45 protein-coding genes, 1 CRISPR repeat array and 1 riboswitch (2 of these 47 running past the window's edge) are annotated in these 57,671 nt (G+C 44.6%); of the genes, 13 read left to right on the forward strand and 32 right to left on the reverse strand.

Features of this window, described 5'->3' with window-relative positions:
• A protein-coding gene (locus ABUE30_RS06380; RefSeq protein WP_408622878.1) for a PTS sugar transporter subunit IIA crosses the window boundary here: on the reverse strand, window positions 1-293 show its 5' portion. 151 nt of this gene lie to the left of the window's left edge; the window shows 293 of its 444 coding nt (coding positions 1-293); it begins with the start codon at window positions 291-293; its stop codon lies beyond the left edge, outside the window.
• 173 nt (window positions 294-466) lie between these two features.
• Between ABUE30_RS06380 and ABUE30_RS06385 the strand changes: the two genes are divergently transcribed.
• Entirely contained in the window at window positions 467-1,525 is a 1,059-nt protein-coding gene (locus ABUE30_RS06385; RefSeq protein ID WP_408622879.1) for a LacI family DNA-binding transcriptional regulator, read from the forward strand.
• A gap of 202 nt (window positions 1,526-1,727) precedes the next feature.
• Here ABUE30_RS06385 and ABUE30_RS06390 read toward each other — a convergent pair whose 3' ends face one another.
• The 11 genes from ABUE30_RS06390 to ABUE30_RS06440 form a co-directional block, all read right to left on the reverse strand.
• On the reverse strand, window positions 1,728-2,675 hold the full coding sequence (locus ABUE30_RS06390) for a sugar-binding transcriptional regulator (protein ID WP_408622881.1): 948 nt from the start codon (window positions 2,673-2,675) through the stop codon (window positions 1,728-1,730).
• 160 nt (window positions 2,676-2,835) lie between these two features.
• The gene (locus tag ABUE30_RS06395; RefSeq protein WP_408622882.1) at window positions 2,836-4,254 is read right to left on the reverse strand and encodes an L-fucose/L-arabinose isomerase family protein; all 1,419 of its coding nucleotides are present in this window, start codon (window positions 4,252-4,254) and stop codon (window positions 2,836-2,838) included.
• Between the two features lie 14 nt (window positions 4,255-4,268).
• Window positions 4,269-5,741: an FGGY family carbohydrate kinase gene (locus tag ABUE30_RS06400; RefSeq protein WP_408622883.1), complete on the reverse strand. Its 1,473-nt coding sequence runs from the start codon at window positions 5,739-5,741 to the stop codon at window positions 4,269-4,271.
• Window positions 5,734-6,687 (reverse strand): transketolase family protein, encoded by a 954-nt coding sequence (locus tag ABUE30_RS06405; RefSeq protein ID WP_408622884.1) that lies wholly within the window; start codon window positions 6,685-6,687, stop codon window positions 5,734-5,736. The genes ABUE30_RS06400 and ABUE30_RS06405 overlap by 8 nt, the downstream gene beginning before the upstream one ends.
• Window positions 6,680-7,510 carry a transketolase gene (locus ABUE30_RS06410; RefSeq protein ID WP_408622885.1) on the reverse strand — a complete coding sequence of 277 codons (831 nt, stop codon included), beginning with the start codon at window positions 7,508-7,510 and terminating at the stop codon, window positions 6,680-6,682. Before ABUE30_RS06410 ends, ABUE30_RS06405 begins: the two co-directional genes overlap by 8 nt.
• Window positions 7,511-7,591: 81 nt before the next feature.
• A complete protein-coding gene (locus ABUE30_RS06415) occupies window positions 7,592-8,620 on the reverse strand; it encodes an ABC transporter permease (protein WP_408623193.1) in 1,029 nt (342 codons plus the stop codon).
• A gap of 41 nt (window positions 8,621-8,661) precedes the next feature.
• On the reverse strand, window positions 8,662-10,179 hold the full coding sequence (locus ABUE30_RS06420; RefSeq protein ID WP_408622886.1) for a sugar ABC transporter ATP-binding protein: 1,518 nt from the start codon (window positions 10,177-10,179) through the stop codon (window positions 8,662-8,664).
• Window positions 10,179-10,775 carry a DUF2291 family protein gene (locus tag ABUE30_RS06425; RefSeq protein WP_408622887.1) on the reverse strand — a complete coding sequence of 199 codons (597 nt, stop codon included), beginning with the start codon at window positions 10,773-10,775 and terminating at the stop codon, window positions 10,179-10,181. The genes ABUE30_RS06420 and ABUE30_RS06425 overlap by 1 nt, the downstream gene beginning before the upstream one ends.
• A gap of 67 nt (window positions 10,776-10,842) precedes the next feature.
• On the reverse strand, window positions 10,843-11,781 hold the full coding sequence (locus ABUE30_RS06430; RefSeq protein ID WP_408622888.1) for a D-ribose ABC transporter substrate-binding protein: 939 nt from the start codon (window positions 11,779-11,781) through the stop codon (window positions 10,843-10,845).
• Between the two features lie 462 nt (window positions 11,782-12,243).
• Window positions 12,244-14,004, reverse strand: a complete 1,761-nt coding sequence (locus ABUE30_RS06435) for an ArnT family glycosyltransferase (RefSeq protein ID WP_408622889.1) — start codon at window positions 14,002-14,004, stop codon at window positions 12,244-12,246.
• Window positions 14,005-14,984: 980 nt separating this feature from the next.
• On the reverse strand, window positions 14,985-15,980 hold the full coding sequence (locus tag ABUE30_RS06440) for a DMT family transporter (RefSeq protein WP_408622890.1): 996 nt from the start codon (window positions 15,978-15,980) through the stop codon (window positions 14,985-14,987).
• 505 nt (window positions 15,981-16,485) lie between these two features.
• Between ABUE30_RS06440 and ABUE30_RS06445 the strand changes: the two genes are divergently transcribed.
• Window positions 16,486-17,412 (forward strand): LysR substrate-binding domain-containing protein, encoded by a 927-nt coding sequence (locus ABUE30_RS06445; protein WP_408622891.1) that lies wholly within the window; start codon window positions 16,486-16,488, stop codon window positions 17,410-17,412.
• A gap of 32 nt (window positions 17,413-17,444) precedes the next feature.
• On the opposite strand, the gene ABUE30_RS06450 is transcribed toward ABUE30_RS06445, so the two are convergent.
• The gene (locus tag ABUE30_RS06450) at window positions 17,445-18,425 is read right to left on the reverse strand and encodes a GGDEF domain-containing protein (RefSeq protein ID WP_408623194.1); all 981 of its coding nucleotides are present in this window, start codon (window positions 18,423-18,425) and stop codon (window positions 17,445-17,447) included.
• Window positions 18,426-18,999: 574 nt separating this feature from the next.
• On the opposite strand from ABUE30_RS06450, the gene ABUE30_RS06455 reads away from it, so the two are divergent.
• The 5 genes from ABUE30_RS06455 (at window position 19,000) to ABUE30_RS06475 (ending at window position 25,580) form a co-directional block, all read left to right on the forward strand.
• Window positions 19,000-20,490: a PTS fructose transporter subunit IIC gene (locus tag ABUE30_RS06455; RefSeq protein ID WP_408622892.1), complete on the forward strand. Its 1,491-nt coding sequence runs from the start codon at window positions 19,000-19,002 to the stop codon at window positions 20,488-20,490.
• A complete protein-coding gene (locus ABUE30_RS06460; protein ID WP_408622893.1) occupies window positions 20,483-20,974 on the forward strand; it encodes a PTS sugar transporter subunit IIA in 492 nt (163 codons plus the stop codon). Before ABUE30_RS06455 ends, ABUE30_RS06460 begins: the two co-directional genes overlap by 8 nt.
• Window positions 20,971-23,637: a glycoside hydrolase family 38 N-terminal domain-containing protein gene (locus tag ABUE30_RS06465; protein ID WP_408622894.1), complete on the forward strand. Its 2,667-nt coding sequence runs from the start codon at window positions 20,971-20,973 to the stop codon at window positions 23,635-23,637. The genes ABUE30_RS06460 and ABUE30_RS06465 overlap by 4 nt, the downstream gene beginning before the upstream one ends.
• 81 nt (window positions 23,638-23,718) lie before the next feature.
• A complete protein-coding gene (locus ABUE30_RS06470; protein WP_408622895.1) occupies window positions 23,719-24,522 on the forward strand; it encodes a MurR/RpiR family transcriptional regulator in 804 nt (267 codons plus the stop codon).
• A 173-nt stretch (window positions 24,523-24,695) separates the two neighbouring features.
• The gene (locus ABUE30_RS06475; RefSeq protein WP_408622896.1) at window positions 24,696-25,580 is read left to right on the forward strand and encodes an AEC family transporter; all 885 of its coding nucleotides are present in this window, start codon (window positions 24,696-24,698) and stop codon (window positions 25,578-25,580) included.
• A gap of 686 nt (window positions 25,581-26,266) precedes the next feature.
• Here ABUE30_RS06475 and aegA read toward each other — a convergent pair.
• Complete coding sequence (gene aegA, locus ABUE30_RS06480) at window positions 26,267-28,261, reverse strand: formate-dependent uric acid utilization protein AegA (protein ID WP_408622897.1); 1,995 nt, start codon at window positions 28,259-28,261, stop codon at window positions 26,267-26,269.
• A gap of 929 nt (window positions 28,262-29,190) precedes the next feature.
• On the opposite strand from aegA, the gene ABUE30_RS06485 reads away from it, so the two are divergent.
• From ABUE30_RS06485 to ABUE30_RS06495, 3 genes are all read left to right on the forward strand, one after another.
• Window positions 29,191-31,161 (forward strand): beta-glucoside-specific PTS transporter subunit IIABC, encoded by a 1,971-nt coding sequence (locus tag ABUE30_RS06485; protein ID WP_408622898.1) that lies wholly within the window; start codon window positions 29,191-29,193, stop codon window positions 31,159-31,161.
• Between the two features lie 8 nt (window positions 31,162-31,169).
• The gene (locus ABUE30_RS06490) at window positions 31,170-32,609 is read left to right on the forward strand and encodes a 6-phospho-beta-glucosidase (protein ID WP_408622899.1); all 1,440 of its coding nucleotides are present in this window, start codon (window positions 31,170-31,172) and stop codon (window positions 32,607-32,609) included.
• Window positions 32,610-32,679: 70 nt separating this feature from the next.
• Complete coding sequence (locus ABUE30_RS06495) at window positions 32,680-33,708, forward strand: LacI family DNA-binding transcriptional regulator (RefSeq protein WP_408622900.1); 1,029 nt, start codon at window positions 32,680-32,682, stop codon at window positions 33,706-33,708.
• Between the two features lie 26 nt (window positions 33,709-33,734).
• On the opposite strand, the gene ABUE30_RS06500 is transcribed toward ABUE30_RS06495, so the two are convergent.
• Window positions 33,735-34,751 (reverse strand): adenosine deaminase, encoded by a 1,017-nt coding sequence (locus ABUE30_RS06500; protein WP_408622901.1) that lies wholly within the window; start codon window positions 34,749-34,751, stop codon window positions 33,735-33,737.
• A gap of 314 nt (window positions 34,752-35,065) precedes the next feature.
• Window positions 35,066-35,165: riboswitch (purine riboswitch) on the reverse strand.
• Between the two features lie 393 nt (window positions 35,166-35,558).
• Here ABUE30_RS06500 and ABUE30_RS06505 point away from each other — a divergent pair.
• Entirely contained in the window at window positions 35,559-36,035 is a 477-nt protein-coding gene (locus ABUE30_RS06505; RefSeq protein WP_408622902.1) for a hypothetical protein, read from the forward strand.
• Between the two features lie 53 nt (window positions 36,036-36,088).
• On the opposite strand, the gene rraB is transcribed toward ABUE30_RS06505, so the two are convergent.
• From rraB to nudF, 9 genes are all read right to left on the reverse strand, one after another.
• Window positions 36,089-36,478, reverse strand: coding sequence for a ribonuclease E inhibitor RraB (gene rraB / locus ABUE30_RS06510; RefSeq protein ID WP_408622904.1), 390 nt, complete (start codon window positions 36,476-36,478; stop codon window positions 36,089-36,091).
• Window position 36,479: 1 nt separating this feature from the next.
• Window positions 36,480-37,244 (reverse strand): 1-acylglycerol-3-phosphate O-acyltransferase, encoded by a 765-nt coding sequence (locus tag ABUE30_RS06515; protein WP_408622905.1) that lies wholly within the window; start codon window positions 37,242-37,244, stop codon window positions 36,480-36,482.
• A gap of 104 nt (window positions 37,245-37,348) precedes the next feature.
• Complete coding sequence (parC, locus tag ABUE30_RS06520; protein WP_408622906.1) at window positions 37,349-39,634, reverse strand: DNA topoisomerase IV subunit A; 2,286 nt, start codon at window positions 39,632-39,634, stop codon at window positions 37,349-37,351.
• A 55-nt stretch (window positions 39,635-39,689) separates the two neighbouring features.
• The gene (locus ABUE30_RS06525; protein WP_408622907.1) at window positions 39,690-42,083 is read right to left on the reverse strand and encodes a putative bifunctional diguanylate cyclase/phosphodiesterase; all 2,394 of its coding nucleotides are present in this window, start codon (window positions 42,081-42,083) and stop codon (window positions 39,690-39,692) included.
• A 12-nt stretch (window positions 42,084-42,095) separates the two neighbouring features.
• Window positions 42,096-43,988 (reverse strand): DNA topoisomerase IV subunit B, encoded by a 1,893-nt coding sequence (parE, locus tag ABUE30_RS06530; RefSeq protein WP_408622908.1) that lies wholly within the window; start codon window positions 43,986-43,988, stop codon window positions 42,096-42,098.
• Window positions 43,989-43,993: 5 nt separating this feature from the next.
• On the reverse strand, window positions 43,994-44,578 hold the full coding sequence (locus tag ABUE30_RS06535) for a YqiA/YcfP family alpha/beta fold hydrolase (protein ID WP_408622909.1): 585 nt from the start codon (window positions 44,576-44,578) through the stop codon (window positions 43,994-43,996).
• A gap of 50 nt (window positions 44,579-44,628) precedes the next feature.
• Complete coding sequence (gene cpdA / locus ABUE30_RS06540) at window positions 44,629-45,456, reverse strand: 3',5'-cyclic-AMP phosphodiesterase (protein ID WP_408622910.1); 828 nt, start codon at window positions 45,454-45,456, stop codon at window positions 44,629-44,631.
• 53 nt (window positions 45,457-45,509) lie between these two features.
• Entirely contained in the window at window positions 45,510-45,953 is a 444-nt protein-coding gene (locus ABUE30_RS06545) for a DUF1249 domain-containing protein (protein WP_408623196.1), read from the reverse strand.
• 20 nt (window positions 45,954-45,973) lie between these two features.
• A complete protein-coding gene (nudF, locus tag ABUE30_RS06550; protein ID WP_408622911.1) occupies window positions 45,974-46,621 on the reverse strand; it encodes an ADP-ribose diphosphatase in 648 nt (215 codons plus the stop codon).
• Between the two features lie 210 nt (window positions 46,622-46,831).
• On the opposite strand from nudF, the gene tolC reads away from it, so the two are divergent.
• Window positions 46,832-48,226 (forward strand): outer membrane channel protein TolC, encoded by a 1,395-nt coding sequence (gene tolC, locus ABUE30_RS06555; RefSeq protein WP_408622912.1) that lies wholly within the window; start codon window positions 46,832-46,834, stop codon window positions 48,224-48,226.
• Between the two features lie 337 nt (window positions 48,227-48,563).
• Window positions 48,564-49,634 (forward strand): TQO small subunit DoxD, encoded by a 1,071-nt coding sequence (locus tag ABUE30_RS06560; protein ID WP_408622913.1) that lies wholly within the window; start codon window positions 48,564-48,566, stop codon window positions 49,632-49,634.
• Window positions 49,635-50,681: 1,047 nt separating this feature from the next.
• Window positions 50,682-51,370: a CRISPR direct-repeat array (repeat unit 28 nt; unit sequence TTTCTAAGCTGCCTGTGCGGCAGTGAAC).
• A 272-nt stretch (window positions 51,371-51,642) separates the two neighbouring features.
• On the opposite strand, the gene ABUE30_RS06565 is transcribed toward ABUE30_RS06560, so the two are convergent.
• The 8 genes from ABUE30_RS06565 to ung all read right to left on the reverse strand — a co-directional run.
• On the reverse strand, window positions 51,643-52,305 hold the full coding sequence (locus ABUE30_RS06565) for a TIGR01621 family pseudouridine synthase (RefSeq protein ID WP_408622914.1): 663 nt from the start codon (window positions 52,303-52,305) through the stop codon (window positions 51,643-51,645).
• Between the two features lie 11 nt (window positions 52,306-52,316).
• The gene (gene modC, locus ABUE30_RS06570) at window positions 52,317-53,396 is read right to left on the reverse strand and encodes a molybdenum ABC transporter ATP-binding protein (protein ID WP_408622915.1); all 1,080 of its coding nucleotides are present in this window, start codon (window positions 53,394-53,396) and stop codon (window positions 52,317-52,319) included.
• Window positions 53,393-54,076: a molybdate ABC transporter permease subunit gene (modB, locus tag ABUE30_RS06575; protein WP_408622916.1), complete on the reverse strand. Its 684-nt coding sequence runs from the start codon at window positions 54,074-54,076 to the stop codon at window positions 53,393-53,395. The genes modC and modB overlap by 4 nt, the downstream gene beginning before the upstream one ends.
• Before the next feature lie 45 nt (window positions 54,077-54,121).
• Window positions 54,122-54,886: a molybdate ABC transporter substrate-binding protein gene (gene modA / locus ABUE30_RS06580; RefSeq protein WP_408622917.1), complete on the reverse strand. Its 765-nt coding sequence runs from the start codon at window positions 54,884-54,886 to the stop codon at window positions 54,122-54,124.
• A gap of 16 nt (window positions 54,887-54,902) precedes the next feature.
• Window positions 54,903-55,724: a TOBE domain-containing protein gene (locus ABUE30_RS06585; RefSeq protein ID WP_408622918.1), complete on the reverse strand. Its 822-nt coding sequence runs from the start codon at window positions 55,722-55,724 to the stop codon at window positions 54,903-54,905.
• Window positions 55,725-55,819: 95 nt separating this feature from the next.
• Entirely contained in the window at window positions 55,820-56,632 is an 813-nt protein-coding gene (locus ABUE30_RS06590; RefSeq protein ID WP_408622919.1) for a Cof-type HAD-IIB family hydrolase, read from the reverse strand.
• A gap of 99 nt (window positions 56,633-56,731) precedes the next feature.
• Window positions 56,732-57,277, reverse strand: a complete 546-nt coding sequence (locus ABUE30_RS06595; protein ID WP_408622920.1) for a hemerythrin domain-containing protein — start codon at window positions 57,275-57,277, stop codon at window positions 56,732-56,734.
• 113 nt (window positions 57,278-57,390) lie between these two features.
• Window positions 57,391-57,671, reverse strand: partial view of a uracil-DNA glycosylase gene (ung, locus tag ABUE30_RS06600; protein WP_408622921.1) — the final stretch only. 403 nt of this gene lie beyond the right edge of the window; only the last 281 of its 684 coding nucleotides appear in the window; the start codon falls outside the window, past its right edge — the gene reads right to left on this strand; its stop codon occupies window positions 57,391-57,393.

Here is a 57,671-nt window from a genome sequence, read left to right on the forward strand (position 1 = left end):
TTGACAGGATCATTTTCATCAGCACCAAAACTGACGCCATCTCGAATCACGGTTAAACCCAAAGATAGCTGATTGACACCATCTTCCGGGCGAGCGTGAAGTAATGCGATGCCTGGTCCTAATACATAGTAGGGGCCAATTTGCTCATGCATGTTAAAGATGGCCTCTTTGTAAGATGGACGAATACACCCGTCGTCTAAAAGTGGTTGAAGAGATATATCAATCGCCTCTTTCCAATCACAGACAGAGTCGACTAAAATGATCCTCGATTTAGGTAATAACTTTGTCAGCATAGCAAGTCCTTTTGGTCATCTATTTTTTACATTACACACAGAAATTTACCCATATATATGTGATATAGATCGACAAAATAAAAACACCGATGTTATTTATAACATCAGATAGCAGTTTTATATCAAAAATGTGATATATATATCATTGTGATAGAAGTTGATTTGGAGTGTGCATGGAAGAGAACAGCAAGAAAAAAATAAACCGCAAAAAACAAGTAACATTAGCGGATATCGCCAAAGTAGTTGGCGTGGGGAATATGACCGTTTCTCGGGCACTTCGAACGCCAGAGAAAGTCTCTGATGCGGTTCGACAAAAGGTCGAAAAAGTTGCCTTAGAAATGGGATATCTAACCCCGATACAAGCTAAACTCACGCAAAATACTGGGCTAATCCTTGTTCATTCCTCTGATTATCTAGCCTATTTTGAACTATTCTCAGCACTGCAAGATATGTTACATAAAGCCAATATTAACTTTTTAATAGATTCGTCTATCCGTAACAGTGATGATGAAACCAATAAGTTAAAACTATTAACTTATATTAAACCATCTTTTGTTATTTTATCCGCAACACCGCATAGCGGAGAAACAACTTATTTACTCAGTGATCTTAATATACCTGTTATTGAAATATTATCAGAGATACCCACACCGATAGATATTAATATTGGCATATCACAACAAAAATCGATGCACGATCTCACCACTAAACATATTGATCATGGTTATTCTGATATTTGTTTTGTTTGTGACAATTCAGATATTTGGAAAATAAAACAACAAATCATTGGTTGGCAACGGGCGATGATTTCAAGAGGGCTCAATCCAGAAAAGACCTTAAATATTCCTCAATCTTTTCACTTTTCAAAATCATCAAGTGTAGTGCCAGATATATTATTTCAATGGCCAACAACTCAATTGATATTATGCAGTAGCACTCAGATCGCTAATGCGATTATTTGTGAATGTCTTCGTCGAAAAATTAAAATTCCGGAAGTATTATCGATAGCCAGTATAGGGAGCCTTGATGTCGCTCAAAGCCTCTATCCAAGTCTTAGCAACGTAGATATTCCATTTGCTGAATTGGCCAAAGATATCTATAACGTCATTAAGCAGTGTTTAAATGGCGCCCCAATTGAGCATAAAAAAATGATCCGTGAAGCACATATTCAACTTCGAGAAAGCTCATCTAGAAGAAAACCAAAACCTTATACAAAAAATGACTGGTTTTAGTTCTGTGCGAATTCAAGCTACATGAGAAAAACATAAGTCAATGGCGAAGCTGAGACAACATAGGCATGAATAGCGCTATGCTGTCTGTTTGGGATTAAATCACTATTTAAATAGGTAAAACAGAATAATGATCTAAACATACCACTTGCTGATCGATGAAAGAGGCCTTTCCCCCAACTGGAGTCGATGTTTGCATAACCCTTCAGCGAAGTAAGAGCTCGGCAGTTGCATAGTCGACAATCAAAACATCAATATAATGCCCCTGTAATGCACCCTTAATGGCTTGAGTTTTGTCTTTGCCACCCACTAATGCAACCACTCGTGGACAGGACTTGAGCAAAGCCAGATCCATACCAATCACCGGATCATCCTCATCGGATAAGACGGGTTGTCCCTTTTCATCATAATAATGCAAACAAATATCGCCGACGGCCCCTTTTTTGGAGAGAAGATCGAGCATATCGCCTTGATAATAATTGCCCGATGTTTTTAATAAGCTGGAGGGCTCTAGCATACCAATCCCCACCAGCGCTAAATCAACTTCTTTAAACATACCCACCACGGATCCTACATCCTCAGTGGTCAGCAACCGATTTTTATACTCTACCGTCCGCTCAATACTCTGAGAGGGCAATAAATAGGAATGACAGTTGAGTAAATTAGCCAATGAGTAAGTGAGCATAGTGGCCTGAATATTTCCATTAATACCCACCCCACCAAGCAGTTGTACCACGCCCCGGGCTGTCACATTAGTCGGATGCAATTGCTCAACCATCGCTCGGATGGTACTACTCCACGATGAGATACCAACAAGATCATCATGATGCAAGGAGGTCTCTAAGTAATGGGCGGCCGCTGAACCAATCGACTTTTTAATCTGTTCTTTGTTGTTCGGATCATCCACATCTACCACAATTGCCTGACTCAGCTCAAACTGTTGTTGTAATTGGGCTTCGAGGTTTAAATAGATGTTAGCTGGTTGCACCACGCTAATTTTAACGAGGTTTTCTTTCAGGCAGCGAGATAACGCGCGAGACACAAATGACTGGGATAGATCGAGCAACTTAGCAATATCTGACTGCTTTTTCCCCTGTTCATAATAGAGGGTTGCAATCTTAACTAACAGTCGCTGTTCATCTCTTTTTAGCATTCAAAGATCCTCAATCACTCAACCTGTTCAACTGCGCAATTTAGCATTTTTATGCATGATTGCATACTGACCGCATCAGCCACATTGCGCCAATCAATATAGGGAGATAAAGCAAAGGGAAAAATAGGCATGCCCACACATGCCTATAAACAAAACGGTGTTAGTGGTGGTAATGACAATCCACCTGCATATATTTAGAAAAGACTTCATAAAGCACATCAGCACACGATGAATGATTAAAGGCCACATGGTGCTCAAATCCATTCTGACAAATATAGGCCAAGAGTTCTTCTAAATGAGGCACTTGAGCGACCGCGCGACATCCAACGGTTTCAAGGTCGTCATCAACGAGTGCGCCTTGCCCCACATAAGCTTTCATGGTTGCGCTAAACTCATCGGTTGATAGACGAAAATAGGTTAAAGGCCCCGATTTCATCCGACCATTAATCGCCCCGCAGGTATTTTCATTGCCAACGGTTGTACCAATGATATCAGCAGTACTCATAAATGGTTCATGCAAGTGCTTGGTCGCAAAGTTACCACAATGGAATAACACACACTTATCCCGCTGCTCGCCAAAATTATTGTTCCAATCGGCAATCGATGTCGGTTCATCAGCGGCAATGGTTAAGGCATACATCGAGATCGCACCCATGACATCCACTTCACAGGCACTGGGAATAAACGAGCTGGCCATCACACTCATAATCGAGCAGACATTTACACCTAATGTCTCCTGCAATGAAGTCCAACATTGAATAGCGGTTGCATCAATATCGTTATCGCTCACCCACTGGCCAATCACAACAAATAGCTTCGCCATCGTGAGCAGTTTATCTTGGGGAATTGAGCGAGTATCAGCATTGGCTTTGAGCAATTCAAGCTTATCTATAATCCGCAAGTCGTCATCACGCAGTGAGTCAACCTTGGCAAAAATTTCTGATAGATCAATCGGCTCGACGCTAATCCCAAGTCGTTCAAGCATTTTTTCGCTATAACGGACGGTGTTGAAGCTCGCTGGTCGTGTGCCAATTGCGCCAATTCGACACCCTTTTAACGCCGCATAAGTGCGGCAAACACGCGCAAATTTATCTAGGTCTGTGCGAAAAACATCACTTTCAATTTTACACACATGTTGGGTCGTCAAACTGAATGTAATCCCATATTGGCGCAGATTATTACACAGTGAGATCTTGCCACAGAAGCTGTCTCGGCGGGTTTCAAGCCCCATTTTATCGAGATCGTCTGCTTCAGCCTGAATGAGCACTGGCACCGTCAATCCAGACATTCGAATCGCATCAGCCACCGCTTTTTCATCACCAAAATTTGGCAATAACACCACAATGCCTGCAATTTTATCGCGATTAGCTTTCAGCATCGTCGCCGCAATTTTAGCATCTTGGTAGGTTTCAACCTGCCCATAAGGCGTTTGTTCAGGGCTTAACATCACCGGTTCAATAGCCATCTCAGTGAACATGGCCTGAATGCTGTTACGGGCATCTTCAACCAAATAGCTCGGAAAAAAGTTGCGGCTCCCAATCAGGACAGCCAAAGACAATTTGTTAGTATTTTTCATCATGTATTCCTTTTCTTTTACAGACAAATTTGCTCAATGAGTGCCTTCCACTCTGAGTATTTGGCTTGAATGAGTGATGCATCAGGATTGGGTTTGATCATTTCGACGTGCTGCTCTAGCGCCGCGATATCCTGATAGGTGGGCCACCAGCCTAATGATTTACCCGCTAAATAGGCGGCGCCTAAAGCGGAGACTTCCGCGACATTATTTTTGATCAATGGAACTTGCAGTAAATCTGCCTGAAACTGCATTAACGCTTGGTTTTTTGTTGGGCCACCATCAACAGATAACTGTGCCAGTGGATGACCACAAACCTCCTGCATGGCGAAAAACAGATCGGCAATTTGATAGGCGACCGACTCAAACGCCGAACGCGCCAAGATGCTCGGACTCGAGGCATCAGTTAACCCCGTAATCATTCCTTTCGCTTTAGGTTGCCAGTGCGGTGCACCAAGACCTGATAACGCAGGGATAAAATACACCCCCGTATATTCAGGCGAGCTCCACGCCAACCGACTGAACTCATCAATATCGTGAATACCCAATAGCTTCGCCATATATTGGATCGCCGCGCCGGTGTGGGTAATGTTGCCCTCCATAGCGAAATACGGCTGCTCGTCGAACCAGGCAATGGTTGTTGAAACTCGCGGATCAGGCGGCTCAGTCGGTTTCATTAAAGTCATCAATGAACTGCCCGTACCATAAGTGGCTTTCACAATACCTGGTAAAAAGCCTCCCTGCCCAAACAATGCGGCATGCGAATCACCCAACTGCGCGTGGATGGTGATACCATCTGGTAGTCCTGGGACGTGCGATGTTACCCCTCGAGGGCCGCAGGAGGAGACAACCTCCGGCAAACAGCGCTCTGGAATATGAAACAATTCCAGCATGAGAGGGTCCCATCGAAGCTGATGAATATTAAACAGCTGATAACGTGATGCATTGGAATAGTCGGTAACAAAGCGCTTCCCACCGGTTAGCTTCCAGACGAGCCACGCATCCACAGTACCAGCACAAATCTCCCCAGCCAGAGCTCGTTCATAACCTCGCTCAGTGTGCGCTAACAACCAGACAATTTTAGATGCAGGAAACAGCGGGTCTAGCTCCGAGCCACTGATCGCTTTGATGTTAGCGGCTGCCGGTTGCTGAGCTATCGTCTCGCAAATATCAACTGAACGGCGACACTGCCAGCTCACTAGCGGCGTCAATGGCTTACCGCTCGCGCGCTCCCATAGCAACACAGATTCTCGCTGATTGCTGATCGCGATACCGCTGAGTTGTTGAATGTCCAGCGGCTCTAGACATTGCTTTATCGCTTCCAGCTGGGCCTGCCAAATCGCCTGCGGATCTTGTTCCGCCCAGCCCGGCTGCGAATGGCTGAGCGTCACAGGAACACTGGCTTTGGTTAGAATATGACCCTGTTGATCAATACTCATCGCCTTGGCATTGGTGGTTCCCTCATCGAGCGATAAAATGTAGGGACTAGACACAAGCACCTCCACCCAACAGTTCTTTGGCACGCTGACAGATATGCGCTGCATCAATACCATGGTGGGCTCGCATATCGTTTCGATCCGCAGCTATCGCATACTCGCCATCACCAATGCCCAGACGCTGCAATCGTACGGCCAGGCCTTGCTCGGCAATCACTTCAGCGACAAGGCTTCCAATCCCACCGTTGATGTTATGTTCTTCAACACTGATAACCAGCGGCACATCAGCGAGTAACTGCGCAAGCTGCGCGCGATCACAAGGGCGAATCGACGGGATATTAATCACCTGCGCCGAAATCCCTTCTTGATCTAGGCTTTGAGCGGCACTCACCACTTCATGCGCGGTAGAGCCCATTGCAACCAACGTAATATCGTGGCCTTGGCGCAACAGATCAATTTGCCCAGGAACAAATATATAGTCATCAGGATAGATCTCAGGAAGTGCCTTGCCATCGAGACGAATATAGACAGGCCCGACCTTTTCGATGGCATAATCGATGATCTGCCGACACTGGTTTGGCGATGCGGGGGCATAGATTTCGATATTGCCAAACCCACGCAGTACACTGATATCATCAATGCTGTGGTGGGTACTGGCTAAAGGGCCATAACTTGCCCCGGCATTAAGACCAAACAACTTCACATTGGTGCTGTTGTAACAGATATCAACTTTAACCTGTTCATTGGATCGTGAAATCAAAAAGGGCGCGGCATTACAGGTCACTGCCACTTTTCCGCCCAGTGCAAGCCCTGCTGCTGTGCCAACCATCGCCTGTTCAGCAATCCCAACATTGATCATTCGACCGGGAAAGGCTTTTTCAAACGGGGCAATTTTAGCCGTCGACGTTGAATCTGCAACCACGGGAACCAAATCGACACCGCGGTTAACAGCAGATATCAGTCGCTCTACCATCACATCTGCCAAATGTTCTCTGTTATCCATGACTTAGCTCCTCTAATGCACGATCAACTTCATCCCCTTTGGGAACACGGTGGTGCCATTCGGGTCGCCCTGCAATAAACGAAATCCCGGCGCCTTTGATAGTATGAGCAATCACAACATGCGGCTTACCATTAGCTTTTAAACTTTCTAATACGCTAACCACTGAGCTCACGTCATTGCCTTCGCATTCACTCACCTCCATCCCAAATGCCCGCCACTTTTCATCGAGTGGATCAGTATTCATGATGTCTTTGGTGTAGCCAGCCAATTGCAGCCTATTTTGGTCATTTATAATAATAAGATTATCGAGATGATAATGTGCGGCAACCAACGCGGCTTCCCAATTACTCCCCTCAGTGAGTTCCCCATCACCAGTAACCACGTAAATTTTTCGATCACTCCCACTTTTTTTGGCGGCGATGGCCAGCCCAACGGCTACCGGCAATCCATGTCCCAGAGCCCCAGTATTTAACTCAACACCTGGGGTTTTATGCCGAACAGGATGGCCCGGCAGTTTAGAGTCCGCACACTGATAGGTAGGCAGCAATGATTTGGGAAAGTAGCCCGCCTCAGCCAAGCAGCAGTAGTAGCCACCCGCGGCATGACCTTTGGATTGAATATAGATATCCCGCTGCGGGTCAGTGATGCGATCCGGTCCACAATTGAGAATACGAAAATAGAGTGCTGTAACAATTTCGACTTGCGACAAGTCTGCTCCGGTGTGTCCACCTGCTGGACTTTGTGAATTTAAGATCACGATATCTTTTCGGATCTCCCTCGCCTTCTCTTTTAACTGCTCAATCGACAATTGATGGGCATTCATATCATCCTCCAGATATATTCATATATGAATATATATTCATGTTGTTGACAAAAAATCGCTGTTTCGTTTTAGGTCAACTTATTATTGCTGCGCTGAAATGGCAGCTTTGTACTGTAGTCGGCTTTGCATCTGATCGATGATCACAGCAATGATAATGACAATACCTTTGATCACCATCTGCCAGAACTCACTGACACCGAGCATCACCAAGCCATCAGCCAGAATACCAATCACAAAGGCGCCAACTAACGTGCCCATGATGGTGCCTCGGCCACCGGCTAAAGATGTTCCCCCGAGAACAACCGCTGCAATGGCGTTCATTTCAAACGATGTGCCAGTCGCAGGGTTACTAGCCACTAATTGAGAGGTCACCACAATGCCAGAGATCGCAGCACAGAGCCCAGAAATGGTATACACCCAGATTTTGACATGATTGACCTTCACTCCCGATAACTCGGCGGCTCGCTCATTGTCGCCAATGGCATAGACATGACGACCAAAGGGAAGCTTTTTGGCGATATAAGCGATAATACCGGCCATCACAAACATCATCCAAATAGCATAAGGAAGCCCGAGTAGATGACCAGAACCAATTTGCTCAAACCCAGTATTACCTAGCAGAGGATCCCCCTGCAGACCGGGAAACGTTTCGCCGTTTGAGAGCAACATGGCAGCCCCACGGATCACATACATACTGCCCAACGTACAAATAAAAGGCGCGACGTTATAACGGACAATAATCAAGCCATTAGCCGCACCAATTAACCCGCCAATAATCATCACACTTGGAACAATCACCCAAACGCTTGGAAAAATAGCAATGCCAAACAAGGGGAGTACAATCCCGTGATCAATTAAATAGCCTGCAACCATGCCACAGAACCCGAGAATAGCCCCCACTGAAAGGTCAATTCCTGCGGTAATAATGACAAACGTCATTCCTAGAGCTAAAAAGGCATTAATGGCAACATGTTTAACCATAATAATTAAGCTTCCGGTTTCTAAGAAACCATCCACCGTTGAGGTGAAAAAAGCTAAAATAATAAATAACGCAATGAAGGTCCTCATTTTGAGCAACATTAAACCAACATGACTGGAATTAAATCTCATGCGTGCAGGTGATGTATTTTTAATGGCATCTGTTTTCATAATTAAAACCCTTGTGCACTGGCTAAAACTAAATCAGACTCAGTTGTTTTTTCACGAGCAATATCTGCTGTCATCTTGCCATTTGACATGACGATAATACGGTCAGACACCGACATGATTTCTTTAAGATCTGATGTTGAAAATAATATTCCAATACCTTGATTTGACAATTTAACCATCATTTCAAATACATCCCCTTTAGCGCCAACATCTATTCCTCTAGTCGGCTCATCTAATAATAGTAATTTTGGCTCTGTCAAAAGGGCTCGACCAATTACAACCTTTTGTTGATTCCCACCACTGAGTGCATTAATTTCAATATCAGGTGATGACACTTTAATCGATAAATCGCCAATAATATGTTTCACCGCTTGTTGCTCTTCGTCATTAGAAATGACCACACCCTTTAATCGTTTCCATAAACTTGCGATGGTTAAATTATTAGATACTGAGCTAACTGAGAATATGCCTGACTGTTTTCGATCTTCAGGGACTAATCCAATTCCCATTTTTATGCGATCCGATGTTCGCACTTTATTTTGAATGATTTTCCCATTAAGATAAAACTTACCCGAATATTCCTGCTTACCTAGAATACATTCAAATAACTCTGTTCTACCCGCACCCATCAAACCATAGATACCAACGATCTCGCCTTTTCGAACATAAAAGCTAGCATCATCTACAAGCTTATGTTCTGATTCACTGGCAAGCGTGATATTTTCAGCTTCAAAGATCTTAACGCCATACGATCGCCTCTCAGGCAAAAAATTACTTACCGGGTCGCTACCTAACATCTGCCGAACAATCCATGGCACGCTGATATCTTTTACTTGCGCCTCACATTGGAACTTACCATCGCGTAAAATCGTAATGTAAGTACCAATCGTCATCAGCTCTTCCAGTCGATGCGAGATGTAAATGATAGAAACTCCATCGGCAGTCAAATCCCTGATCACATCAAATAAGATGGCGATCTCTTTGGCACTTAAGGCCGATGTGGGCTCATCCAGAATTAAAATATCAACCTCATAAGCCAGCGACTTTGCAATTTCAACAAGCTGCTTCTGACCAACCTTCAAGTTTCCGACTAACTCATCAGGACTAACATCTTGTTTGAGGCGAGCCATCAACTTTTGCGTAATTTGATATTGATTTTTGTTATCGATGGGACGAATCCCCTGCTGATGTTCCCGACCGAGGAAGATATTATCGGCCACCGACAAATTTTCAGATAAAGTCAGCTCTTGGTGAACCATACCGATGCCATGGTTTGATGCATCTCGAATATTCTTAATAACAATGGGCTGTTCATTTAAATAAATTGTTCCTGATGTAGGGAGTTGCGTACCCGACAAAATATTCATTAATGTCGATTTACCAGCACCATTTTCACCAATAATGACATTAACCGCACCTTTATAGACATTATAAGAAACGTCGTCGAGTGCTTTGGTTCCAGGAAACACCATAGATACATTTTCTGCCCTCATAATAATGTCATGATCAATCGAATCCATTATTGTCTCCTATCGATAATTAGAGGGATTGCAGCAAGTATTTTATGATTATTGATCGATACTGCAGCAACAACATGGATGGGCGAATTAACCCATGATGTTTCAGGAATGGTAATATTGTGAATAGCTTTTTTATTGATCGCTTTTGATAATCGAGCAAACTGAACTTGGTTTTTAACATCATCAAATGAAATAATGGATGATGCATCACGAATCGCATTACTTAATATCATTGGACCGAAATTAAGTTGAATATCACCCACGTTGGTTGAAACAGTTAATAAACGTTTTAACCCTGTAGGCTGATATGCGGTCACTTTCCCGTCAAATTTTACAAATACATGATAGGTGTCACTGTGATTAAGCTGCATGGCCGTGTTTAAATCAATCGCTTTAGTTTGAGCCTCCGCAAATAATTTTGGCCATATTTTATTAGTAATATCACTAGGTGACATATTATCAAATGATAGCTGTGCTTTAGGGTCAACTGGTAAAATTGGATTCCCTTGAGCATCTAATTTCACGACATGACATGCAGTTACTGTTATAGCTAACGATATCGAAAACAAGATGCGCAATATATGTTTTAAAAACATACCCGTACCCTCTGTAATCATTATTAGGTTGGCAAAGAGTGGCTATGCACTCTTTGCCAAGCGTTAGCTATTTTTTCAAAGCAAACTGATCTAATCGGCTCGCATTGTTCTTGTCGATCAAGATGCAATCGATCAATTGTTTTTCCGCCACGCCAGTTGAGCCGGTACGAATGTATTTATCCGCCTCGATTACGGCCAATTGAGCTTGATACCAAGCAGGTTGTAAAACGGTCGCCTTAATATTGCTGTCGTTTAAGATTGAGTCACGAGTATAGTTACTGCCATCAAATCCAACCACAACAACATCGTGACGGTTCGCAGCTTTTAGCGCCGCTTCAGCACCAAGTGCCATGGTGTCATTACCTGCAATCACCCCTTTAATGTCAGGATGAGCTTGTAACATTGACTCCATCCGAGTAAAAGCCTCTGTTTGGCTCCAGTTAGCTGTTTGCTGAGCGACCATTTTCAGCCCTTCATAGTCATCCAGTACATCATGATAGCCTTGCGAGCGAACATGGGCGTTAGTGTCTGATTCACGGCCGAGCAACTCAACGTAATTGCCTTTACCTCCCATAAGTTCAACAAATTTTGCACCACCAAGCTGGGCACCTTGATAGTTATTCGAAACAATTTGTGCTGCAGCAATCCCCGTCTTGTTAATTTCTCTATCAATCAAAAAGGTAGGAATACCTGCTTTTTTAGCCTTTTCAACAGCACCGATGGTCACATTAGCGCCGGCATTATCAAGAATAATGGCTTTGGCTTTGCGAGCAATGGCAATATTGACCAACTGATTTTGCTTGTTGGCGTCATCATCATGTGACGCAACCAGTGTCTTGTATCCCAATTCTTTCGCTTTAGTCTGAGCAGCTACCGCCTCGGACTTAAAAAAAGGATTATCGTGGGACGGAGTAATAATGGCGATTAAACCGTTATCGGCGGCAGCCCAACCAGAGAACAACATGGAGAAGCCTAGGACACCTATTTTAAGTAGTTTACTGTTCATATTTCGACCCTTTGAATATATATTCAGTTATTATTATTTATTCATAATCAACTTAACCGAGGAAAATAAGGGTGTCCATTAAAAATTGAGCAAAATATAAACAGCGTCACAAAATTAGGATCGACATTGTCTATTTTGTGTAAGAAGTCATTGCATCGAGGTTGAGATATTGAAGTTGGAATGGGAAATCTGAAAGTAGATAGACTCGCAGAAATAATGGGAGCAGCTTCCGTCAAGACTAGCAAAAGAGGCACAGCGGCCCTGACAAATTCCAAGCAGAAACGCTCAAATTAGGCACTGTATGAGTAAACTGGAAGTGATTGAACCCTTGAATATCTAAGAAATAGACAATGTCAATCCAGAACTGAAATATGACATTGTCTCCTGATGAGCACTTCGATAGGCCTTAGCTAAACTAAGGTAGTAGGATACTAAGTGCCTAATCGCCTCAGCGTATTCGTTTTAGTTCTGTTTGAGTTGCTGGCTTGAAGGCGACACCGGCTTTATCCCTGTTAACCACAATACTGCACCGTGCTTTTTATCATAACGGGGATGTCCAACTAGCAATAACTGATATGGGGTTTTGGCCGATAATCCAATATATGTCATTGGATTCTTTTTAACATTATCGATGTCAACCAGAAGGTAGTCATATTGACTGTCTTTACCATCGATGATCTGCTGTACACGGGCTTTTGCAACCATAGGAACAGCCCAATCATCATAAATATAAAATATCGATGACATGGTTTCGCTAAAATCGACGCCCGCAATGCGAGCTCTCTTATCTTGTGGGATCTGACTGACAAAAGCATTCAGATCAGGTTTCATGTTTTTAGCCACATCAATCCCCACAAAAATATGATGAAAAACAGCAATAAAAAACAGTGATGTCATTAACGCTAATTTTGTCCAACTCGGCCATTTTGTCACTTCGATTTTTATGATCAAAACAATGGCTAGCACACACCAAAGTGCGCTCATCTGCCAGGTTGAGAGCCATGTCATCAATGCTTTTGGAATTTTTCCACTAGGTAAAAAACCAGCCCATAATGGCGTTACAGCAAATATTGCTAATAACACAATCATGATCCCTAACCAAAACCGTCGATACCAGAGCGACCAACGACCTTTCACCGTTAAAATCGCATCCGCTGCCATAAGAGCAAACAAAGGCGTCAATGGTGCAAGATACATTGTACGTTTTGTTACCGAGTAAGAGAGAATAAAAACGGCCAAACAAAACCAACAAAGAAAGAAACCATCTGACCAGCTTGATGGATGCCGACTCACAACTCTTTTAACCATTGAGACTAAGCCGACGAAGAAAAAAGCAGTCCACGGTAAGGTATATTCAATCATTCCGCTGACATAATAAAATGGTTTACCGTGATTATTATGTCCTAATGTTTTGGGTGCAGTGCCTGTCAAACGACCGACTTGATTATCCCAAAACCAAGAGTGCCAAAGTTCGGGAGATGCTTGCTTATAGAAGGGATAGACCCAAGCCGCAATCACTAAACACATGATGGCTAACCCAATGATGTGAAACAACAACACATTGACCCATGATGAAGAGGCTCTCACGGTATCATGGCGTCTTAAATAGAGATAACGAGCAAAGAGTGCAATCCAAGCGGGTCCAACACAGATGGCAATGGCAACAGGGCCTTTACTTAAAAATGCCATCCCAGTTAATGCGCCTGCTAATAGCAAATAACGAAGTTGAAAACGTAAGTATGCTTCTGCAAAAGCCCAAATTGCAGCGACTGATGTGAATATCATAATGGCATCCACTCGTGCCCAATGAAAATTCAGCAAAAAACCTTCAAACGTTGCTAAGATACTCACACTGATCCATGCGAACTCTTTCCCCTTCAGTAACCAAGCAAGGCGAGAAAAAACAATCAATGATGCCAAACAAAGTATTCCTAACCCTAACCGTGAAGCCATCAGTGCATTCAAACCAGTAAGATGCATCAATGAAACAACATAAATAAAAAATAGAGGTGGCTTTTCAACAAATGGAATACCTGCAAATTGCGGTATGATGAAATTTCCAGAAAGATACATATTTTTAATAACTGCAACAACTCGTGGCTCATCAGGTGTCCATATTGTGTGATTGAATAATCCACTAAATATGACAGCTGCAATCGCGAGTAGTAAAAAAGACTTCCAAGAGGCTCTGTTACCTGAGTCTATGAAGATGGTATGACGCACTTTTATCTCCCAAAATTGGTATATACAGTTTTCAATAATGGCTTACCATCGTAAGCATCTGGCAACTTCTATCGCTTTAAAACCTAAGCATTATCTATTGAATTTACGCGACAGCGATACGACTGCATGGTTCAGCAAGCACGTCAATACCATGCTTATGCCCACAAAAACTACATTTATTCAGCACATCACTTAAATCATCAACATCCATTTGTAATATTTAAGGATTCCCCATTTAAAATAGCAAGTTATATCATCGACACTGCATCTTCAGGGTCATGATATGTTGTCATTTACATGTCAATTTGCTCTGATACCTAAAAGTCCTACGCGTTATTGTTACTATAGAAAAGACTTAACAATGACTTTAGCTCATTTATATCCAGAAGCAATAGCCATTTATTATGATACTTTCGTATTTGAGATTTTCCTGTTACCCCTTGAAAAACAAGGGCTATTATCTCAACTTTTTGTATCAAATAAATACAGCTTTATCGATTGATCTACACCAACCATTTCAGACTCTGAGTTGAGTGCGTAAAATCACAAGTAAAGAAAATCTATGACCACAAAGAAAACAACTAGAATCAAATAAACTTCTGAATTCAGTACTCAAGCGATACAATTGGCCTTAAAAAAGCTGCAAAACAACTGATGTTTGGTGATCTCAGCTCTTTGCATAAAAAAGAGCTGAGGCTGGAATAAGAATCTAAGCCATAGGGCGAGAACAAACTGAAGGAATGGCCAACATAGTTACTTGATCGGGTATGTAACGCAATGATTCGCTGAGTATTTTAATCAGTGCAGAGGCAATAGAAACCTGCTCTGGGAGCTTGCCATAAATATGTGAATCCGTTCTTTAGGATGCCTTAAATCCACAAAAAAAATGAAAAAAGGCGAAAGACTAATTGTCAAACCCAAGAATTCTTGGGCTATATTATGATTCCAAGTATATGTTTACCCTGCACTATGATGGGTATTCATTCAACGTGTTTTATTTGAGTATATGAATGGGACATATAAAATACACGAGTAGCCATGACAACACCGACAATCAGTAGGACTATACCACCTATATCAATAAAGCTTGGCAAACGCGATTGCGTGATGAGGCCAAAACAAATACCAAAGATAGTTTCGAAAACGACTAGCTGTGCAGACAAAGCAACCGGAAGGCGGCGCGATGCGATAGTCCAAGCCCAAACACCACCAACCGAGGACAAAAACGCCAAGGATACACCCCATAACCACAGTGAATGGGCTGACGACCAAGATAACCCGAGTGTCGGAATTTCAAATAAACCCATAGAGGAGCCTATCGGGAAAAAGAGCACTATTTCAACCGCACTAGCAACAAGTAGCATTGCACTCCACACTGAAGAATCCATTGTGGGACGATTTTCTAACGCATTTTGATTGAATAAACCAAAGCATGTCCAGAGAATAACCGCTCCCATTGCACACAGCATCCCCATATATGGCGGTAATAACTGATAACCGCGATGCATCGTATAATCATAGCCATTCAACACAATTAGCCCTGTGGCAATGAAAAACAGTGGGATGAAAAAGGAACGCCAAGCAACTGAGCCTTGATATAGATTTCCACTAATCGATAAAACCACAGGTACAAGACTCAAAATGGCAGGCGCAATCACGGGGCCAGCAAGCATTGCCGAACTAGATACTAACAGAAAGAAACCGACATACCCGGTCAAGGACAACCAAGCGATCACGGCCATATCTTTTATACCCATCCTATAAATTCTATCTCGCCGCAGCACAAGAACGATGGCGCCAACACATCCTGAAATAACAAACCGAAACAGCGCAAAATCAAAGATACTATATCGTCCAATTACAAAAGGAATAATAAAATTAAGCGACCATACTCCCGTTGCAAACAAGGCAGCAGAAATCCCTATTGCGTAATTTGCCATTTTATTTTGATAGAGCATTTTTCTATCATTATTCATAACAATTCTCTTTTGATTTTTAATTACAATACGAAAAATTCACTTTGACTTATTTAATAAAATTTATGAATTTTATATCATCGACCTAACTAACTATTCCAAATATAGAACACTGGACTCATGCCCATTGCTATAGAGAGATTGAGGGCATATGTGGCTTAGCCTTATTGTGTGACGTTATTGCCTCCCAATAACGAGGAAGCTTTTCAGTATAAGGCTCCTAGCAAGATATGGAGCGATTAAGAATAGTGACTTAGATTTACACTTAATCCACATAGTTTTTCATCGAAAAAACCAGATTTCATCATTTATTTTGAATAAAAACACTACACTTCATATATATTTAAAATTAACTTATTTCATCACAAATTAAATAGATCAACTTCATTTAGCACCTGTTTTTCTATACTTGAACGGTATCGTTACGATTTATTTGACATCATCTATCTATGACGAAATAATTACAAACGATAATAATTCACTAAGTGATGAAGTAAATTCACAAATGAGTATAAAAGATTCAAAACGCAGACTTCCCCCGTTAACGGGATTAATCGCAGCAGATGCCGTCGCGAGACAAACTAGTTTTACAGCAGCTGCAGATGAACTCAATCTCACACCTTCAGCGGTGAGTCATCGCATACGGGCTCTCGAAGACTGGTTAGGTTTTGCTCTTTTCATTCGAAATACTCGCACAGTTACCCTTACAACGCTCGGTCACCACTATCTACAGGATATCGCTAAACTTTTATCTGGCCTTGAAACAGTCACAACCCACGCGCTTGCGCAGATAGAGAAACACCAAGTGATTCGACTCCAAACAACTGATTCGTTTGCTAACCGATGGCTCGTCGAACGACTCCCGCGATTTATAGATGCTCATCCATATATTTCTGTGCAGATTATGACGCGTGAATATACCGAAGGATTCCGTACCACAAATGCAGATATCGCTATTTTATATGGCCGTGGTAACTGGGAAGGATGTATAGCGACGAAGGTTCTTGAAGAAACTATCTTTCCTGTGTTAAGTGCCAAAATGGCAAGCGAGTGGACACATTCGGAGCATCTATTTCAGTCTTATCCGCTCATTCATGATGACAATCTGGGAACAACATGGTCTGACTGGTGGTTAGCCGCTGAGGTTGAACCCGGTTACTCACATGCGCATCAATCCAAAGCAGGACTTCACTATAATCATTCACACCTTGCACTAAAAGCTGCTGAGCGAGGCGATGGCATCGCCTTAGCTAGCCAGCCATTGGTATCAGATGCTTTAACCAAGGGGGATCTTGTTGCGCCGTTCGCTTTCAAATTACACACTGGATATAGCTATTATTTACTACATCGCCATATCCCTCAAATGGCGTGTCGTATGTTTATTGATTGGATTTTAAGAGAAGTAGCATTATCCCAATCATTTGTGAAATAACCCGTCTGCACCCAGCTTGCTTGACACAACAATCACATTCGCACTAAATGAAAATTATTTTTGCCATGGTGTTTCACTTGATACATAGCGTGATCGGCTTTTTCATAGGCCATGTCAAAATTAGCATCACCAAGAACAAACTGACAGATGCCGATACTTAAGCCAATTGTAACTTCACCATTTTCTAAGCGAATAGGCAGCTGTACGCGGGATAATAAACATTCTACCGAGCGGATTAAATCGGCTTGGCACACATCAATGCACAGAAACATAAATTCATCCCCCCCTAGACGCGCAATCTTAGCCTTGGGCGGAGCATCACTTTGCAACCAGTTGGCCACCTCCAATAACACGCTATCCCCCGCTTTATGTCCTAAACGATCATTAACACATTTGAAATTATCGAGATCAATAAAAACCAGTGCACCGTCGTGATTTTTCATTTGCGTGGCTAAGTTAGCAAAGATTTGCTTAAACGCGTTACGATTAAGCAAATTGGTAAGCGGATCAGAATGAGCACGTTTCGCAAGCTCTAATTCATAACGCTTCTCTTGAGTGATATCAATGTGTGTGCCCATCATTCGCAGTGGACATCCTTGGTCGTCATATTCAACAATGCGTCCACGATCAGAGACCCAGCTATGACTCCCATTTTTGTGCAGCATGCGGTGAACAACTTGGTAAGACTCACTTTGACCATTTAAATGAGCCTGAAGATTCGCAACTACATCGAGATAATCATCTGGATGTAGTTTACTTTTCCAAATATCGACCGTCGCGTCTAACTCAGAGGCGCTAAAGCCGAGCATTTTGCCCCATTCCATATTGAAAATAGTGAGTTTACCCGTTGGTATATGTTGCTCCCACAAGCAAATCCCGGTGCCATCGAGCGCCGCTTTGAGTTTTTCTTCTAAACGTGATTTTTCACGCTTTAAGCGTTCATTTTCATCCGCTAGTCGATCGTTTTCCCGCTCTAAAGTGATAAGTCGCTGCAGGTCTGAGTCCACTATCATCGACTTCTTTGGAATATCTTGAAGTTTTTTTTTCATCGAAAATAAACTATTTTCCTTGTTCCAAAAAATTTCCCAAGAGATCGTCGGAATAAGAAAAACTACCCCCATATATCACTTTGCGAATTTGCGATTGAAGCACAAGCACAAGAAAGTGCAGTTCAACATTCAAATCCGTCATGTTGATCGCAAGTTTTAGCTGTTTAGGTAAGTCGAAGAAGACTTAAACCACAACATTTTACTGATTGAATATCTTCCTATTTTTACTCAGTAAAAAACAATAGCTATGATCCTAAACAGTACCGTTTCCCCATCTACTTGACAATCATTTATAAGTACTAAGTTTTTTACTAAATAGTATATTTTAGATTTGTTGACACATGAATAATCTAACGCACTAGCACGCAGTGCTGCCTTATCCCATGACAAAAAAACCAAGAAATAGATGATTTATTGAAAATAAAGTTCAAAATATCAATTAATATGCGCTATATCGCACTTCAAAAATGAATGTTTTTACCAATTAGATAAAAATGCATATGTTATATACCTCCTTGGCTATGAAGAGACGTCAAATATGAAGATTGTCGCTATTACTTCCTGCGCTGCTGGTATATCTCATACCTTTATGGCAGAAGAGGCTCTATTGGCGGCGGGCAAAGCCAGCCAACATAATATTCGAGTTGAAACACAAGGTAATATTGGTGTGCAAACTCCGTTAACAGCTGATGAAATAGCTCAAGCAGAGCTGGTTATTATCGCCACCGATGTGTATGTCGATACGCACCGCTTCGTCGGTAAACGGATCTACCAAGTCAGTACCAATGCAGTCATCAGCAACGCCGCAAACGTGATTGAGCAAGCAACGGTGAATGCGCAGTTACTGCCCGATGAAATAGTGCAAGGCAAAGGGACGACGGTCGGCTCAGTCACATTAGGTACAGCGAGTCATAATAGCTTCTTTCGACACACCATGAACGGCGTGGGGTATATGATCCCCATGGCCACATGTGGTTTACTGTTGGCATTGGCAAATATTTTTGCATTTCACAGCGATGCCCAAGGCCACTTAGTGAAATGGGGCTTTGATAATAGCACTGCTATGGGTTATTTCATGTCGCATCTATTCCAGGTAGGCAAGGTCGGCTTTACTTTAATGATCCCGCTATTTGCTGGATTTGTCGCCTGCTCTATCGCCGATCGCCCCGCTATTGCGCCAGCGATGATCGGAGCTTATTTAGCCAATGATCCGAGCTTTTTAGGCACTAAAACTGGGGGTAGTTTTTTAGCCGCACTTTTGATCGCCTTTATTGTTGGTTACTTTGTATTGTATTTAAAAAAATTACCATGGCCTAAGTTTATTCAGCCATCACTGCCTATCTTAATTATTCCCGTCATCTCGACGTTCTTTATTTTTATTTTTGTCTTATATGGCATCGGCAAACCAATTTCGCTGGCAATGGATGCAATGTATCACGGCTTAAATGTCTTAGTCACTCAGCACAAAGGTTCTAGCTTCTTAATTGGCGCGGTGATTGGCGGCATGATTGGCTTTGACTTTGGCGGGCCGATTAACAAAACAGCTTATCTATTTAGCACCGCGATTTATATCGATACCCTAGGCCAATATGGTGTTCAAGGTGCAAATTTACTCCCATTTACCGCTGTGCAAGCCGCTATTTCAATTGCACCATTAGGGGTATTTGTTGCTTCACGCTTATTTAAACATAAATTTACCACTGATGAACATAATGCCGCCAACGCCGCTTGTGCAATGGGCTTGGTTGGTGTTTCTGAAGGAGCGATTCCTTTTGCTGCGGCAAATCCACTGCAACTTATCGTTGCCAGTGTCTGCGGCTCAGCCTTAGCCGGTGGCTTAGTTGGCCTATGGGGGATTAAAAACTTTGGGGGGCTCGGCTCGCCGCTTGGTACCATTATTGGTTATGTCCAACAGCCTTGGCCAATTATCTCATGGCTATTATGTACAGGTGCGGGAATTCTCGTCACAGCCCTCATTATCGGTTTATGGCGTCAACAACCTGTCACAACGGAGGCACCTCATGTTTAATCGTTTATTTAAAAGTACACCTCATCTGTCACGACCTTTATTTGACATATCACATATCATTTATGACAACGATTCAACAGATAAACGCCAAGCGCTAGCGTTTATTGCCCGCAACGTTATGCAGGCCGGTTATGTACGCTCCGATACCGTATTTTTAAACGATCTGCTCGCTCGCGAGGCACAATCTTCAACCGGTTTTAAAGATGCCATTGCGACCCCCCACGCAAAAAGTAAACAGGTCCTGCATGCGGGGATTTGGGTCTGCCAATTCAGTCATCATATCGCGTGGGAAACGATGGATGAAAAACCCGTAAAAGTCGCAGTTGCGCTGCTTATTCCAGCCACGAATGACCAAGCCGCCATGTTGCCGTTAATCTCGATTTCACGGGCTAATATGCGCGATGACTTTCGCCGCATTCTCACCAGTGAGCAACCTAATGAGATTGACCAAGCGATTCTGCGTGCCATTGAGGGAACACGATGAGTAAAGTCATTCACGTTATTGCTCATACCCATTGGGATTATGAGTGGTATTTCACCCATTCAGAGTCAACCGTGCAGCTGGTTTATCATTTAGACGATCTCTTTGATGCATTCGAGTCAGGCCAGCTCACGCACTACATTCTTGATGGGCAGCTCAGCATTGTTGAGGATTACTTAGCCCTAGTCCCCCGTAATAAAGCAAAGCTGAGTCAATGGGTTTGCCAAAATAAGCTCAAGATTGGCCCTTGGTATACTCAAACCGATCAGTTAATCATTAGCGGTGAGTCAATCGTGCGTAACTTGCAGCTCGGCATTGAAAGCGCACGCCACTTAGGTGGCTGTTGGATGATGGGCTATGTTCCAGATGCTTTTGGCCAAAGCATCGATATGCCTAAAATATATGCGGGTTTTGACATTAAACGCAGTGTGTTTTGGCGGGGTTTAGCCTCATCAACCTGCCCAACACGCGAGTTCAACTGGCGCAGTGAAGATGGCAGCCAAGTACAGTGTTATCAACTGCGCAATGGCTATTACTTAGCTGAAGAGCAAATTCGCTCGCAACACCCTGATGACATTGTGACGATGATTGCTCAAGATACCAATAGCCATCATCTACCCATGCCTTATGGTGCCGATCAAATTAAGGTAGATACCTGCTTGACCGAGCGTATCAACACCTATAATCGTCAGAGCCAGCATCAATTTATTCAAAGCAGTTACGAAGCTCTTTTTGATGGCATCAACACCGAAGAACATCAACTTGCGACCATCGAAGGCGAGATGATTGATGGGCAGTTTTCCAAGATACATCGTTCCATCTATTCTACCCGTTATGATCATAAACAGCTCAACGATAAGATAGAAACGCATATGAGTTTGGTGCTCGAACCATTAATGCTTATGGCAAGTCAGTTAGGTATTCCCTATAAACAAGGCGTGATAACAGCGCTGTGGAAACAGCTGCTACGTAATCACGCTCACGATAGTGCCGGAGGCTGCAATAGCGATCGCACCAATCAGCAAATTTTACAACGCCTCACCACCACCGCACAGATGACAACGGCCAATATCGACTTCTTAGTCCACAAACTCGCCGAATCATATATCTCCGCAAACACCCAGCACATACCGTTAATGTTGCTAAATACTTTACCCGTCGCTCGCCATGAAGTGACCGTCGTCGAGCTGGCTACCGAACAACCTGAATTTCAGTTGATCGATCCAGATGGGAAGCCAGTTACATACACACTATTAAGCTCGACTCGTTGCTATCGCGGCAGTATAAAGCGCGATCCCAAAGATCACGACCCCGCGCTTTATTATTACCAACAGCAAATTGAGTTTTTCGCCGAGTTGCCTGCATTAGGATTTTGCTGTTACAGCATCCAAGAATGTAAGGCGCCAACTCATTTGATTCAAAGTTACTCATTGGCAAATGCCAGTATCCAAAATCAGCGATTACACATAGAACTGCGCTACGGGCAATTGCATTTAACCGATACCCTGACCCAGAGCCATTGGCAAGATTTCTTAACCATTTATGATATGGGCGATGATGGTGACAACTATGATTATTCTCCGCCGCAGCAAGACTGGCAGCTATCACTGAACTTTACCAATGCTCAAAGTCTGCAGCAAACCAGTGCCACCAGCCAGCGATTAATATTAGAAGGTCACTGGCTACTACCAGCTAATTTAGCAGAACGCGCATTGCATCAGTGCTCGGTTAAACAAACCTATCGCTTAAGCTTGATCCTACGCAATGATGGGCCATTGGAAATTGATTTAATGGTTGACAATAAAGCCTGTGATCATCGCATGCAACTGTTGGTTCACAGTGATATTCAGACTACAGATTCCATTGCAGATACACCGTTTGGCTGTGTTCAACGTGCGAATCACCATCCGTTGATGGATAACTGGCAAAAACAAGGCTGGAAAGAGGAACCCTCGGCTATTTATCCATTGATCCACCATGTTTCATTCGTAGATCACTCCAAATCACTCACGCTCTATGCATGTGGGATCAAAGAGTATCAAGTTTACACCGATTTTCTGACCACAGAGGCAACAACACCAACCACTGCATTGGCATTAACGCTATTTCGGTCCATAGGTTGGCTTGGCAAACCGGATCTTCAACGCCGCCCTGGCGTCGCCTCTGGGCAGCAGTTTAAATATATTCCGACGCCGGATAGCCAGTTACTGCAACCATTAACCTTCAAAATAGGACTCGACTTACATCCGAATTATCAAGGCGCACTGCTGATGCAAAATTGGCAGCGTTTAGCAGTGCCGATCATCAGCTATCAGCAGCAACAATTAAACCGATTTACCAATACTATGAAGTACTTTGGTGTCAATCCGCTACCGAATGCGTTAGCATCGCGTTTTAGTTTACTCACGATTAATGCGCCTCAATTAGTCTGCAGCGCGATAAAACAGGCCCAAGCGGATGAGGGATGGATTATTCGAATCTATAATCCTGCTAGCTACGCAATTACTGACGCAGGCTTTGTACAATTGCCAGAGCACATCAATACAGCAGCCTTAGTGAACTTAAATGAGCAGCAACCCCAACCAATTCCGATTCACCAAGCGATGCTGCATCTGGGTCTATTTGCACCGAAGCAGATAAAAACCTTTAAGGTATATAGCGCCTAATTGGCCCCTTCGCACGGTGTCAACGGCGGCAAGGGAATCATGACATTGGGATATGGATGCAAATTGAGGAGAATGAGTCATATGGCTATGAATAACGATCTGACGATGATCATCCGTTATGCGCGGGTCAAATTCACGCGAACCGATCATCAAATCGCCGATTATCTGCTCTCGCACTCCAGCCCAGAAAAAATTGAGCCATTAGCGCTGCACATTGGCGTATCCATCTCCAGTTTAACCCGTTTTATTAAGAAACTTGGATTTTCATCGTTTAAGGAGTTCTATTATCGCTATCAACAGCAACTTAATGGCAATCAACACGACAATTCCGCCAATCAACATGACGCACTGCATTATGAATATGTCAATCTATTACAAAACATCCATGAGCAGTTAGATGTCACAGTAACCGAAGCTCTAGCTCAGGGTATTGCGCAGCGAACAGGGTTTCATGTGTTTGGCGCAGGGTTTAGCACGTTTGCCGCTGAAGATCTCAAGCTACGTTTTCGCCGATTAGGTAAATTTGTTGAGATCATTACCGATATCGACTCAATGAAAATGTACAGTCCGCTGCTTAAAGCCGATGATTTACTCATTGTATTGTCACTCAATGGTCGCAGCGAGCGTTTGACACACTACTTAGCCACATTGCAAGAGCGCCACGTCACCATTGCGTGTATCAGCGCAAATAAAAAATCTCCCCTGTTGGCCCTGGCAAATCACGCACTTATCACCGCATCGCTCAATGGAGAAGAGGCAACCGGCATGATTACACCGCAGCTGCCTTTGCTGATGGCCATTGACTTTCTCTATTATATCTATGTATCGCGTTACCAAGACTCGATTAATTTGTGGATGCAAACAGAAAAAGATTATCTGGCTTAAAGCCCTCTTCTCATCACTGACCAGCATCATTCATCTTCTTCATTTTACGGTTATTTCAAACACGCTTTTAGCGCATCGCTCTGATATATTATTCAAGCGGTTAGCGTTAAGATGAATGAACACCGCCTCACGCGTTCCGATTCGTCACCAAGATGCTCATCCTAAGGAGTTCCATGTTTATTGCCTTTCTCGCAGCCATTGTGCCGGTATTAATCATCGCAGGGCTTGGCGCTATACTCAGTCGCAACACCAGCTATTTAGACGATCCAAACCTGCCACAGTTAGTGGTAAATGTCGGCATGCCGTGTCTGTTATTACACTCGATGCTCGGCAACCACATTGACTTTTTTGGGATGGGTAAATTGGTGCTCGCCAGTGCTCTAGCACTATTGGCAATGGTGATTGTCTCTTTGATTGTTCTTAAGTTGATGGGATTAAAAGCGCGCTTCTATCTGCCGGTCCTAGTCAACCCTAATACTGGCAATTTAGGAATACCTATCGCTTATGCACTGCTTGGTAATCAAGGGTTGGCAGGCGCGGTGATCATCTCATCAGTGATTGAAATCAGCCACTTTACGTTAGGTATTGGATTGATGTCAGGCAGTTATTCCCCACGTCGGTTACTCGCCAACCCACCCATTATCTCGCTGATCATCGGCGCGGTGATTTTAGGGCTTAAGATCCCTGTCCCTCATTTTCTGTTGCAGGTCTTTACCATGCTAGGCAGCATTGCCGTGCCCATTATGTTATTGATGTTAGGCCGCTCTTTGGCACATATGAAGGTACATGAAGCCAATTGGGTGCGTCTATCATTTTTAGCGCTGTATCGCCCCGCGATTGGCTTATCGATGGCGTGGGGCGCAGCGCTATTATTACATCTATCACCGCTTCATAGCGCAAATTTAATGATCGCCTTTTGTATGCCTGTCGCTGTTTTAAACTATATTTTTGCCACCCGCTACAAAGGCCCTGTCAATGATGTTGCGGGATTGACGTTTTTAACCTTACCCACGGCCTTTCTCGCTTTAATAGTGATCCGGCTGTTTATCTTGCCATAAATAGATCGCCTGATATGAGGTGCTGAAGCAGAGAAAACGCATGAAGGGCGAGCCAGTCAACTCAATGCGCTCACATCGTTCCCTAATAGATAGAGTGACCACACCTATGTTCACTTTTTGAACGCAGCCTTTGGTTTACTAAGAAAATCGCTTCAGATCATCCAAAGGTGATTAGGTTTACGCCAATCATTGTTTATTTAATGAATATGGATTGATTAAAAAATATTTAAGCATTTGCTCTGCCCTATTAGAAAGCCAGTAAATTACTAAATTAACTAAGAGCGGATGCTATTAGTACAAAATATACTATCGATACACTATTCACTTTGTGCTAAATAGGACTAATATAAATCTCGTGTTTGAAATATATATTCAAATATAAATCAAAGGGTTAACTGTTAGTTATCAATGATGAGGTAACATATCATGGCTAAAAATAAAGAAACTAAAAAAGCAGCTCCAGCGCCAGCTAAACAAAATACTAAAAAAGCCAGCCCTAAAGTTTCTAAATAAATTTTAGAAAGGCTCCTGCCTTTAACGTCACAATCTAATCATCTGTGCGTTAATGTACAAGTTCCGTCCCAAACGGAACTTGTATAAAATAGCTCTATTCATCTCTGTTTAAATCCATCGGTAAATACAAACTTCCACCTAGATCGTTTGCTATTGCTTCCATATTGACTTGTTTACTCAGTGTGATGGCTTTGAGTTAGATAACTTAAGAGCCCTGCCGCCGCATGTCGACCTTCAGCCATAGCAGTGACCACTAAATCAGCGCCGCGCACCGCATCCCCCCCAGCAAAAATCTTTGGATTGCTGGTCTGATAGGGATAATGGCTTTGCACACTAGCGACAATGCGCCCTTGGGTGTTTATATCAATATGCCGTTCAGCTAACCATGTAAGATCGTGAGGCAAAAAGCCAAAGGCGATAATCACGGCATCGGCGGGCATCACAAATTCTGAGCCCGCGATAGGCTCTGGTCGACGTCGGCCATCATCCCCCGGCTCACCAAGCTGGGTGCGCAACATTTGAATACCACTGACAGAGCCGTCTTGGTTGAGCTCAATACTAATGGGTTGCACATTAAATTCAAATTCAACGCCCTCTTCCTTAGCGTTTTGCACCTCTTTTTTCGAGCCTGGCATATTCGCTTCATCACGTCGATACGCGCATGTAACGTGCTTAGCGTCTTGTCGCAGCGCAGTACGCACACAATCCATTGCCGTGTCGCCGCCGCCTAACACCACCACTTGCTGATGGACCAAATCAATATAAGGTTGCTCAGGCAGCTCATCTAAACGCATTAAAAAACGGGTGTTCGCAATTAAATAAGGCAACGCATCAAACACACCAGGCGCATCGTTATGAGGCAACTTCACTTGCATCGGCTGGTAAGTTCCCACCCCAACAAACATCGCGTCATACTCTTCGAGCAATTGAGAAACCGCAATATCTTGGCCGACTTCACAATTGAGCTGAAATTCGATCCCCATCTGAGCAAAAATATCACGGCGCCGAGCCAGCAGTGATTTATCCAATTTAAACGCCGGAATACCAAAGGTTAGCAGCCCACCTATCTCAGGGTGGCGATCAAACACGCAAACCTTAACACCATGCCTCACTAATTGGTCAGCGCAGGCAAGCCCTGCGGGACCGGCCCCAACAATGGCAACTTTGTATCCGGTCGGCACCACCGACGAGAGATCGGGCTGCCAGCCGCTAGCAAACGCTTGCTCAGCGATATAACGCTCGATATTGCCAATCGTCACCGCACCAGTACTATCTTTTAATGTACATTGGTTTTCACAGAGGCGATCTTGCGGGCAGATGCGTCCGGTGATTTCAGGCATACAGTTAGTCTGATGCGACAGTTCAACCGCCTCCATCACCCGTCCAGCTTTAATCAGTTCAATCCATTGAGGAATATGGTTATGCAGCGGACATTGCCACTCACAGATACTGTGATCGCCACATTTAAGGCACCGTTCACTTTGTTGTTGTGCTTGCTCTGTCGAAAAGGTTTGATAAAGCTCTGTAAACTGAGTTCGACGAATAGCTAACGGTATTTTGATGGGATCTTGACGAGGCGCAGTGGTCGCTATCTGCGCGAGTTTACTTTTCGCAGACTCGGGTTCGATACTCTCATCCAACGCATTATCATATTGATCGCGATGCCAAGGTTGGGCACTCTTAATCGCCGCCAATTGGCGCCGCGTATTGTTCATCACCGCTAATTGCGTCGCATCAACTAATTGCAAAGCGCCGCTGGGGCATTGCTCCACGCAAGCCGGACCAGCGTCACGGCCTTCACACAAATCACACTTTATCGCTTGGGCGTTTATTCCATCATCAACAGATTGCAGCACCACTTCAAATGCGCCAAACGGACAACTCACTTCGCAACTTTTACAACCAATACATAGACTTTGCTCCACGTGGACACTCCCCCCTTGCGAGGTTATGGCACCCATCGGGCAACTGTCTACACAAGGCGCTTGTTCACAGTGGTGACAAGTCACCACATTGTGATGTTCACCGATTTTAACCACTCGAATGCGGGGGTGAAACAATGCTTCAGATACGACATGCTGATCATCGTTATGCGCCATAACGCAAGCTATCTCGCACGCATGACAGCCGATGCATTGTTGAGTATTAGTAAAAATAAAATGATTCATCACAACTCTTCTATTTAGTTGAATATACTCATTGCGATGGATTTAAGTGGTTCGTTAAGACGCTCAGAGGCGCCGAGCCATGTAGCCCAGTTGGGACAAACATTCTATTCGATTCAACATTTGTGTGGTCTTCGGCTAGAATGTAACGAATCATCAGCCATAGCGTTACTTTTTATCAACATGACATAGAAGTTGCGCGATGTCGTCTATTGCCATCAAGAGTTTGCGCTTTCACTGATCCGGATCAAAAGCGTAAGATCAATACATCGTAAAACCAACAATGACGAGACCAGATAGAACGCAGGTATAGAGCCATTGAACCTTGCCAGAGTGCGCTAGGCCAACAATCGCATAAAATGATAAAGTCGCTGATGATGAGTCGAGTTTATCAGAGTTATTAGCGTGTTAATTCAACAACAACCGCGATCATACCATCGACATCGATCATGGCGCGACGTTGGCCTAGTCATCGAATATTCGATCGCATTAGTGCTCTGTGGCGCTTATCGGTGCTGACGCCCTTGAAACAAAGCGAGATGAGTGGATATCATCAAACCGATGCTCTTTTCAAGAACAAGGCGGTCGCTCACCGACACGCGCTATCTAGAAAAATCACTGTAGGTCGGCACCCCATAACACCGTTCAGTCACCCATGATGACAACCAACGTAGTGATGACTTAATTGAGATAAAACTTAGCATGAGCAACTATGTTTAGGGCCTCTAGATCATAAAATCAATTAGTGGCATAAATATCAAGGATTACGCTCCTCCCTATTTTAAAAATTCGAAACAACTCACAGTTCAAACCACCATCTCATTAAAAAATTGATATAGGCCACACCTTATTCTGCAACCGGTTGCAAAGCGACTCTATTATTTTACTCTGAAACCGGTTGCAGATATATTTATAAACAAGGAAGGGGTCCTATGGCTACAGCAGTAAGAAATTATGCTCAACTGGCGCGCGATATCCTCGAAGAGATCGGTGGCGAGGAGAATTTGTCGTCATTCTCCCGCTGTGCGACTCGACTTCGTTTAATTATTAAAAGCATACCGGAGCATGCCGCTGAACGGATTAAGTCAATGCCGGGGGTGATTACAGTCATCATCAGTGGGGGTCAGTTCCAAGTGGTGGTAGGCACTCATGTCAGTGATCTTTATCAAGAAATGAGTCAACTGGTTGACCAGAATAAACTCAATGATACCGGCTCCAAGCAAAGCGTGATAAACGCGATGATTGCCACCATGTCAGCCATTTTTGCTCCCATTATTTATGTCTTAGCCTCCGCTGGGATCCTGCAAGGGTTATTGATCCTCGCCAAACTAGCCGCCCCTAGTTTTGAGCACACGAGCACTTACTCAATACTCAACTTTATGTCATGGACACCCTTCACCTTCTTACCCATATTTATCGCGGTGACAGCATCTAAACATTTTAAATGTAACCCCTATATTGCGGTTCTGTGTTGCGCGGCTCTGATTAATCCAGAATGGGGGAAAATGGCCGCACAAATCGCCCAAGGCCACCCGATGACATTTCTATTTTTTCCGCTAGCGAAAACGGTGTATACCGCATCGGTTCTACCGCCCATCTTCTTAGTTTGGTTACTTTCCTATCTACAACATTACCTTGAAAGAGTGCTCCCAAATATTATCAGCACCTTATTTTCGCCGCTGCTATGCATGGTCATCATGGTGCCGCTCACTTTAGTTTTAATAGGCCCTATCACGACCGATGCGGCAATGTGGATAGCCCACGGTTATAACTGGCTCTACGATGCTTTCCCGCCATTAGCAGCAGCCATCATTGGCGGTTTCTGGCAAGTGATTGTTATCTTTGGGATCCATTGGGGGATAACCCCTGTCGTTTTTGCCAACTACGCCGTTTATGGACACGATTCATTTCAAGCCTATCAAACCATTGCCGTGATTGCGCAAATGGCAGCAGCCTTTGCTTGCGCAATGCGTACTCGCAACAAATTGTTCCGAGCCACGGCACTCTCAGCAGGGGTTACGGGGATTTTTGGTATCACAGAACCGGCTATTTATGGGGTGACACTGCGTCTTAAAAAACCATTTATCTGTGGGTGTATTGGCGGTGCGCTAGGAGCTATTGTCACCAGTTTATTTGGTAGTTATTACTATGTATTTGCTGGTCTGCCCGGTATTTTGACGATGGTCAATGCGATCAGCAGCACCAATCCAATGTCATTTATTGGTGAGCTCGCAGGCGCCGCTTGCGCGATAGTCACTACCTTTATACTGATTTATAGCGTGGGGTTTGATGATCCCAAATCGGCAAATGAAAGCGATAAGTCAGCTAGTGCCCCATTATCAACATCACCTAAACCTGCGGCAATTGCCACTTCAGCGGACGCATCACAGCCATTCACACTACTTAGCCCAGCGCAAGGTCAGTTGATCGCACTAACTCAAGTCAATGATGATGGCTTTTCGCAAAAAATGCTCGGCGACGGGATAGCCATTTATCCATCTGAAGGGCAGATTATCGCCCCTTGCGATGCCATCGTGATGTCGGTAATCGACTCACAGCACGCCGTTGGCTTAATCTGTGATAACGGCGCCGAACTTCTCATTCATGTTGGATTAGACACAGTAAAGCTAAACGGGCAGCACTTTAATACGCGGGTCGCCGTGGGTGATAGCGTAAAAGCAGGCGATCTATTGATCGAATTTGACCTGTCCGTGATAGCCAACAGTGGTTATGATTTGACCACGCCTTTTATCATTCTTAATAGTGATGACTATCAACTTGATCAACTCACAACAGAGACTGCGACATTTGCACAGCCGCTCATGCAGTTATCTGAAAAGCACATTTCTCAAACACATATCTCTCAAGTTGAGCTATCTCAAGTTCAACTATCTCAATCGTAGGAGCTTATATGAGTCAACAATTACCAGATGATTTTTTATGGGGCGGCGCAGTCGCAGCACATCAACTTGAAGGCGGCTGGGATCAAGATGGGAAAGGCCCTAGTATTATTGATGTTGTCACCGGTGGAAACGTTAACACAGCTCGACACATTGATCAAAAAATTGACACTCATGCATTTTACCCAAACCATGAAGCAGTCGACTTTTACCATCACTATCGAGAGGATATTCAGCTATTCGCCGAAATGGGCTTTAAGTGTTTTCGAACCAGTATTGCGTGGAGTCGGATCTTCCCACTTGGCGACGAAACAACCCCCAATGAAGCTGGTTTAAAATTCTATGATGATCTATTTGATGAACTTCTTAAGTATGGAATAAAACCCGTTATCACTTTAAGTCATTTTGAGATGCCGCTCCACCTTGCGCAAAAATACGATGGCTGGATGAGCCGCAAGGTATTGGACTGCTTTGTGAACTTTTCAAAAACGGTCATTGAGCGCTACCAACACAAAGTTACATATTGGATGACCTTCAATGAGATCAACAACCAAAAGAATATCGAAAATGAGCTCTTTGGTTGGGTGAACTCAGGGGTTCTATTCAAACAAAAGAGCAAACCCGAAGAGGCGATGTATCAAGCCGCTCACCACCAATTTGTCGCCAGCGCCATCGTGGTTGACTGGGCGCATCAACTCAACCCCGAGCTAAAAATTGGCTGCATGTGCGCCATGGTGCCCTACTACCCTTATTCCTCTAATCCAGATGATGTCATGTTAGCCCATCAACACATGCATGATCGCTATTACTTCTCTGATGTGATGATCAAAGGTCATTACCCAAGCTATGCCAAATGCGAGTGGCAACGTAAGGGATATCACATCGTGATAAGCGAAGATGATGAAGCGATACTCGCAAAAGGCAAAGCGGACTATATGGGACTCAGTTACTACATGTCTAATACCATCAAAGCCGATGTGCAGACATCCATTAGTAATAGCTTAGATGGCAGCAGTAGTGCTTCGGTCAAAAACCCCTATCTCAGTGCCAGCGATTGGGGATGGCAGATTGACCCAGTTGGCCTACGTTACTCCCTAGCCGCACTCTATGAGCGCTATGAAGTGCCACTATTTATTGTCGAAAATGGCTTAGGAGCAAGTGATACCCCGGATGCTAACGGAGAAATCAATGACGATTATCGAATTGATTATCTACGTGCCCACATCGAACAACTCAAAAAGGCAGTGAGCATAGATGGCGTCGATTTGATGGGATATACCCCATGGGGATGTATCGATTTGGTGTCATTTACCACCGGTGAAATGAAAAAACGCTATGGGTTTATCTATGTTGATAAACATGATGATGGTACCGGCACGCTTAAGCGCAAAACGAAGAAGTCATTTCGATGGTATCAACAGGTGATTGCCTCCAACGGTCAGACCCTCTAACATAACCAAACAATAGGTCAGCCTACGGGCTGACTCACTTATCGATGGTTTTAACGAAGATGGATCACTGATGGTTACAATGTTGGATGTTGCCAAACGAGCTGGCGTCTCAAAATCGACGGTCTCACGCGTGCTAAATAGCAAAAATATTGTGAGTAAAGATGTCACTGCCGCGGTCTTTCGCGCCATTGAAGAGACGGGGTATCGGCCTAATTTATTAGCGCGCCAACTCGCCACCCGTCAAACCAACTTAATTGGCTTTGTCATGACCAACTCGCTCTACAATGGCCCCTACTTTTCAACCTTAGTCTATAACGGTGCCAGTTTTAGTGAACAGCATCACCATCAGTTGGTGTTAGCCGATGGGAAACATAGCGCTCAAGATGAGCTCAATGCCATCCATTTTTTGCTCGACATGAAATGTGCTGGCGTCATTGTCTACCCACAGTTTTTAACCGCAAAGCAGTTATCTGAAGTAAAACAAAGCAGCCAAACCCCAATCATTGTTATCAATCGAGATATAGTCGGTCAAACCTGTATTACCATGGATCATTACGGATGCAGCGAAAAGCTGAGCGAATATATACTCAGTCAAGGCCACCAGCGCATCGCTTTTATACAAGGTCATCCTGATTCGCCCAGCAGTTTACAACGTTTTGCAGCATTTAAAGCAGTCTTGAAAGCACACCAGCTTGAGGTCAATCCCAATTGGGTTGCACAGGGGGATTGGTCGCCTGAAAGCGGTTATCAAGCGGCACAACAATTGTTAGCGCATCGAGGAGAATTTACAGCCTTAATTGCCGGTAATGACGATATGGCGATCGGAGCAATGAAGGCATTTCAACAAATTGGGATCAGATTGCCTGATGAGCTGTCCATCGCTAGCTTTGATAATACTGTCATGGGACAGTTTTATACACCGGCATTAACCAGTGTGAAGATGCCCCTTGAGCAAATGATGCAGCAAGCCATCCGCCATTTAGCGACGCGTGAGCCACTTAGCTCATCGCCTCTTTTAGGACAATTGATCGTGCGTGATTCAGTGCAAAAGCCTCTAAATATTGCCCCAAACACTAAGCCATCACTACAGAGCAGTTGACGGCCTAGAACTTGGTGAAAATAAACTTAATTGATCGACTGACTGATGGCTAAATAGCCTTCAACTTGCTCCGCTAACCGCGCTTTCGTATCCGCATCAATGAAACTGGCTGCAATCGCATTAAAGGTAAACTGTGCGATCTGTGCTTTAGTCAGTGGAAACGCCTCAACAACTGACCAAAAGTTGTCATTCATATATCCACCAAAATAGGCTGGATCATCTGAGTTGATGGTCACACACAAACCATGATTAAGCAGCTCAACAATATTATGTTCACTCATCTGCTTAAATACTTTTAACTTGATATTCGACAGCGGACAGACTGTCAGTGGCATTTGCGTTTGGGCAAGCATCTGCACTAACTGCGCATCGTCAACGCAGCGTACGCCGTGATCCACTCGCGTCACGCCAAGCAAATTAATCGCATCATGAATATTGCTAGCAGGGCCTTCTTCTCCGGCATGGGCAACGGTTTTAAAACCAAGTTCGAGCGCTTTAGCAAACACGTTGGCGAATTTTTCGGGTGGATGGCCCAGTTCTGATGAGTCCAACCCAACGCCAATAATTTCACCACGATAAGGGAGTGCTTGCTGTAGCGTTGCAAATGCACTGGCCTCATCTAAATGGCGCAAGAAACACATGATCAACACACTGCTGATACCCAGTTGCTCTTCAGCTTGCTTTAAAGCGCGGTTAATCCCGCGGATCACCGTATCAAAGGCAACGCCGCGCTGTGTATGTGTTTGTGGATCAAAAAATATTTCGGTATGCACAACGCGATCCACTTGGCAGCGTAATAGATAATGCCAAGTCAAATCAAAGAAGTCTTGCTCATGCAATAACACATTGGCACCTTGATAATAGATATCCAAAAATGATTGCAGATTGGTAAATTGATACGCTTGGCGCACCGCCTCCGGAGAGCTAAATGGAATCGCCACTTGATTACGTTTAGCCAATTCAAACATCAACTCAGGTTCTAACGTCCCTTCGATATGCAGGTGCAGTTCAACCTTCGGCAATCGTTCTACAAACTCTCTCATGTTGCGTCCTCTAACAACTTATTAATCAAATTAAAGCTTGAAATGACCCAAAGCATAAATCATGCACGTTAGCATAAGCTAAACATACCCTTAACTGGTTACTCGATCGCATTAGCTGTGATCACCATGCTATCCAAGCTGCACTCAAGAGAGGCGAAGGGTCGATTCATCTAAGACAGCAATTTGCATTTTGGGCCGCATCAAGCTCATCATTTAGGTCACGTTAATATTATAGAGGTGCTTTCTAATTGACCGTTACAAAGAGAAAAGCACCACCCCATGAGACTGTCGCGTCAGCTAGCGCCAGCCTTTGGGATTTATACTTTGCTCTTCGTAATCAGAATTTTGCGGATTCTGGTAGAGACCCCCACACCTTATTAGTGGGGTTATACGAAGATAGCTTATTGGACAATACGCTTATTCACTCTTGGCATCGCACCAAGCTATGGGAAAAACTTTACCTGAACATTCACTCAAACGATAGTATTTTTCTTATCTACGCGCTAACAAACTTTTTACATCACATACTTTTCATGGCACTACAAATGCCATTTTACGATCGGCGATTAGCTCCAAGTCCTTAACGCCAAAGCATCAAGCAAGATGGGTGAAGCGCAAAACCACTGCATAAACAACCGCCGCATGGATATGCTCGTCCTATGAGTCTATTTACCACATAAAACAATAGAGGCTCTTAGCCCTTGGTCCAAATACCTTAGATGTAAATAAATATTAACTTATAACATATTAAATTCACAAATGTTTGCTACGGTAAATGAGAATACCCTGTAGATTGAGGATGTCATTGTGGCTAACCAAGTACTTTTTTTATCTGCCTGTGAAGATGGCCGCAGTCGTATCGCTGAGGACTACTTCAACCAATGGTGCTTAATTCTACATCTTCCCTATCAAGCCGAATGCCGAATTCTAACAAGCGGTCTCAATCAACAAACAGCGACCACACTGAGCAGCCAAATTCGTCAGCTATTGCTAGGTATCACCCCACGATCACCGACTAACGAGCTAGCATGGCTCAAAGCCAGCTATCAGGAATTGCTCGATGCCAGTTATTTATTCGCTTTAGATCAATTTAAACCAAACTCACTGATCGAGTATTGCTACCCAGAGTTGGCTGGCAAAGTGCGCTATTTAGATATGGGGGATGAAGAGATAGAGCTGGTATCTATCACCACCGATCACATGATGAATCAAATTGACCAATGGATAGCAGAGCTTGCCAGACAAAACGAAGCACCTTTAAAACTGCATCCACAATGGCAATGAGGGCCACCAATTCGGTAGCCCTCAATATAACAATAGGATCATTCTAGATGAGGCTAGTCATCATCTTCAAATGACTCGTCATCATCAAAGTCTTCATCACCTTCAAAGTAGGTGCCCCAGCCGTCATAGAATACTGATTCATTCGCAACTAACGCCGCTAACTTTTCAATATCTAATTTGATTTGCTCGCCTTCCAGCGCCATTTCAATGATGACATCAAAACTCATGACTTTAGCACCATCATCAAGTTCGATTTCTTCAGCATCAGTGACATCGAAGCCGGCTTTAAAGCAATTGACAGCGGCTTTTTCCAAGGCTTGAAAATCGCGACTGGCGAAGTGATGTTCAATCGTATAAATCGCATCAGGATCACTGCCATCATCCAACAACTCTTGAATAATCGCATCGGTTTCATCCTGCCACTGCAACGTGTTATTTTCCAACTTATATTCCTTTTAACTGAGAGGCTGTACACCCTTCATAATCGGCGGCGTCACCACGAGCCTCGACCGTTAATTGATAGATCCGCTGCTCCATCGTTTGATGTAACTGAACGATTTCATCACGAACCTGATGTTTCGGCCACTGTAGACAATCGATAGGCTCACCGACTTCAACGATGACCGTGCCATTGTGCCAACGATTCAATTTAACCTGTTCATGGGTCGATGAACAACACACTGGAACAATCGGTTGTTCCGCCTTACGAGCTAACTGGAATGCCCCCGCTTTAAATGGCAACAACCCTTTGCCGTAACTGCGCGTCCCTTCAGGGAACATCCAAACTGAAAGCTTTCGCTCATCCATCTTAGCGGCTGATTGGCGCAGCGTCTCAGCCGCGCGAGCCTTTTTATCTCGGTTGATGAGGATATTGCCCGTCAACCAATAAATCTGGCCAAATAAGGGGATCCAAACCAAGCTTTTTTTGCCGATGGTCACAACCCCAGGGCGCAGCGCATAGGGTAAGGTGATCATGTCATAAGTACTTTGATGATTCGAAATATACACGGCTTGTTTGGGAAGTGCGGCTTTATTGGTATAACGCACTTGAACTTTCACCCCAAGAATATAACTAAACCATGCGAACAGGCGACCAAAGTAAAATACCGAGTTACGATGACGAGGACGAATCACTCCATACAAACAGGCTGAAACAAAAATAACGATCAACCCGATACCCATTAGGATAAACCGAACAAAAGCGAGCATAAATTAGGACCTTAAATAACAAGGGGTGCGAGTATACGCGTCGATTAAATGACCAACAAGAGCCGTTTGGCCAATCGACGCTTTAAAATCTGTCGATCAACGATCTAATCGACCGTTGGACCACTATCATGAGTGCTAGGTTCAATCAACAGTTCATCAACTCGTTGTAATCCCCGAGGAAGTTTATTGCCTCGTCGACCTCGCTCACCTTGATAATGTTCCAAATCGGACGGTTTAAGCGTTAATTTTCGTTTACCCGCCCAAATAGTCACACTGGCATCTTTGGGCACCACCGTCATCACCTTCACAAATTCTTCGCGATTTTTGACTCGAGCCGATGGAATACCGATGATCTTATTTCCTTTCCCTTTGGCTAACTCAGGCAAGCTTGTCAGTGGGAATAGTAACATCCGCCCTTCATTGGTGATCGCCAAACATTGATCGTGCGCTAGCATCGTAACAGGGATCGGTGTCATCACTTTAGAGCCAGTAGGCAAGGTTAACAACGCCTTCCCATTACGCGTTTTACTGATCATATCAGAGAATTTACAGATAAATCCGTAGCCGGCATCACTACTTAAGACAAAGAGCTGGTCATCCGATTCAGCGCTCACAACATGGGTAAACATCTCTCCTGCGACCAAATCAAAACGTCCAGTTAAGGGCTCTCCTTGACTGCGAGCAGAGGGGAGTGTGTGTGGCAATAGCGAAAAGCTTCGCCCTGAGCTGTCAACAAAGACCACCGGTTGATTGCTTTTGCCGTTGACGCTATCCAGATATTGATCACCTGACTTATAACTTAAACCCGCCGCATCAATATCATGCCCTTTGGCACTGCGTGCCCAACCCATCTGAGAGAGCACCACTGTAATCGGTTCAGCGGGCACTAAGTCTTTCTCTTTGAGTGCCTTCGATTCACTGCGTTCAACTAGCGGTGAACGGCGATCATCACCGTATTTTTCAGCATCACTGAGCAATTCTTTTTTGATCAAGGTATTTAAGCGCCGCTCAGAACCCAGTAGTTTTTCTAACTTTTGACGCTCTTCATCTAACTCATCTTGCTCAGAGCGGATCTTCACTTCTTCTAATTTGGCTAACTGGCGCAGTTTAATTTCGAGGATCGCCTCAGCTTGTTTCGCCGATAACGAAAAGCGCTCCATCAATGCCATTTTAGGGTTGTCTTCGCCGCGAATGATCGCAATGATTTCATCGATATTTAAAAACGCAACCAACAACCCCTCTAAGATATGCAAGCGCGCGAGTACTTTATCTAAGCGAAATTGCAGACGCCGGCGCACGACGTCACGGCGATAGGTGAGCCATTCGGTCAAGATCGCTAATAGATTTTTAACCCGCGGACGACGATCTAAGCCGAGCATATTCAAATTCACTCGGTAGTTTCTCTCCAAATCGGTGGATGCAAACAGATGATCCATCAACATTGGAATATCGACCCGGCTGGAGCGCGGGGTGATCACAATACGAGTAGGGTTTTCATGATCGCCTTCATCACGTAAATCTGCCACCATTGGCAGTTTCTTAGCCTGCATTTGGCCGGCGATCTGCTCTAAAATTTTAGCACCAGAGGTTTGATGAGGCAGCGCCATGATGACAATTTCACCATCTTCTTCTGTATAGACAGCCCGCATTCTTAAACTGCCGCGCCCAGTTTGATAAATTTTCTCAATATCTTTAATCGGGGTAATAATCTCAGCATTAGTTGGATAATCAGGCCCCTTGATAAAGGTAAGCAGATCGCTAAGCTGCGCCTTTGGATTATCTAATAGATGCGCACATGCATTCGCAACTTCTCGCGCATTATGCGGCGGAATATCCGTTGCCATCCCGACGGCGATCCCCGTCACACCATTAAGCAATATATGGGGTAACCGCGCGGGTAACGTCAACGGTTCAAGCAGTTCGCCATCAAAGTTGGGGCCCCATTCAACCGTTCCTTGAGCAAGCTCACTTAAAAGCACCTCGGAAAACTTAGATAAACGCGCCTCGGTATAACGCATCGCAGCAAATGACTTCGGATCATCGGGTGCTCCCCAGTTGCCTTGCCCGTCAACTAACGGATAGCGATACGAAAATGACTGAGCCATCAAAACCATGGCTTCATAACAGGCTGAATCACCATGTGGATGATATTTACCCAACACATCACCCACTGTACGTGCCGATTTTTTATATTTAGCGGCTGCCGAAAGGCCAAGCTCTGACATCGCATAGATAATCCGCCGTTGTACTGGCTTTAGGCCATCACTGATATGTGGTAACGCCCGATCCATGATCACATACATCGAATAATTTAAATAAGCCTGCTCGGTAAATGTCCGCATCGGCTGGCGTTCAATACCTTCCAGACTGAGATCAGCCATATCACTCATGGTGAAACACCTTTTCTTGTTCTAAATAGGGAGACTGGGGAAAACCCAGAAAATACTAATGAGGGCGTAATGATAACACTTGTGCACTGCGTTGCGTTGACCAGATTTGCTCAGCAGGCATCGGTTTACCAATGTAATACCCCTGCGAGAAATCAACCCCTAGGCCCTGTAATTCATGATAAAGAGCTGAACTTTCGACAAATTCGGCCACCGTTAACAGCCCCAAATCATGAGCTATTCGGCACAACGAGCGCACAAAATAACGGTTTTTAGTATTATCGATAATATCGCGAACAAACGAGCCATCAATTTTAACGTAATCAAGTGGCAATTCACGTAATGAATGAAATGAGGAGTAACCCACCCCAAAATCATCGAGAGAAATCGCACACCCAAGATCTTTTAAGATCTGAATATGTGCTTGTGCCATCTTAAGATTAGGCAGCGCCGCTGTTTCGGTGATTTCAAAAATGATCAGTTCACCGGGCAGTGAGCGGTGCTCAACTTCATAGGCTATCTGCGCTATCACATGCTCAGAGCAAAATGACCGAGCTGATAAATTGATCGCCAAACGATCGCGATGATGGTGGCGAAAATTATCCTCAAGCTGGTCAAATGCACAGCGAATCACCCACAGGTCAATATCACTGATATAGCCATTTTTCTCGGCTGCAAGGATCAACTCATAAGGCGAAATCAATTGTTGATTATCGCCGCGCACACGTAACAACACTTCATAATGACGGATCTCTTGGATGCGGTTGTCATAAATAGGTTGGTAGTGCAAAACCATTTGCCCACGCTCAATAGCATGCTGCGCCAAATCGAGCCAATAATGGAGCTGAACCACATCACCACCACTTTGATTATCAACTTGATAGAATACCGAGCAGTGTTTACCTTGTGATTTCGCCTGAAACAAGCAGATATCGGCTTTACTCATCAAACTATTATAACTGTTACCATGTTCGGGGCCCAAGACCACGCCGATACTCGCCGAGGCGGTATGGATCGCCGAATGACCAGGCACTCTAATTTCACCGATCAACTTATTGAGCCGCTGCGCCATATTTTTTGACAAAATGCTATCGGCTTGCTGGATAAACAAGCCAAATTGATCGCCGCTGATGCGAGAAATAATCGCATTTTCCGGTAACAGACGTTTCAACATTTGCGCGACTTGTTGGATCATCTGATCACCGGTGTTATGACCACTTAGTTCATTCACATAACGAAAGTTGTCCAAATCAAGCAGCATCAAACATCCTGGTATGTATGATTCCAGCTGTTGATTGATCAGCTTTTCAAATTCACGGCGATTCGGCAGTTGCGTCAAATGATCATGTCCCGCCAACCATTCTAGTTCATCAGCACGGCTTTTTAGTTGCCGCTCTAAGCGTTCCAATTGGTAAGATAATTGCGTTGCAGCCTGCCCGAGCTGATCCGACTCATCAACAATCCGCCCTTGCCGTTGTTGGGCCACTGCTTGCCGAAATTGTCGATAATTTGAGCTAGCCAGCATCGGCAAACATTGCGTTAACCAACGGATACGTAGCAAAGGTCTGCGCAACAACAGCATCAACATCAATACCGCGATCAGTAATGAGCCGAGACCATAGAGCAAATTATTGCGATTGGCCTGACGAAAATGTGCCACTAAGCCATTAATCGAATGAAATTGAACGAAAAAAATGGGTATGTTGCTGGTGGTATTGCTTAATCGAAAACTGATCAATTCAACCACCCCGTTGGGGGTAATCAGATCAGCAAGCCCTTGCTGCAAGGCGCGCCGGGTCATCTTGTCAATTAACAGTCCCAGAGAGCGATCGATTTTGCTGCTAGAGTAGAGTAACGCAATTCGGTCATGCGCTTGGATCCCCACGAGCATATTCTGTGGCTGATCGCCGATATAACTGTCATATAAACGCTGCGCATCGAGGCCATAGATCACCGTATATTGTTGCTCCACGATTGACAGCCGAGTTTTAAAATAGACCTCACAATGTGATGCACAATCCAATAACCAAGGCTTAGAGTGGTGATTACCGCGGGGATTTTCAAACCAATCTAATATTTTATCACTCACGGGACGAGTGCCCTGGCTCATCAGTCGATGATGATTTTTATCGATAACCACCATATTCAGTAATGGGTGGTGATAACTCTGCTGCAATTGTAGCCAAAGCAGCTCGGCATTTTTAAATGGCTTCGCAACAGGTTGCTCCGCAAATTTGGCGCGGCTAATCAATTGCAGCTGTTGGTGAACATCAGCATAGTGCTGAAAAAAAAGCTTTTTCTCATGTTGGATCGTTTCACTTCGCTCAATTTCAAAGAAACTGCGAATATTGTAATAGTTCAGAGCCACTAATCCTGAAAAAATCAGTATCAATAACCCTGATAAAACAAACAAGGTTTGATGTAAAACGCCCAGAGAAATACTCTTTCCCACGCTCAACTCCGTTTAAACGAGGTCAATGGCCATATTCCCATTCGCTTCCAACCAAATACGTCGATCTGGCGCTCGTTTTTTTGCGAGTAGGCGATCCATTAACTCAATTGTGCCAATATCATCATCAATCGTTAGCTGAACTAATCGGCGAGAATTCGGGTCCATGGTCGTCTCGCGAAGCTGTATTGGGTTCATCTCCCCTAAACCTTTAAACCGCTGCACATTAACCTTACCACGCTTTTTATCCGCTTCGATCCGCGCCAAAATGGTCTCTTTTTCCGATTCATCTAGTGCGTAGAAAACTTCTTTGCCCAAATCGATACGATATAATGGCGGCATGGCTACATAAATATGCCCATGGTCGACAAGGGGACGAAAATGCCGAACAAACAATGCACATAACAACGTTGCAATATGTAAGCCATCGGAGTCGGCATCCGCAAGAATACAGATCTTACCATAGCGCAATTTATCGAGTTGGTCACTGTCTGGATCAATCCCCAATGCGACAGAAATATCATGAATTTCCTGCGACGCCAACACATCAGCGCCATCCACTTCCCACGTATTTAAAATTTTTCCTCGCAGCGGCATAATCGCTTGAAATTCGCGATCGCGCGCCTGTTTAGCACTGCCACCCGCCGAGTCACCTTCCACTAAAAACAGTTCGCCGCGCATTGGATCTTGGGTTGAACAATCCGTTAGTTTACCCGGCAGTGCCGGTCCATTAGTGACTTTTTTGCGGATCACTTTTTTACCCAAACGCATCCGCTTTTGCGCATTACTAATAAAATAGTCTGCAAGTTGCTCAGCCTCAGCCGTATTGGCGTTGAGCCACAGACTAAACGCATCTTTGATCACCCCTGAGACAAACCCAGCCGATTGGCGAGATGATAATCGCTCTTTGGTTTGCCCAGCAAATTGAGGGTCCTGCATCTTAACTGACAAAATGTAACTACAGCGATCCCAAACATCATCAGGGGACAGCTTCAGCTGCCGAGGACACAGATTTCTAAAATCACAAAACTCACGCATGGCATCTAGTAACCCTTGGCGCAGCCCATTCACATGCGTACCACCGAGTGTAGTCGGAATTAGGTTGACATAGCTCTCGCTGGTATTGTCGCCTCCCTCAGGTAGCCAGGTCAGAGCCCAAGCAACGCCTTCATTAGCATGGGCCAATTCGCCACAAAACGGCGTCTGCGGCAGACATTCCCACCCTTCAACGGCTTGGCCCAGGTAGTCACTTAAACCGCCTTCAAAACACCACGTTTGAGTTTCAGCTTTAACTTCATCGACAAACGTAATCGTTAAACCTGGGCACAACACTGCTTTGGCTTTGAGCAGGTGCGCCAAGCGACCCGACGCAAATTTGGCTGAATCAAAATAACAGGGATCAGGCCAAAAATGCACATAAGTTCCGGTATTTCGCTTACCCACTGTGCCTGATACCGTCAATTCTTGAGCTTTGAGCCCCGCTTCAAACGCCATTTTATAGAGCTGTCCATCGCGTTTAACTTCAACCTCAACACGAGTCGACAAGGCATTCACAACCGAGATCCCAACACCATGTAAACCACCCGAAAATTGGTAGTTTTTATTGGAGAATTTGCCCCCGGCATGTAATCGGGTAAAGATCAATTCAACACCGCTGACACCCTGCTCTGGATGAATATCGACGGGCATCCCACGGCCATCATCACTGACTGATAATGACTGATCTTTATATAAGGTCACACTAATATTTTTTGCAAAACCAGCCAAGGCTTCATCGACACTGTTATCGACAACTTCTTGCGCCAAGTGATTGGGCCGGTCGGTTTCGGTATACATACCGGGACGTCGTTTAACCGGATCCAATCCACTTAAAACCTCAATGGCATCAGATGTATATTCATTGGTCATGGTTATTATATCTTTTTGTTGTTAAGTAAAAACTGAATGATTGCCGGCACGTAGCGAGCAAATCCAGCAAACCCATGATTGCCGCCACACTCAATCGTTTGTTTGGTATGGGGATACATTTTCAGCGCTTGCTGAAAATCAAGTAATTCATCGCCTGTTTGCAGGATTAACCACTGCCGCTGAGAACATCGCTCTGGCGCGATTTGCATCTCTTTAAGCTGCTCTAGATGCTTCGTATTCAACCGATATTGCTCTTGGGTCTGGGGATGAATATGCTCACCTAAAAGATTTGTTACAATCGATAGATCTGCCAGAGGGTTAACCAATACAGCGGGTAGCCCACTATCAACTGACGCTTTGGCCGCCATTAACCCACCCATCGAAGCTCCAACAATACCGATTAATTCTCCGGCAAAGGTATCGAGTATCTCACGGATCTGCAACCATGCAGGCTGGGGGTAACAAGCTAATTGAGGGATAAGCAACACTGTATCTGGATTATGTGTCTGTAGATATTGGCGTAAACATGCGCCTTTATACGATTGACTACTTCCTTGATAACCATGGATAAAAAGCAAATAACGCGCCATTTATAATCCTACGACTTAGCAAACCAACAAGGCAAAGCTTTCGCGCTCGCCTAGTATCCTTGCGATTGATTATCAGGCAAAAAAGCTTGACCACTCAGTCGTTTGACCCGAGAACTAATCGTCCCATCAGCTTTCAGTGTAAGGTAGCGATAACCCGGTTGCTGCTGATCAAGCGCAAAATCATCTGATAACGGTAAAAACTGAATACAAGTACTCGGTGATGCAATATAAGCCACACCATCACACTGGTATTCATAATTTTGATGAATATGACCGAACAATACAGCTTTTACATTAGATCGACCTTGCAACACTTGGTGAAAGGCATCCGAATTTTTCAAATTGTGCTGATCCAACCAACGGCACCCAATCAGGCGACTTTGATGATGCATCAACACCAGCGCATTTTTATCTGGATAATCATCCAGCGCGCCCGCTAAAAACTGCAATTGCCCATCACTCAGATAGCCATGTGGCTTCTCCGGCACCTGAGTATCAAGCAAAATCAATTGCCAGTGGTCACTCACTACTTGTTTCGTATCACACACGCCATTCGTTGAAAACGTCTGGCTCATCAACGGCTGCATATCATGGTTGCCAGGTAACCACAAAATCGGCTTTCCTAACGCTTGTACAGTATCCACAAAGCGCTGATAGGAACGAGCACTATGATCTTGAGAAATGTCACCCGTTGCCATGATCCAATCAAAGGCGATCGAGTCGGTTTGGATCTGTGCCACAACCGCTTGCAATGAGGCGAAAGTATTGACACCCAATAGCCCCATCGCCTGATTAGCAAACAGGTGAGTATCAGTCAATTGCAATAGTCGCAGCTCACCATTGGCATCTGCATGTGTAAAGATTTTCTCAAATTCCACAGTCGTTATCTGGCAAAAATAATGGTTATTGGGTCAACATTATCTTATCGTGATTACGCATCAACAGCTACTCGATGCGCTAAACAATAATGCAACCAATCATATAAGAATTGATTGACCTGCTGTTTCTCATCTTGTTGATACATTTGATGATTAGGGTAATCATAGCGTGGTTTAAGCTTGGAAATCTGCTGACTTGAGCACACTTCCGCAAGTGATGCGTCATGGAACAATCTCACAACCATCTCAGGCTCATTGAGTCCAGCGATTGAAGCGCAATATTGCTGGCGAATCGAAAAAACAGAGGTATAGCGAGTCTGCTCGCAGCATTTACACTCAAGTTGCCCCATAAATAGCGGTTTTTGACCTTGCGCCGGACGCAGCGTCAGCCGCTCGCCTACTTCCATATCGGTAGGAAACATCCGACAAAACAGTAGGTAATTCGCCGCATAAATTTGCATCAGCTTATCTAAGTCAACACGATATTTTTTGGCCACAGACTTCAACCCATACTCCTCTATTGAGCTATCTTGGCAAAACCCCAACGCACACGTAATGCATTCACGTTTATCGTTAACCATTGTAACGCAATTAATGCTGCGGCGTTATCAATTCGCCCTGTCTGAGTTAATTCGACCGCGTGAGTTCTATCAAGCACATGTACTAAGATATCTTCGTTTTCATTCGCCAAACCATGGATACCACCGGCCTCACGAGCATCAACTTGAGCCACATATAGATGGATCTGCTCAGTCATCCCACCCGCGCTAGGATAATAGCTATACAACTTTTCAATACGACCGAGGGTCAGTCCTGACTCTTCTTGCGCTTCGCGCTTCGCAACCTCATGGGGGTCTTCACCTTCTTTGTCGAGCATCCCAGCCACCAGTTCTAGCTGCCAAGGTGAGGCGGCTGTGGGATACGCCCCAACACGAAATTGCTCCACCATCACCACTTGATCATGGCTTGGATCATAGAGTAGTACTGCCGCCGCATGGCCTCTGTCTAACACTTCACGCGAAAACCAATCACTCCATCCACCACCAAACAATTTGTGGCGCAGGTGGTAGCGATCAAGTTTGAAAAAACCGCGATACAGAGGTTCAACCGTTTTCATTTGAACATCATCATGCCCAAATTGGGCATGATCAACTAGGTTGTTCATAAGACTCCTTATATATAAAAGATAAGTACTCGAATAAGACCAACAAGGATTGCACAAGCGCGATATAAGATCCTGGATAATTTAATTGCCCAGGCAAACATAAATGCGTACTATACAGCAATATCTAGTATAAAATTGTTTAATACTGTTGCAAAATCCATATACCTTTAATTATTAGTGGTATAACGCCGGGGATAAAAAGGAATCAGAATGAAGCTCAAATTAACGTCCGTCTTGGTCGCAGTCGGTTTAGGCTCATGTGCCTTGAATAGCTATGCTGACAACTTACTTCAAATTTATCAATTAGCTCAACAAAAAGATCCGGTCATTTTACAATCTAAAGCAGAGCGCGATGCCGCGTTTGAGCGGATTAATCAGTCGCAAGCTTCATTATTGCCACAAATTGATTTAAGCGCGGGTTACACCTATAGTACATCCGTTGGTGATTATCAGGCGTCAAAGTACAACAAAGCCAGCGCTGGCCTTAATTTGACGCAGTCAATTTTCTCACAGTCAAATTGGATCAACTTAGGCATCTCTGAGAAGTCCGCGACTGAACAAGCGGCGCTCTATGGTTATCAGCAACAAGACCTGATGATTCGGGTTGCAACGGCTTATTTTAATGTGCTGCGGGCAATCGACGATTTATCCTATGTGCGGGCGAATAAAGATGCCGTTAAACGTCAGTTGGATCAAACTCAACAGCAATATAAAGTAGGTTTATCCCCCGTTACGGATGTCAACGAAGCGCAAGCGGAATATGACCGAACAGTAGCCCAAGAGATCCAATCAGAAAACTCACTCGACAATAGCTATGAAGCGGTACGTAAAATCGTCGGAATGATCCCGCGTAATTTAGAATTGCTTGATACCGAATCATTTGATCCGGCGCCCCTGCAACATGAAGGGCAATATTGGATGAACGCAGCATCGAACAAAAACTTACAACTAAATGCAGAGCGCATTGCCAAACAGATTTCGGAACAAAAAATCAGCTTAGCGCAGAGCGATCATCTTCCAAGCCTGTCATTAACAGGTGGACTGAGCACGCAGGATAAATATTATCGTAATGATGCGATCAATGACACCGCGAGTGACGCAGGTCACGCCGATGCCGCCAGTGTTGGTTTAGAATTCTCAATGCCGCTGTATCAAGGTGGTGAAGTGAATTCAAAAGTGCGTGAAGCTCGCTATAACTACGTTTCGGCCTCTCAAACATTAGATCAAACCTACCGGACCGTACAAAGTAATCTGAATAGTACCTACAACGACGTTCGGGCCAACTTAAGCTCTATCGCCGCCTATAAACAAGCGGTAAAATCGTCGCTCAGTGCATTGAAAGCAACAGAAGCGGGCTTTGAAGTTGGAACTCGCACCATTGTTGATGTACAAGATGCTACGAGTAATCTTTATCAAGCCAAAGAAGAACTTGCTGGTTCTCGATATGATTACATCATCAATATGTTGACCTTGAAGCAGCTTGCTGGCACCTTGAAACTGAGTGATTTAGAAGGTATCAACGCACTCTTGTATAAACCTAAACAGCAGATCCCGGTCCAGCCTGCCGCACCCAGCCTTAGCAGCTCTGCGCAAAAGACCAAATAAATAGGTGATGTGAGCTAGCGCTGCGCCGACATATCATTGCAAACCAGCACGTATTGTTACGTGCTGGTTTTTTTACATTTCCCACAAACTTTCAACACACCTTCTACTGCCTTCCACTTCAATATAAACCGAATACATGCATCACGCCCAGTCAGCCAATGTGTCGTGATTGTGATTCAAGGTGAATCAGATTATGGCATGACGATTCATCAGTAAAAATGAATATAAGCATAAAATTAACTTATTATTAACTTTCTTGTTCTTTGACCGTCATCAATGTAAATTCCTCTCTTATTACATTTAATAGCACCATCTTATTATTCCTATAGGAATCATTATGTCTCAATCGCATCAACGTCAATCAACTGACAGTGCCTTATTATCACCCTTATTCTGGCAAGTTGCTGGCATCATGGCACTTGCCATCCGGCTCGTGTCTGGCTGGACATACTGGGGCGGTGCGAGTCGGCGTCTCATCTATGCAACCGCAAAGCTTGATCCAACCTCTCACGCCTATTTAGCCAATAAGCTGGTGCATGCTGCTCCGGGTATGGCGCTAGATTTAAGTGGCTTCATGTATTGGTTGCTTAACCACAGCACGCTGCTGCATGTGGCGATTATCTTCTTTACACTAGTTGAGCTGGTTGTTGGTGTAGGCTTAATTATTGGTTTTGCAACGCGACTCATGTCTATCATCGGGTTGGGCCTTGCCTGCACCTTGATGATTATATTTGGTTGGATGGGCACCACCTGTTTAGATGAGTGGACTATGGCTGCGCTTGGCTTTGCCACCTCTGCGGTCACACTTTTAACTGGCGGCGGGCGCTACGCGGTCGACCAATTATTTCAAGGCGCCATTGAACGGAAAAACATCCTCTGGGCGCGGTGGCTAACCAGTGGTCCTCTGCCACTCTCAACCCCACAAGTGATTAAATTCTCGACCATCATGGGGATTGTTTCTATTCTCTTCACGGTTGGTTTCTATGGCTACAACTTTGGTGCACTGGTTACCCCATTAGGTAAACGTATCGATAACGCTCATCACACCGTGGCGTTGTCACAGGCAACCATTCAAGGTAATTTGCTTAAAGTGCACAGCTATATCACCACTGGGCCAGATACCCAAGGCGCTTATATTGCACAGGTCTCATTAAGCCAAGATGGACACGTGTTAGCGACTTACCCAGCCTCATCACTGAAAGACAAAACCATTGTAACGATCCACAACCAATTTGCTCCTTGGTCAACTTGTAAAGCAATGGCTTATGCAGTGCGTTGCCAGCTCGGCTCAAAAGCGACGTGGTCGTTCAAACTGCCAGATGGACTGGCATTCAATAACACGCAGCCATTGACCCTGCAAATGAGTAATGTCGAAGGCAAAGCCTTTAAAATGACTATTCAGCCTTAACCCATAAGGCAAGAACAGCACCATCTCATCAAAGCGAGCGTTTATACGTTCGCTTTTTTTATCCTCTCTAATAATAGTTTTTTAAGCGCCAGTGAACTGGGTGGATTCCCGGATTTCACATTCGTTACATCTGGGCTACGTCGAGCCTTGTTCAAACCTAAAACGCCTAATGTAGCCCGGTAGTAGCGCAGCGGATGCCGGGGAATGAAATAAGTGTGTGCTAACAATCCATCCATGGAGCGGCTTACATCGGTCATCCATGACCTCACTTCCTCAGGCTGCGAAACTTATCTTTCGGTCCTTCGTCACCTAAGCTGCCTGCTGTAGCCCGGTAGTAGCGCAGCGGATGCCGGGGAATGAAATAAGTGTGTGCTAACAATCCTTCCCTGGAGCGCCTCACATCGCTCATCCATGACCTCACTTCCTCAAGCTGAGAAACTTATCTTTCGGTCCTTCGTCACCTAAGCTGCCTGCTGTAGCCCGGTAGTAGCGCAGCGGATGCCGGGGAATAAAATAAGTGTGTGTTAACAATCCATCCATGGAGCGGCTCACATCGGTCATCCATGACCTCACTTCCTCAGGCTGCGAAACTTATCTTTCGATCCTTCGTCACCTAAGCTGCCTGTTGTAGCCCGGTAGTAGCGCAGCGGATGCCGGGAAATGAAATAAGTGTGTGCGAACAATCCTTCCCTGGAGCGCCTCACATCGGTCATCCATGACCTCACTTCCTCAGGCTGCGAAACTGTGTTTCGGTCCTTCGTCACCTAAGCTGCCTGTGCGGCAGTGAACGGTGGTTTAGTGAAGTGTGTGTTAACAATCCATCCATGGAGCGACTCACATCGGTCATCCATGACCTCATTTCCTCAGGCTGCGAAACTTATCTTTCGGTCCTTCGTCACCTAAGCTGCCTGCTGTAGCCCGGTAGTAGCGTAGCGGATGCCGGGAGATGAAATAAGTATGTGCTAACAATCCTTCCCTGGAGCGGCTCACATCGGTCATCCATGACCTCACTTCCTCAGGCTGCGAAACTGTGTTTCGATCCTTCGTCACCTAAGCTGCCTGTGCGGCAGTGAACTTGACCATTGGCAATAATAAAAGACGGCTGCATTTCTAAGCTGCCTGTGCGGCAGTGAACATCACCAAAACGGTGACCAGTCGTTCTATTGATTTCTAAGCTGCCTGTGCGGCAGTGAACTTAAGTTCGACTGTTTTGGTATTCGCCCCTGTTTTCTAAGCTGCCTGTGCGGCAGTGAACTTGGGATTAAACGGGATAAAAATTAACGATGATTTCTAAGCTGCCTGTGCGGCAGTGAACAAATCCTGAGAAATTTATTGATGATCCACATTTTTCTAAGCTGCCTGTGCGGCAGTGAACAGGTGTCAGGCCAATAACTCCTGACGCAGATGTTTCTAAGCTGCCTGTGCGGCAGTGAACGTGCTTAGCTTGTCAGATTGAGTATTTGTGTTTTTCTAAGCTGCCTGTGCGGCAGTGAACTTAGACCAAAACTCATATAACTCATTTTCTACATTTCTAAGCTGCCTGTGCGGCAGTGAACTAAAGTTGTGTCTTCTTTTTCATCGTCTTCGATTTCTAAGCTGCCTGTGCGGCAGTGAACTCTGGTTCAATTCAAGATTATGGATTCTTTATTTTCTAAGCTGCCTGTGCGGCAGTGAACGTCGAATATGGACTGGTCTTTTTGCTCTGCAATTTCTAAGCTGCCTGTGCGGCAGTGAACTAGAGCGTCAATCAAAATAAATAAATGACACCAATAGGTTAGCTAAAAAATGAGGTTTTAACCCAAATTTTTAAGCACTTTTTAATTGATTGTTTTATATAAACTTTTTAAAGAGCAAAATAAAAGGGTCAAAATTAGGGTCAATTAACTGTCTAACATTCACCTTCAGCTGTCAATCAACTCGTCACTATTTGAATCCATAGCGCTGGCATCGAGAGTGACGGCTCCGCTGTTCATTACCTGAATCATCAGCATCAAGCTAATCATACTCATCATTTCAACGCGAATTGTTGCCACGGAGGGAGCCATTCGGTAAGTTGACTCTGATGCACTAGAAACAGCTCACCTTGATTGGGTAGCCGCATCACTTCAATGGCTTGCCCTTGCCAATTGAACTGAAGACCAAAGGCATCCAGATACCCGCGATCAGCTCGCAAGCCAGCATAACGCTCATCGCCTAAAATCGGAGTACCTAAGCTTTTCATCATCACCCGCAGTTGGTGCGTTCGCCCAGTAGAGGGCCGCAGTAAATATCCCCGAAGACCATCTCCTAAAGATTGGCTGATAAAACGCGTACGGGCAGGGTTTTCAAGAGTGCGCATCAACATCCAACTCCCAGAGCGCGCTTTTTGCATATCCCCTGTGATCATGCCCTGTTTTTTCTTTGGTTTGCCATAGGCCAACGCAAGATAGTATTTATTCATCTGATGGCTGGCAAATAGCGTCTGAAACAGTGCTGCAGCTTGGGCACTTTTGGCAAATATAATCAGCCCAGAGGTCAGTTTGTCTAAGCGATGTACGGGCCACAGCGTTCCAAATTGTTGGTTCGCCAACTGGGCTAATCCAAGTTCATTCTCTTCGCAGTGAAAACTAACCCCAGCAGGCTTATCTAAAACAATAAAATCGTCATGCTCAAATACTAACGGCAATGGCATCAAGCCTTCCCCTATAAAATAGCAACCGCTTTAAGTTGCGCCCAAACATGTAGGTTTGGTGCGAGTTTAAGATGTCTACACGAGTACCCTGACAACTGTGCAAGCAATTCAGGGCCTTCATCATGATGCAGACGCAAACGGACCAGTCGTTCATCAGCGTTTGCAGCCGAGTCAATCGACACCACTTTCGCCGGCAGCCGGTTAAGGATTGAACTGTCTTGCGCCTGCGTTAAACTAATACTGACATCACTGGCAAAAATGCGACAGCGAATAGGCGTTCCCACTGACAAATCACGCTTGGATAAATACAATATCACCTTGCCATTTGATAGTTCAGTAAGGCCGTCATGATGGCCTGTCACCACCGCATTGATCACACTACTGGCTCCATCGGCAAACAAATGGGCGCTTTGTACATTGAGCAAAGTTTGTTGTAGCGGCCCGCTTAATCGCACCGAGCCTTGCTCCATTAACACTAAATGGTCGGCAAGACGAATGACCTCTTCAGGCGCATGGCTAACATACACAATCGGAATTTTCAGCTCACGATGTAATCGTTCCAGATAAGGCAAAAACTCTCGCTTTCGGGCCAAATCTAAAGCTGAAAGCGGTTCATCCATGAGCAACAATTCAGGTGAGGTCAACAAGGCTCGAGCAATCGCAACCCGTTGGCGTTCGCCTCCAGAAAGCGAATAGGGACGACGCTTGAGCTTATCTTCAATGCCCAGCAGTTGACAAATATCATCAAAACGGCTCTGCCGCTGTGTCCTGTCCACCTGACGCCAGCCAAATTCTAGATTGCCGCGCACATCTAAGTGATCAAATAAGCTGGCCTCTTGGAACACATAACCAATCGCGCGCCGATGAGTGGGTACGAATAGTCGCCGAGATTCATCTTGCCAACAATGATCAGCCAACTGACAATAACTATTGGGCAAACGTTCAAGACCCGCTAAGGCGCGTAAAATCGTGGTCTTACCGCAGCCTGAAGCGCCAAATAATACGGAGATCCCGCTCGCAGGCAAGGATTCGTCAACATCTAAGCAAAATTCACGCAGCTGACGCTTAAAACGGATTTTTAACTCACTCATGCTTGCCTCACGCGCTGTTTCATTCGCCCATTGAGAATATAAGTGATGAGCAATGCCACAAACGAAAACGCCACTAGCACTGCGGCAAGTTGATTCGCTTGGCCATATTCCAGCGCTTCAACATGATTATAAATTTCCACCGACATGACGCGTGTTTGACCCGGGATATTTCCCCCTATCATTAACACCACGCCAAATTCACCGATGCTATGGCAAAAGCCTAAGATAGCAGCTGAAAAAAAACCGGGGCGAGCTAACGGTAATGCCACTTTAAAAAATGCCCGTAAAGGCGCAACCCGCAGCGTGGCCGCTACTTCCATCGGCCGTGACCCCATAGCAGCAAAGGCATTTTGTAGTGGCTGCAAGACAAACGGCAAGGTATGGATCACGCAACCAATCACAATACCAGTAAAGGTAAAGGGTAACTGGGCAATGCCCAGCCAATGCGTAAGATGACCAATGGGACCTTGCGGTCCCATTAAGAGCAGCAAATAAAACCCTAACACCGTAGGCGGTAAAACGAGCGGTAATGAGACAATAGCGCTAATAGTCGATTTCATACGGCTTTGTGTCTGCGACAACCACCAAGCCAACGGAGTGGTGCCGATCAATAAGACCAGCGTGACAATAACAGCTAACTTTAAGGTTAAAGCCATAACGGCTAGATCACTTTGTAACATCGGTGATAGTACCTGCTCGTTGTTCTACTCACTGAAATGAAGAATTTATTGGTTATGTTTGGGGATATCATAGCCAAAGGAACGGATGATTTGTTGCGCTTTAGCGCTTTGCAAATAATTTAAAAAGGATTGAGCAGCAGCCTTGTGCACACTATTGCTGATCAACACGGCATCTTGACGAATTGGCGTATAGAGCTGATTGGGCACAATCCAGCCTGAACCTTGCGATAATTTACCGTCACGATACACTTGTGACAAGGCAACAAAGCCTTGCTTCACGTTACCGTAGTTCACATAAGAGAACGTTTGTGCAATATTTTGCCCATAAACTAGTTTCGTTTGAAGCTGTTTGTATAGACCGAGTTTTTTCAGCACAGTGACCGAGGCTGCGCCATAGGGGGCCGCTTTGGGGTTGGCAATAGCCAATTGTTTGAATGTTGCTGATTTTAAATAGTCAGAGTTTTGCGCGATTAAATCGGGCTGTTTAGACCAAAAAATTAAACGCCCTTGGGCATAGGTAAATTCACTGCTAGCAACGCCCTGGTGATCTTTAACCAGTTTTTGAGGCCGGCGCTGATCAGCGGCTAAAAACAGGTCAAATGGTGCGCCATTGACAATTTGCGCATAGAGTTTTCCCGTTGAACCAACACTTAATACGACATTATCATGACTTTGCTTTTGGTAATCAGCCACCAACAATTGTAGCGGTTTGTAAAAATTAGCAGCAACAGCAACATTCACCTCAGTGGCTTGCGTTTGCCATGCCACCAACAACGCAGCCCCTGCTATCACCCCGACTTTTATATTCATCATTCAATCCCTTCTGTTAGATATCATAACGGCACAATACTACCGATGCAGGTGAAAACCCAACGCCGACAGTCTGTCCTAATTGAAGCGCTAACTGCTGTGAGCGCGCCTGTGTAATCAATGCGCCAAGACGCTTATGTTGACCGACCGCAATACTGAGTTGGCAGTGACGCGCATCCGGTAACATACGGATAATCTCGCCCACATAGTTATTGGCTGGGCGACGCGTTAGCGCATCAAGACGATAAACTTTCAGTTGCGGCGCTTTAATCAGCGCTAACACTTGTGTTCCGGGGGTTAACATGAGCTCGCTGACCGATTCACTGGTCACTGATGCCTTAAGCTCAAAATCATCCCCTGCGCCAATCACCACCTGCGCATTCACACCATGCTGGCGAAGCGCTATAACTTTGCCGCTGAACTGATTGCGAGCGCTACTTTGAAAATGCATCTGGCGTAACATCCGGCGTACTTGATCTAATTGCAGATCAGGCTGCGCTTGCACTAAAGCACGCAGTTGCGCTAACGAATGCTGATATTCCAATTGCAGCGCCCGATATATTCGGATGAGTTGTCGTCCAGCGCTTGTCAGCAACGTTCCTCCACCATGACGCCCGCCACTTTGGCGAATCACTAATGGCTGCTCAGCTAAGTTATTCATGGTGTCTAAAGCATCCCACGCCGCCTTATACGACATTGGCAATGCTTTCGCTGCTGCATTTAATGAGCCATGCCGTTCAATAGCCTCCAACAAGCAGATCCGCTGCTCGCTGACCAGTGGATGCCCGCTAATTTGTAGTTGTAATGGCAACAATGTTGTCAGAATTGCATCATTCATTATATATCTCACTATATAACGCCACTCCCTAAAAGGCCTCATTAAAGAGGCCTCAGCGAGAGCTAATCGACTTATTCTAGGTGCAAATTACGCCACTAGTCTTGATTTAAAACAAACCGTTCTATCACTTGAGCAACGCCATCTTCATCATTGGTTGCGGTCACGCAATCTGCTAGTGCTTTGGTTTGTTCATCGGCATTGCCCATTGCCACACCAAGTCCTGCCCAGCGCAGCATATGGTGATCATTCCCGGCATCACCCACACAAATCACTTGCTCGCGAGCGATATTAAGGTGCTCAGCCAACGCCGCTACCCCCGCCCCTTTATTCGCAGACGGGTGCATAAACTCGAGAAAATAAGGGGCACTGCGCAGCACGCTAAAATCTTGGTGCCAAGTCACTGGCAGCCTATTGACTGCCTTTTGTAAGAGGTCGGCTTCATCGATCATCATCACTTTCACCATTGGCTCGTCATCATCGAGCTGATCATAGTTCAGTGTCGTACAGGTGATCTCATTCATGAACGCTTCATGCTCGGTGTAATGGCTGAGCTTTGGCGTAATCAGCCCCCGTTGTAAACTAAAAGCATGGGTATGTACATTGAGCTCTTGCGCCATGGTGCCAATGCGTTTGGCATCACGGCCGGTTAATTGATGATTTCCCAGCACCAACGTACTACCAAGCTGCTGAACCAACGCCCCGTTATAACTAATAACAAACTGACCATCTTGATCAAGCTCAAGGGTTTTTAGATGCATCAAGATCCCTTCAACTGGGCGACCTGAAGCTAATACGACAACCACACCCGCAGCTTGAGCAGCATGGATAGCTTGGATGGTTCGCGAAGAGATTTGGTGATTTGAATTCAGCGTTGTGCCATCAATATCAAGGGCAATCAATCGATACATAAAAGATGATTCTCTAAACTAAACATATCACTAGTTTAGAGAATCACACCTTGATGTAAAGATAAAGCCAAAGCGGCAGACTTTAAATCGACAAACGAATTAACTTTCAGAAATATGGATACGTTCGGACAACTCCTGAAATTGTTTATCAACCAGCCCCCCAAAGAGCGGATCAACAACGCCAGAATAATCCCAATTTTGTTCAATATTACGCCAATCATCAGCAAGTAATGACTGCTTTAATATAGGGAAAACTTCGTTTTCTTCATAATTTAAATGATCCCATTGCAGCTGAATATATTTTTCCAATTTTTGGCTAAATTGATCCAGCGGGATCACCGCATCCAATAAAATAAGATCGAGCACATCGGCTAACTCTACCGTCAATTGGCAGAGCTGTTCATGCTCTTGGGCTAACCGATTCGACAGCTGTTCACTGTCAGATCGGTATTTACGGTAGTATTCATAAATCACATCTTCTTTGGGGTGATGATATTTATCCGCATAATCGCGCATGTAAGTGATTATATCGGCAATAAGTTTATATTTCACAGCTTGTCCACTACGGATCAAATGTAACTTTTTCTCCAATACCCGTAATAGTGATGAGATATTGATGTGATCCTTTTTGATGCTATCTAACATTGTGCAACTCCTGTAACGTCCAACCCTGCGATGACTTACGTTGCTTAACTTACGACCACGCCCACCGCTCATTAAACCGAATGGCTACTTCCTCCTCATGGCACAATTATAGATCATTGAGCCATGTTCAATGGTAATTGCCAGTGAATCGGAGATTTGCCCTGTTCTTGTAAATATTGGTTTGCCTTCGAAAAATGTTGGCATCCTAAAAACCCGCGGTGAGCCGACAACGGAGAGGGATGCGGCGCTTTTAACACGCAATGGCGCTGCGGGTCTATCACCGTCCCTTTTTTCTGCGCATGAGCACCCCACAACATGAAAACCAACCCATCACAATGGTCATTCAATTGACTGATGACAGCATCGGTGAATTGTTCCCAACCACATTTAGCGT

Origin of the sequence: Celerinatantimonas yamalensis (assembly GCF_046054155.1) — a bacterium.
Lineage (GTDB): Bacteria > Pseudomonadota > Gammaproteobacteria > Enterobacterales > Celerinatantimonadaceae > Celerinatantimonas > Celerinatantimonas yamalensis.

Bases quoted from the DNA above. Each gene is read 5' to 3' on its own strand.
- ABUE30_RS06385 (WP_408622879.1), top strand. From the start codon at position 467: ATGGAAGAGAACAGCAAGAAAAAAATAAACCGCAAAAAACAAGTAACA.
- ABUE30_RS06390 (WP_408622881.1), bottom strand. From the start codon at position 2,675: ATGCTAAAAAGAGATGAACAGCGACTGTTAGTTAAGATTGCAACCCTC.
- ABUE30_RS06395 (WP_408622882.1), bottom strand. From the start codon at position 4,254: ATGATGAAAAATACTAACAAATTGTCTTTGGCTGTCCTGATTGGGAGC.
- ABUE30_RS06405 (WP_408622884.1), bottom strand. From the start codon at position 6,687: ATGGATAACAGAGAACATTTGGCAGATGTGATGGTAGAGCGACTGATA.
- ABUE30_RS06410 (WP_408622885.1), bottom strand. From the start codon at position 7,510: ATGAATGCCCATCAATTGTCGATTGAGCAGTTAAAAGAGAAGGCGAGG.
- ABUE30_RS06415 (WP_408623193.1), bottom strand. From the start codon at position 8,620: ATGAGATTTAATTCCAGTCATGTTGGTTTAATGTTGCTCAAAATGAGG.
- ABUE30_RS06420 (WP_408622886.1), bottom strand. From the start codon at position 10,179: ATGGATTCGATTGATCATGACATTATTATGAGGGCAGAAAATGTATCT.
- ABUE30_RS06425 (WP_408622887.1), bottom strand. From the start codon at position 10,775: ATGTTTTTAAAACATATATTGCGCATCTTGTTTTCGATATCGTTAGCT.
- ABUE30_RS06430 (WP_408622888.1), bottom strand. From the start codon at position 11,781: ATGAACAGTAAACTACTTAAAATAGGTGTCCTAGGCTTCTCCATGTTG.
- ABUE30_RS06440 (WP_408622890.1), bottom strand. From the start codon at position 15,980: ATGAATAATGATAGAAAAATGCTCTATCAAAATAAAATGGCAAATTAC.
- ABUE30_RS06445 (WP_408622891.1), top strand. From the start codon at position 16,486: ATGAGTATAAAAGATTCAAAACGCAGACTTCCCCCGTTAACGGGATTA.
- ABUE30_RS06450 (WP_408623194.1), bottom strand. From the start codon at position 18,425: ATGATAGTGGACTCAGACCTGCAGCGACTTATCACTTTAGAGCGGGAA.
- ABUE30_RS06455 (WP_408622892.1), top strand. From the start codon at position 19,000: ATGAAGATTGTCGCTATTACTTCCTGCGCTGCTGGTATATCTCATACC.
- ABUE30_RS06460 (WP_408622893.1), top strand. From the start codon at position 20,483: ATGTTTAATCGTTTATTTAAAAGTACACCTCATCTGTCACGACCTTTA.
- ABUE30_RS06465 (WP_408622894.1), top strand. From the start codon at position 20,971: ATGAGTAAAGTCATTCACGTTATTGCTCATACCCATTGGGATTATGAG.
- ABUE30_RS06470 (WP_408622895.1), top strand. From the start codon at position 23,719: ATGGCTATGAATAACGATCTGACGATGATCATCCGTTATGCGCGGGTC.
- ABUE30_RS06475 (WP_408622896.1), top strand. From the start codon at position 24,696: ATGTTTATTGCCTTTCTCGCAGCCATTGTGCCGGTATTAATCATCGCA.
- aegA (WP_408622897.1), bottom strand. From the start codon at position 28,261: ATGAATCATTTTATTTTTACTAATACTCAACAATGCATCGGCTGTCAT.
- ABUE30_RS06485 (WP_408622898.1), top strand. From the start codon at position 29,191: ATGGCTACAGCAGTAAGAAATTATGCTCAACTGGCGCGCGATATCCTC.
- ABUE30_RS06490 (WP_408622899.1), top strand. From the start codon at position 31,170: ATGAGTCAACAATTACCAGATGATTTTTTATGGGGCGGCGCAGTCGCA.
- ABUE30_RS06495 (WP_408622900.1), top strand. From the start codon at position 32,680: ATGGTTACAATGTTGGATGTTGCCAAACGAGCTGGCGTCTCAAAATCG.
- ABUE30_RS06500 (WP_408622901.1), bottom strand. From the start codon at position 34,751: ATGAGAGAGTTTGTAGAACGATTGCCGAAGGTTGAACTGCACCTGCAT.
- ABUE30_RS06515 (WP_408622905.1), bottom strand. From the start codon at position 37,244: ATGCTCGCTTTTGTTCGGTTTATCCTAATGGGTATCGGGTTGATCGTT.
- parC (WP_408622906.1), bottom strand. From the start codon at position 39,634: ATGAGTGATATGGCTGATCTCAGTCTGGAAGGTATTGAACGCCAGCCG.
- parE (WP_408622908.1), bottom strand. From the start codon at position 43,988: ATGACCAATGAATATACATCTGATGCCATTGAGGTTTTAAGTGGATTG.
- ABUE30_RS06535 (WP_408622909.1), bottom strand. From the start codon at position 44,578: ATGGCGCGTTATTTGCTTTTTATCCATGGTTATCAAGGAAGTAGTCAA.
- nudF (WP_408622911.1), bottom strand. From the start codon at position 46,621: ATGAACAACCTAGTTGATCATGCCCAATTTGGGCATGATGATGTTCAA.
- tolC (WP_408622912.1), top strand. From the start codon at position 46,832: ATGAAGCTCAAATTAACGTCCGTCTTGGTCGCAGTCGGTTTAGGCTCA.
- ABUE30_RS06560 (WP_408622913.1), top strand. From the start codon at position 48,564: ATGTCTCAATCGCATCAACGTCAATCAACTGACAGTGCCTTATTATCA.
- ABUE30_RS06565 (WP_408622914.1), bottom strand. From the start codon at position 52,305: ATGCCATTGCCGTTAGTATTTGAGCATGACGATTTTATTGTTTTAGAT.
- modC (WP_408622915.1), bottom strand. From the start codon at position 53,396: ATGAGTGAGTTAAAAATCCGTTTTAAGCGTCAGCTGCGTGAATTTTGC.
- modB (WP_408622916.1), bottom strand. From the start codon at position 54,076: ATGTTACAAAGTGATCTAGCCGTTATGGCTTTAACCTTAAAGTTAGCT.
- modA (WP_408622917.1), bottom strand. From the start codon at position 54,886: ATGAATATAAAAGTCGGGGTGATAGCAGGGGCTGCGTTGTTGGTGGCA.
- ABUE30_RS06585 (WP_408622918.1), bottom strand. From the start codon at position 55,724: ATGAATGATGCAATTCTGACAACATTGTTGCCATTACAACTACAAATT.
- ABUE30_RS06590 (WP_408622919.1), bottom strand. From the start codon at position 56,632: ATGTATCGATTGATTGCCCTTGATATTGATGGCACAACGCTGAATTCA.
- ABUE30_RS06595 (WP_408622920.1), bottom strand. From the start codon at position 57,277: ATGTTAGATAGCATCAAAAAGGATCACATCAATATCTCATCACTATTA.